The following is a 55,767-nucleotide window of genomic DNA, read 5'->3' as shown; positions in this document are numbered from 1 at the left end:
TTGACTTGCGGGCCTTCCAGACCCAGCGAGAAGGCGATGCGGCGACCGTGATACGGCATGTAACCGGTGGCCGGATCGACCGAGAAGGACAGGATTTTCTCGGGCGTTGCGGCGGCCACCTCTTCGATGTCCATGCCGCCCTCGGTCGAACAGACGAAAGAAATGCGGCTGGTTTGACGATCTACCAGCAGGGCCAGGTACAGTTCGCGCTCGATGCCCGAGCCTGCTTCGATATAGATGCGGTTGACCTGCTTGCCTGCCGGACCGGTCTGATGCGTGACCAGAGTACGGCCCAGCATCTTTTTGGCTTCTTCGGCGGCTTCTTCAACCGATTTGGTCAGACGAACACCGCCTTTTTCACCGGCGTCGGCCTCTTTGAACGAACCCTTGCCGCGACCACCTGCGTGGATCTGTGCTTTGACAACCCAAAGCGGGCCGTCCAGCTCACCTGCTGCGGTTTTGGCTTCTTCGGCGCGCAACACGGCGCGACCATCGGACACCGGTGCGCCATAGCTGCGAAGGAGGGCTTTGGCCTGATATTCGTGAATGTTCATCGAAACTGTCCCGTCTGACTGCGTTTAATCGTTATAGGGGTGTCTAGCGGGCAAGTTTAAAGGGTTTTTTGATGCTCGATGGGTTTTTAGCGAAGATTTTCAACATTTGTGATCACGGGATTTTAGGGTGTGATCACAAAATTTCTGATGTGGCAAAACGATTCGAAAAAACTGCGCAGCGTCAGAAAATCACATTCGAAAAAAGGGATTTGCGGCGTTTGCGCCAACATTTGCGACCGGGACATGCGCGGACCAAAAGAAAACCGGCCCTGAAACGGGCCGGTCTGTTATTCGAAGTTCAGGGTTGTTTTATGCCAGCGAGCTGTCGATGCCCTTGCACGCGTCGATCAAACCCTTCACGGCGTTCACCGAGTTGTCGAACCCTGCCTGCTCGTCTTCGTTCAGCTTGATGTCAACGATACGCTCGACGCCGCCAGCGCCGATGACGGTCGGAACACCGACATAGAGCCCGTCTACACCCAGTTCGCCGTTGCAGTATGCCGCGCAGGGCAGAACGCGTTTCTGGTCTTTCAGATAGGCTTCGGCCATTTCGATCGCCGATGTTGCAGGCGCGTAATAGGCCGAACCGGTTTTCAGCAGGCCAACGATTTCGGCGCCGCCGTCACGGGTGCGCTGCACGATGGCGTCCAGTTTCTCTTGCGTGGTCCAGCCCATCTCGACCAGATCAGGCAGCGGAATACCGGCAACGGTCGAGTAACGGACCGACGGCACCATGGTGTCGCCGTGGCCGCCCAGAACGAAGGCGGTGACGTCGCGCATCGAGACGTTGAACTCTTCCGACAGGAAGTGTGCAAAGCGCGCCGAGTCAAGCACCCCTGCCATGCCGCAGACCTTGTTGTGCGGCAGGCCCGAGAATTCGCGCAAGGCCCAGACCATCGCGTCCAGCGGGTTGGTGATGCAGATCACGAACGCATCGGGTGCGTGGGCTGCGATGCCTTCACCGACCGACTTCATGACTTTCAGGTTGATGCCCAGCAGATCATCGCGGCTCATGCCCGGTTTGCGGGCCACGCCTGCGGTCACGATGCAAACATCCGCGCCAGCGATATCGGCATAGTCGCTGGTGCCTTTCATCGAGGCGTCGAACCCTTCCGAAGGGCCGGATTCAGCGATGTCGAGCGCCTTGCCCTGAGGCAGCCCGTCTGCGATGTCAAACAGGACAACGTCACCCAGTTCTTTGACAGCTGCGAGATGTGCGAGCGTGCCACCGATGTTCCCCGCGCCGATCAGCGCAATCTTGGGTCTGGCCATTTGGAATTTCTCCATATCCGGTCGGTATTGAAATCGCGGTCGTGCTAGTCGTTAAAACGTCAATAGGCAAGAGTTCTGCGACGTGGCATACAACCGCATACTGTTTGCAGGCCCTGCTTTGATTGCGCTAAACGGCCTTTGAGACAAGCCAAAACCGGGACTGTCACATGTTCGAATTGAACTTGATGTTTTTTGCCGTGGCGATCCCTGCCGTGATCTTTGCCGGTATTTCAAAGGGCGGTTTCGGTTCCGGCGTGGCCTTTGCCTCGTCGTCGATTCTGGCCTTGATCCTGACGCCCGGGCAGGCTTTGGCCCTGATGCTGCCGATCTTGATGGTGATCGACGTGGCCACTTTGGGTCCCTATTGGAGGCGGTGGAGCTGGCCGGATTCCCGTCTGCTGATCCTTGGCGCCGTGCCCGGTGTGGCGATGGGTGCGTGGCTTTATCGTGCAACAGATGATGATCTGTTGCGTCTGCTGATTGGTGGCATCTCGGTCGGGTTCGTAATCTGGCACATCGCGCAGTCGAAAGGGTGGGTGCGCGGGTTTGCCAGGCGACTGCCGCCGTCTTCCGGTTTGTTTGCCGGGCTGGTCGCGGGTTTCACAAGTTTCGTCAGCCATGCCGGTGGCCCCCCGGCAGCGGTCTATCTATTGTCGCAACGCCTGACGAAAACGGAATTTCAAGCCAGTACGGTACTGGTTTTCTGGGTGATCAATATCGCGAAATTCATACCTTATGCGTATCTGGGTATGTTCACATGGCAGACGTTATGGGCGGATTTGCTGCTGACACCCTTTGCGATCCTGGGGGCATGGCTGGGCGTCCGGGCACATTTCATGTTGTCCGAACGCCTGTTCTTCGGGCTTGCCTATGTGCTGCTGACGCTCACCGGCAGCAAGCTGATCTGGGACGCGCTTACTTGATCAGGCATTGGGTGGCAGCGCCTCGGCCACCTCTTCAAAAGCCTGACCCGAAGCCACAAGGCAGGTGATCCCGTTGGGCAACGTCACCGTGATCGTCCAGCTGCCGGTTTCGTCCGAGGCAAAAAGCTCCATGACGGCGCCTTTCCGGGCCAGTCCCAACCCCCTGCGCGTTTCACCATAGGCCTCGTGCAACCGTTCCAGTACAGCTTCTCTGGGCGCACAGTTTTGACCCTGAGCATGCACATGTTGCGCGGCCAGGACCATGATCCCAAGCCCCATCGTCATCTTGAACACCGTCTTTCGCATCCCGTACCCCTTTTTGATTCCAACTGCCGATCAGGGTGGGTGGCAAGGGACGAAATCCGGTTAAGGGAACGCACGTTGCGTCGGGTTTGCTGCGGTGCGGCGATTTTGTGCTTGAACTTTCCTGCAAAAAATGTCCCATTCCGCGCAACTTTATTTCAATGGGAGTGGTCCATGGATCCTCGTCTGCGCCCCTATCGTTCGGTTCTCTACATTCCTGGCTCGAGGGACCGGGCCCTGGACAAGGCCCGTTCTTTGCCTGTGGATGCGATCATCTTCGATCTGGAAGATGCAGTTGCAGCGGACGAAAAAGAAAACGCTCGCGAAACGCTGAAAGGGGCCTTGGCCGCTGGGGGCTATGGTGCGCGGGTCAAGATCGTCCGGATCAATGGGCTGGACACCGAATGGGGGCGTGCCGATGCCGAGGCGGTGCGCGACATGGATGCCGATATTGTCCTGTTGCCCAAGGTGAATTCGGCGGCTGACGTGGATGCTCTGGCGGCGATCACCGGAGAATTGCCGATCTGGGCCATGATGGAAACGCCGCGCGGAATGCTGAACGCTGCCGAGATCGGCGCGCATCCGCTGATGGCCGGGTTCGTGATGGGCACAAACGATCTGGCCAAAGAGCTTCAAACCCGCTTTCGTCCCGATCGCCTGCCGATGATGACTTCGCTGGGTCTGTGCCTTTTGGCCGCCAAGGCCGAAGGGCTGATCATCATCGATGGCGTGTACAACGCATTCAAGGATGCCGAGGGTCTGGCAGCCGAGTGTGCGCAGGGCCGCGACATGGGCTTTGATGGCAAAACTCTGATCCATCCGGCCCAGGTCGATGTGGCCAACACGGCCTTCGCACCATCGGATGACGAGATCGATCTGGCCCGCCGCCAAATTTCGGCATTCGAAGAGACCGAAGCGCAAGGGCAGGGTGTTGCCGTCGTGGATGGCAAGATCGTTGAAAACCTGCACGTTGCAACGGCCCGTGAAATTCTGGCAAAAGCAGAGGCGATTTCAGCTTTGCAAGCGGGGTAAGCCAGCATGGGCTTTGTTCTTCTGATCTTGGGCGTGGCGCTGTGGTGGGCCGCGCATCTGTTCAAACGCGTGGCGCCTGAACGCCGCGCCGCGATGGGCGACGGGGGCAAGGGGGCAGTTGCCCTGGCGCTGGTCGCGTCGATCCTGTTGATGGTGTTCGGCTATCGCATGACCGACTTCATCTATGTCTGGGCGCCGCCGACCTTTCTGATTCACGTCAATAATCTGTTGGTTCTGATCGCGATCTTCATGATGAGCCCCGCGGGCACCAAAGGCCGGGTGCTGAACAAGCTTCGCCATCCGATGCTGGGTGGATTCAAGCTGTGGGCCTTTGCGCATTTGCTGGTGAACGGAGATCTGGCCTCGATCATCCTGTTCGGCGGTCTTCTGGCATGGGCCGTGGTCGAAGTTGTTGTGATCAACAAGGCCGAACCCGACTGGACGCCCGGTGAACCGGGAACCTATGGCAAGGATGCGATGTTCTTTGTGGCGTCGATCGTGCTGCTGGGGATTATCGGATATATCCACGGTCTGGTCGGTCCGTCTCCGTTTGGCTCATGAGGACCTGATCCCATGGCGAAACTCTATCGTTTGTTGACCGAAGAAGACACGTCAGCCTTCTGCCACAAGGTGTCAGATGCGCTGGCAAAGGGATGGGAGCTGTACGGCGACCCGTCCTATGCCTTCGACTCAGCCAACAATGTAATGCGGTGTGCGCAGGCTGTGACCAAAGAGGTCGAAGCCGACTATTCCCCCGACATGAAACTGGGACAGCAGTAATGGTAAAAACAAATCCGGGCCGATTTTTCGAGGATTATTCCGTAGGGCAGGTGTTGCAACACGCCGTGCCGCGCACAGTGACCGAGGGCGAACGCGGTTTGTATCACGCGCTTTATCCCGCGCGTCACGCGCTGTATTCCTCGGACGAATTTGCCCGGGATTGCGGTTTGCCGGAAAGTCCGCTTGATGATCTGGCGGCGTTTCATCTGGTGTTCGGCAAAACGGTTCCGGATGTCTCGTTGAACGCGGTTGCCAATCTTGGCTATGGCGAAGGCCGTTGGCTGAAACCCGTCTACGCCGGTGATACCCTGCGATCTGTATCCGAGGTTATTGGCGTCAAACAGAATTCCAACGGGAAAACAGGTGTCGTCTGGGTCCGCACCCGTGGATTGAACCAATTGGGCGAAGTCGTCATCGAATATGTCCGTTGGGTGATGGTGCGCAAGGCAGACGTGAATGCGCCAGCGCCCGAAACGGTTGTTCCAGAATTGAAGAAGGCCTTGACGCCCCAGGATCTGATCGTGCCCGAAGGTCTGGATTTCTCGAATTACGATTTCGCTTTGGCCGGTGAAGCGCATCGTTGGGGCGATTATGAAATCGGAGAGAAAATCGACCACGTGGACGGCGTCACCGTGGAAGAGGCCGAACACATGCTGGCCACGCGATTGTGGCAGAACACCGCCAAGGTGCATTTCGACCTGACGTTCCGCCCGGAAGGCAGGTTGATCTATGGCGGGCACGTGATCTCGATGGCGCGGACATTGTCGTTCAATGGGCTTGCGAACGCGCAGATGATTGTCGGCCTGAATGGCGGCGCGCATGCCAACCCGTGTTTCGCGGGCGACACGATCAAGGCCTGGTCCGAAGTTCTGGATAAGGCAGAAACCGGTGTTCCCGGCGTGGGTGCGATCCGCCTGCGTCTGGTGGCGACAAAGGGTGGTGATCCGTTCGAGTTGAAGAATGACGAGGGCCGGTATTTGCCGGATGTGCTTCTGGACCTCGACTATTGGGCGCTCATGCCGCAATAGGCCTGCTGACGGTAATGTGAGCCATTCGCGTGCAAGCCGTGCTAGGCTTGCACCATGCATATTCTGCGCGCGATATTGACCAGCGTTTGTCTGGCGCCGGCGGCTCGGGCCTGCGATCTGGCGCTGGCCCTGGCGGTTGATGTGTCCGGCTCGGTCGACGCCAGCGAGTTTCGTATCCAGATGGACGGGCTGGCCGCTGGTCTGCGCGACCCGATCGTGTCCGAGGCATTGGTTCGTGGTCAGGCGCAGTTGATGTTGGTGCAATGGACCGGGTCATCGCGCCAGCAGATCACGATCCCCTGGACCCGTGTCGACAGTTTCGCGGCGCTGGATCGTTTTGCAGATCAGGTTGCCGCAGATCCACGCATCTGGCGGAACTTCTCGACCGCGATTGGCGAGGCGCTGCACACGACGCTGGACGCATTTGAGCCCGTTTCCGACTGCAAACGGCGACTGATCGATCTGTCGGGGGACGGCGTTTCCAATGAAGGCGTCGAACCGACGCAAGTTCACGCGGCTTTGCGCAACCGCGGCATCGTCGTCAATGCGTTGGCCATCGAAGAAAGTGAACCGGACCTGACGGCCTATTTCTTCGAGAATGTCATCGTGGGCGAAGGCGCTTTTGTCGTTTCGGCCTCGGGTTTCGCGGACTACCCCGAACGAATTCGCAAGAAACTGCTGCGCGAAGTGACGCAGCAAACGGCGGGCCTGAAATGACAGTCAGGAGATTCGTGATCACATGCCTTTGGTCTTGAAATCGCTAACATTGATGAAGAGGAATGTTAAATGTGATCACGACAATATTTTGTGTGATCACATACCGGAATAATCCGTCAAATTGCGCTGAATTTAGTGGTTTTTGCACCCGCAGCACGTGACAGTGTCGCAAAAAACAGTAAAACGTTCGGTAGCCAACCGAAAAGGAGCCGCCATGGCCGATGTAAATCGGGGCAACCGCCCACTTTCGCCGCACCTGTCGATCTATCGTCCACAGCTGACGTCGGTCACATCCATCCTGACACGCATCACCGGAAACGCGCTACTGCTGGCGGCGCTGCTGATCGTCTGGTGGTTTCTGGCCGCAGCAACGTCGCCCGAGGCCTTCGCCGTTGCGAACGGAGCGATTACTTCGGTACTTGGCGATCTGGTGATGGCTCTGTCCGTTTGGGGTCTTTGGTATCACACGCTGGCCGGTGTACGGCACCTGATCTGGGACAATGCGATTGGGCTGGACCTTCCCACAGCGACAAAGCTGGGTTGGGCCGTTGTCATCGGATCGGTCGTGCTGACCCTTCTGACCCTTGTCATCGTCGCGTGATTGGAGGCCTGACATGCGTTATCTGACCGACCGCAAACGCGCCGCTGGCCTTGGCTCGGCGAAATCCGGCACAGCCCATTTCTGGGCGATGAAAGTCAGCTCGGTGGCTCTGCTGATCCTTGTGCCTTTGTTTGTTTTCACCTTCGGCCCGGTTCTGGGTCAGCCGTTTGACGTGGTACTTGAATACTACTCGCGGCCCTTCCCGGCCATCGTGGCAGCACTGACGCTGGCGGTTGGCTTCAAACACTTCGCAGACGGTGCGCAGGTGATGCTTGAGGACTATGTTCACGGCACGCTTGAGAAGGTCCTGATCATTCTGGTGACCTGCCTGTCCTACGGTGCGGCCGCGGCCGGCATCTTCGCCATCGCGCGCATTGCCCTTTAATTCCCGGAGCTGAAAGAAATGGCTGCATACGAATACGAAACGCATGAATATGACGTGGTCGTTGTCGGCGCCGGTGGGGCCGGTCTGCGGGCGACATTGGGTATGGCGGAACAAGGCCTGCGCACGGCCTGTGTGACCAAGGTTTTCCCAACCCGTTCTCATACCGTGGCCGCGCAGGGTGGCATTGCCGCGTCGCTGTCGAATATGGGCCCCGACCATTGGCAATGGCACATGTACGACACCGTCAAGGGCTCGGACTGGTTGGGCGATACCGACGCGATGGAGTACCTTGCCCGCGAGGCGCCAAAGGCAGTCTACGAGCTGGAGCACTATGGCGTTCCGTTCAGCCGGACGGAAGAGGGCAAGATCTATCAGCGCCCCTTCGGTGGACACACCACTGAATTCGGAGAAGGTCCTGCGGTACAGCGCACCTGTGCAGCCGCCGACCGGACCGGCCACGCGATCCTGCATACTCTGTACGGGCAGTCGCTGAAGAACAACGCCGAGTTCTATGTCGAATATTTCGCCATCGATCTGATCATGTCCGAAGACGGCCAGTGTCAGGGTGTCGTCTGCTGGAAGCTGGACGATGGCACCATGCATGTCTTCAACGCCAAGATGGTGGTGCTGGCTACGGGTGGCTACGGCCGTGCCTATTTCAGCGCCACCTCGGCCCATACCTGCACCGGTGATGGCGGCGGCATGGTGGCCCGTGCTGGGCTGGCTTTGCAGGATATGGAATTCGTTCAGTTCCACCCCACGGGCATCTACGGTTCGGGCTGCCTGATCACCGAAGGCGCGCGTGGCGAGGGCGGGTACCTGACAAACTCGGAAGGTGAACGGTTCATGGAGCGCTATGCGCCCCAGTACAAGGACCTCGCACCACGCGATTACGTTTCGCGCTCGATGACCATGGAAATCCGCGAGGGACGTGGCGTTGGGGCCGAAGGGGATCACATTCACCTGAACCTCAGCCACTTGCCTGCCGAGGCTCTGGCGGAGCGCCTGCCCGGTATCTCGGAAAGCGCCAAGATTTTTGCGGGTGTGGATGTCACCAAGGAACCGATCCCGGTTCTGCCCACCGTGCATTACAACATGGGCGGTATCCCCACGAACTATTGGGGTGAGGTTCTGAACCCGACTGCCGAGGATCCGACGGCTGTCGTTCCCGGTTTGATGGCCGTTGGCGAAGCCGGTTGTGCCTCGGTCCACGGTGCGAACCGACTGGGGTCGAACTCGCTGATTGACCTTGTGGTCTTTGGCCGGGCGGCAGCGATCCGGGCTGGCAAGGTTGTCGACGCCGAATCCCCCAACCCGGTTCTGAACCAGGCGTCGGTCGACAAGGCGTTTGACCGTTTTGATGCGGTGCGCAACGCCAGCGGTTCAATCCCAACCGCCGATCTTCGGCTTGAGATGCAAAAGACCATGCAGGCGGATGCGGCCGTGTTCCGGACCGCCAAGACCATGGCCGAAGGCGTCGAGAAGATGACGGCGATTGCCGCAAAGATGGACGACCTGAAGGTCACGGACCGTTCGTTGGTCTGGAACAGCGATCTGATGGAAACCCTCGAACTGACCAACCTGATGCCAAACGCGCTTGCCACCATCGTCGGCGCCGAGGCCCGCAAGGAATCCCGAGGGGCCCACGCGCATGAGGACTTCAGCGAGCGAGATGACGAAAACTGGCGTGTTCACACGGTCGGCCGGGTCGAGGGCAACAAGGTTGAGCTCAGCTATCGTCCGGTCATCGTTGATCCGCTGACGACCGAGGACCAAGGCGGTATCAGCTTGCAGAAAATCGCGCCCAAAGCGCGGACGTTCTAAGGGCTGGTCAGGAACAGGGGCGAGATGGCAGAGTTTTCTTCGACCGATTATTGGCAACGCCGATATGAGCGCGGCAAGACCTCGGGAGCGGGGTCTTACGGGCGTCTTGCTGTCTACAAAGCGAATTTCATCAACACGATGGTCGAGATGGAAGGCGTGGACTCGGTTGTGGAATTGGGCTCGGGCGACGGAAATCAGGCGCAATTGTTTGATATCCCGAAATATACCGGTCTGGATGTCTCGGACCTCTGCGTTCGGCGCTGCAACGAAGTTTTTCGATCCCGCCCCAATTGGGTGTTCAAAAACGCCGATTCCGAGGTTGAGCCGCATGACGTTTCTCTTTCGCTGGATGTCATTTATCATCTGACCGAAGACAGCGTTTTCGAGAACTACATGCGGCGGTTGTTCGGGCTGGCAAAGCGTTTTGTCGTTATCTATTCGTCTGATTTTGACCAGAACCCTTCCAACCAGCATGTGCGCCATCGCCCGTATTCCCTGTGGGTTGAAGAATTCATGCCCGGCTGGCAGCTCTATTGTGAAGAAGAGAACCCGTTTGCCGTCAAAGGGCATGCGCATGCCTCAAAGAACAGCTTTGCCGCGTTCAAAGTGTTCGAGCGGAGTTGAACGTGTGACTGGCGCAAGCACCATATCGACCCGGAAAGCCAAACAAGCCGCTTTTGATCCAGTCACATTCCGGAAGGGCGTTCAAAAAAGCGCAAGTCATGGTGAAATCCCAGGCGCATCGCGGCATATGCCTTGCTGGTGCTTGCAATGACGGTCGAGAAACTCCAATCCGGGCAAAGCGATCCCAAGATCATCCTGATCGGCTTGAACCGCTGCGCGACGACCTCGTTTCACAAGCTGTTTCAGAACAACGGGATTCCTTCGGTGCATTGGGAAGATGAACAGGGTCTAAACCTTGCACACCGCATGGTAACCAATATTGCCATGGGGCGCAGACCACTGGATGGGTTCGGTGCCGTCCGGGCCTTCACCGATATCGCCTTTGTCAATTCGCGCTTCATGCTGGACGGCGCGCGGTTCTTTCGAGAGCTGCACGCGGCTTACCCCGACGCCTATTTCTTGCTGAACACGCGCAATCGCGATGACTGGATCGCATCACGTGCCAACCATTCCGGCGGTAGGTACCTAGAGCGATGCTGCAAGGCCAATGGACAGACGGCCGACGAGGTAAAACGGGGCTGGGCGCATATGTATGACGTGCACCATTCCGAGGTCGAAGCTTTCTTTGAAGACAACCCGCGCTTTCTGCGCTTTGATATCGACCGGGACGATCCGCAAAGCCTTGCGGATTGGCTTTCGCCGGATTTCGACGTGAACATCGCCCATTGGGGGCGTTATAACCGAGGGGCGTCTGAATGCGCCCGGACAGGCTGAAAGGCGGCCTTGTGCTGAATGGAGAATTGACATGGTTCAACTGACCCTGCCCAAGAATTCCCGGATTACCACCGGCAAGACCTGGCCAAAGCCGGACGGCGCCACGAACGTGCGCAAGTTCCAGATCTATCGTTGGAACCCCGATGACGGGCAGAACCCGCGTGTCGACACCTATTTCGTTGATATGGATACGTGCGGTCCGATGGTGCTGGACGCGCTGATCAAGATCAAAAACGAGATCGATCCGACGTTGACATTCCGACGGTCCTGTCGCGAAGGCATCTGCGGATCTTGCGCGATGAACATCGACGGGATCAACACGTTGGCCTGTATCTATGGCATGGATGAGATCAAGGGCGATGTGAAAATCTATCCGCTGCCGCATATGCCGGTGGTCAAGGACCTGATCCCTGATCTGACTCATTTCTATGCCCAGCATGCGTCCATCATGCCGTGGCTGGAAACCAAGACCAATCGCCCTGCGAAAGAATGGAAACAGTCCATCGAAGATCGCAAGAAGCTGGACGGTCTCTATGAATGCGTAATGTGCGCCAGCTGCTCGACCTCATGCCCCAGCTACTGGTGGAATGGCGACCGCTATCTTGGCCCCGCGGCTTTGCTGCATGCCTATCGCTGGATCATCGACAGCCGGGATGAAGCCACCGGTGAACGTCTGGATGAGCTGGAAGATCCGTTCAAGCTCTACCGCTGTCACACCATCATGAACTGTGCCAAGACCTGCCCGAAAGGTCTGAACCCGGCCAAGGCGATTGCCGAGATCAAGAAGATGATGGTCGAGCGCGCGGTCTAAACACAGGCCCGATTTGCGATTTTCGCATGTCCATCTTGCAAAAATAGGCGATGCAGCCCCGGCTGCATTGCCTTATTTTTTAGGCAGGGAGGAGTGATGAGCTTTAGTCAGGATCACTCCAATGAGCAAAGACACATCCGAACGGAAAACCGACGCCCAAGACGCGCTGGAACTGCTTGAACAGGCATGGGCCTATTACACGCCCGAACCTGCGAAGGCTGACAAGGAACCAGAGCTTTTCGAATACGCAAACGCAGCCTGATACAGGCGGCAAGGCTTGCAAACTGACGGTTTATCGGCAAAGCAGAGGGATGCCTGTTCTTCTGCTTCTTCTGGCGGCCGGCGTGTTTGCCTATTTCCTCTGGCGCTCGCGCCATTCCGGGCTGACACGTGATTGCAGGTGGCGGCGGGACAAGAGCCACGGCATCTGGCGGTGCAGCTTCTGCGGTGCCGAAATAACTGCACTGGACCAACCATTGCAGTGTATGAAGGCGCGTGACCCCTGAAAGATAGGGCTTTCCGAGGGCTGAATAATACGCCACTCTGCCCGGCATGACCGTTTCAGAAAACACTCTACAACCGCCCGAAGATGCCGAGGCCCGTCGCGCGATTGCCCCTGTCATCTGTTACCCGAACGAGGCATTGCCGCGACCGGATGTACCTTGGATGAGGTCCCTTCGCGCACGCGCAAGCAAAACGGGCGAAGTGCTGGTGCCGCCACGCGATGCGCGTTGTTTTGAAGTGCCTGCCGGCCATTTCTTTCGCATCACCTCCGTCGAGGGGCCGCAGGTTGGCGATCTGAACCTCTGGAACCGAAACGACCTGTCAGAACGCTTCTATTCCGGAAAAACACGGGCGCTGCATGGCACGCATCTAACCACCGGAGAGCGGATGTGGTCCAGTTTCCCGCATCTGCGCCCGATGGCCACGATTATTGCGGATACGCTGGAGTGGTACGGGATCGATCCCTATGGGGGGTCGGTTCATGACGTCATCGGCACGCGATGCGATCCGTATACGGGCAACCTTTTGTCCGGCACGCAATACCATCATTGTTGCCATTCCAACCTGACCCGCGCGCTTGCGGATCACCTCAATATTCCGCTGGCCGAAGCCGAACCAGCGGTACACGACGTGCTGAACGTTTTCATGTGTACCGGTTTCACCCGCGACACGGGTCAATACTTCATGAAAGCCTCACCCGTACGTCCCGGAGATTTTCTGGAGTTCTTTGCCGAGATTGATCTGCTGGGCAATCTCAGCGCCTGCCCGGGCGGGGATTGTTCGTCCGAGCATTCCTCGGACACAGCTGCGTGTTACCCCTTGCTGGTCGAGGTGTTCGCGCCTGCCAGTGGTGATTTGGAGGGGTGGGACAGCCACGCGAGCAATGGTTATGATCGCTCGCACGGGCGTTAGGATCGGCAGGCACCAATATTCGGTACCTGCGCTTTGTCAGCTGTTCGGGAATGCGGCCTGAAGCGCGATCTCGACCATATCGCCAAAGCTGCTTTCACGTTCTGAGGATGGCAGAGCCTCTCCGGTCAACAGGTGATCGGAAACAGTCAGAACGGCCAAGGCGCGGCATTTGTGGCGCGCCGCCAAAATATAGAGTTCGGCCGCTTCCATTTCGACGCCCAGAATGCCGTGACGCACCATCTGTTCGTTGAGATCAGGGCGCTCGTCATAAAAGACATCTGACGAGTAAATTCCACCAACATGGGTCGGCGTTCCCTTGGCGGCAGCCGCGGTGGCGGCAGCTTGCAGCAGCCCCCAATCGGCGCAGGGCGCAAAGTTGAGCTCTTTCATGATGCCGCGCGACGGCGTGCTCAGCGTGGTTGATGTCATGGCCAGAATGACGTCACGAATTTTGACGCTGTCCTGCATCCCCCCGCAGGATCCGATGCGGATCAGGGTTTTCGCATCGTAATCGCGGATCAACTCGTTTACATAAATGGAAAGAGACGGCATTCCCATGCCGCTTCCCTGAATTGTTACGGGATTTCCCTTCCAGTTTCCGGTAAATCCAAGCATTCCCCGAACGTTATTGACCTGTTTGACATCGTCCAAAAACGTCTCGGCCGCCCATTTCGCCCGGTAGGGATCACCGGGCAAAAGAACGGTTTCAGCTATTTCGCCTTTTTCGGCGCCAATATGAATTGTCATTTTCAAAAACGCTCAGATTAGATTTCCAGATCAGAAATATCCGCGCCTGCGGTCAGCGCATCATGCACCCATTGAGGCTTGCGGCCGCGACCAGTCCAAGTTTGATCTGGATTTTCCGGGTTGCGGTATTTAGCCTTTGTTTTTGTTGGCTTAACGCTGCGCGACGTTTCTCCGGACAGTTCAGACAAAGAGAAGCCGAATTCTGCCGCAGCCTTTTCTGCGGCTTTCAAAGCTTCCTGACGTTCGCGTTTTTCTGCCCTGATCAAAGCTTTTTCTATGTCATTGCGCAAAGCCAAAAGGTCTTTGCGTGACATATTCTCAAGATTGATCCCCATCATTCTTCTCCATCAGATAATAATTACGGTGCACATGAGCGCGCACCGTAATTCCAAATATCAGCTTATTCCATCCCGAATTTTTCAGAGACGGAAACAGGAGAAAAAGTGCCTTACAGCTAATTTACTCTGCGGCGAGGTTCCGCGGATCCGCCAGAGTAACAATATCGCCCATTATCGAATTGAGTTCGAAGTTTTTCGGGGTGTAGACCTTGGCCACACCCATGGATTTCAGTTTTTCGGCATCTTCGTCCGGAATAATGCCACCCACCACGACTGGGATATGAGACAACCCCGCCTGCCGCAGACGTTCCATGACGTCTTTGACCAGTGGCAGGTGGCTGCCGGACAGGATCGACAATCCAATGACATGCGCATCATCTTCGCGGGCGGCCGCAACGATTTCTTCGGGTGTCAGGCGAATACCCTCATAGCTGATGTCCATACCGCAATCGCGGGCACGGAAGGCGATCTGTTCGGCACCGTTGGAATGGCCGTCCAGCCCGGGTTTGCCTACAAGGAACTTCAGACGCCGGCCCAGCTTGTCGCTGACGGCATCAACAGCGGCACGCAGGTCGTCCAGCCCTTCGGTCTTGTTCGAAACAGACCCAGATACACCGGTTGGGCCGCGATAGGTTCCATAGACTTTGCGCATTTCTTCGGCCCATTCGCCCGTCGTCGCGCCGGCCTTTGCGGCGGCAATGGACGGTTCCATGATGTTTGCCCCGGTCTGTGCCGCTTCGCGCAGCGCGGCCAGGGCCGCTGCTACGGCCGCTTCGTCCCGTTCTGCGCGCCACGAATTCAGGCGGTCGATCTGTTCTTGTTCCACGGCAGGATCAACAACCATGATGCCACCGTCTTCGGTTTGCAGGGGTGATGCCTCGCCTTCGATCCATTTGTTCACACCGACGACAACGGTTTCGTTGCGCTCGATCCGGTTCAGGCGTTCTGCGTTGGAATCTACAAGTCGGGACTTCATGTATTCGATCGAAGCGACCGCGCCGCCCATCGAATCCAGGTTGGCCAGTTCGGCCCGCGCGCCTTCTTTCAACTCTTTCACCTTGGCATCGACAGCGGGGTTGCCATCGAAGAGGTCGTCGTATTCCAGCAGATCGGTTTCGTAGGCCAGAATCTGCTGCATCCGCATCGACCACTGCTGGTCCCATGGGCGCGGCAGACCCAGCGCCTCGTTCCAGGCGGGCAACTGCACCGCTCGGGCACGGGCATTCTTTGACAGGGTTACGGCCAGCATCTCGATCAGGATGCGATAGACGTTGTTTTCGGGCTGCTGCTCGGTCAGGCCCAGAGAGTTCACCTGCACGCCATAGCGGAATCGACGGAATTTCGGATTTTCAACGCCATAGCGTTGTTGCAGGATCTCATCCCAAAGATCCACGAAGGCACGCATTTTGCACATTTCAGTGACAAAGCGGATGCCAGCATTCACAAAAAAGGAAATCCGGCCACAGAGCGCCGGAAAATCCTCGGCAGGTACACGTGGGCGCAATTCGTCCAGCACGGCGATGGCAGTGGCCAGGGCATAGGCCAGTTCCTGCTCTGGCGTCGCACCCGCCTCTTGCAGGTGATACGAGCACACGTTCATCGGGTTCCATTTCGGAACATTGGTATAGCAATACTCGGCCACGTCCGCGATCATCTTGAGCGACGGTTTGGGCGGGCAAACATAAGTGCCGCGGCTCAGGTATTCCTTGATCAGGTCGTTTTGAACCGTGCCCTGTAGTTTGGATGCATCCGCGCCTTGCTCTTCCGCGACGGCGATGTAAAGCGCCAAAAGCCATGGCGCAGTGGCGTTGATCGTCATCGAGGTGTTCATCTGCTCCAGCGGGATCTGGTCGAACAGAACCCGCATGTCGCCCAGATGACAGACCGGCACACCGACCTTGCCGACTTCACCGCGGGCCAAGGTGTGGTCGCTGTCATAGCCTGTTTGCGTGGGCAGATCGAAGGCCACGGACAGACCGGTTTGGCCTTTCGCAAGATTCCCCCGATAAAGCGCGTTCGAGGCTTTGGCCGTGGAATGACCGGCATAGGTTCGGATGAGCCAGGGGCGATCTTTCTGCGTCTGCGTCATAGCGGGGCCTCGCGTTTCAGTGGGCAATAAAATTTCGTCTTGAGGTTCTAAAGCGCAATTTTCGGGACATGTCAATTCGCTGCGTTGCGGCATGCCGCAATTGTTCAGATTGTGGGCGGCTGTGATTGGTGGCAATCTGCCGCCATGACGCAAACCGTGGAACTTCCGCTTTGGCTTTTCGTGCTGATCGTGGTCTTTGCCATGGTCACTTTCGCATCGCATTTCCTGTTTCCGTCCGTTCGCTGGTTTTTCCGTCGCAGGTTGGAACGCGCGGTGGCGCGCCTGAACCAGCGCCTTCAACGCCCGATCCAGCCTTTCAAGCTGGCGCGTCGACACGACATGATCCAGCGCTTGATCTATGATCCGCAGGTCGGCCAGGCGGTTCAGCAACATGCGCGTGAAACCGGCATGCCCGAGGCCGTCGCCTCGGAGCAGGCACGTCGTTATGCCCGAGAGATCGTTCCGTCCTTTTCGGCCTTCGCCTATTTCAGCTTTGCGATCCGGCTGGCCCGCTTGCTGAGCAACACATTCTACGAGGTACGGCTTAGTTATCAGGACGAAGACTCCGTCAGGAACATTGATCCCGAAGCTACGGTTGTCTTTGTCATGAACCACCGGAGCAACATGGATTACGTTTTGGTCACGTATCTTGCAGCCCGGCATTCTGCGCTGTCTTATGCTGTCGGAGAGTGGGCCCGGGTCTGGCCGCTCAGCCGATTGATCCGGGCGATGGGGGCGTATTTTATCCGGCGCAAGTCCGGCAGCGAACTCTATCGTCAGGTTCTGTCCACCTATGTGCGCCACGCAACCGAAGCCGGCGTAACTCAAGCCATGTTTCCAGAAGGCGGGCTGAGCCTGACCGGCGCCATTGCGCGCCCCAAGCTTGGACTGCTCAAATACATTATGGATGGAACGTCGCCACAGGGGCGCGATGTGGTGTTTGTCCCGGTTGCCCTGAATTACGACCGTGTGTTGGAAGACACCATCCTGACCCGCGCGGCACTTGGAACAGAGCGGCGGTTTCGCGCGCGGATCGGCGTCATCGCACGCTGGATAGTGAAACAGATCTGGCGTCGTTTGATCGGCCGATACAAGCGGTTCGGTCTGGCGTCCGTCCGGTACGGCAGGCCGATCTCTCTCAAGGAATTCCGGGCTGAGGGCAGTGACGACATGATGACGGATTTGGCCCGGGCGCTGATGCAACGTATCCAGCATGCTATTCCGCTTGTGCCGGCACCAGCGGCCTGTTTGCTGGTGCGCGACAACGGCCCGATGTCCGAAGAAGACGTGCTGTCACAAATCCGACAGATGATGGAGCGCGATGATCCGCAGACCAAGGACAATTCGCAGGCCATATCAAATGCTTTGGATCAACTGGTTGAACGCCGGATTCTGAACCGACAGGGGAACATGCTGTCTGTATCAGGTCAGCGCGGCGATCTTCTGGACTATTACGCCGCATCCGTCCCGGCGGATTCAGGTAACCAGGTTTCTGCATCCGCAAAATAATTTTCTGCAACCGCTGGGTCATAAAATTACAATATGACGCCGAAAACGGTTGCAATATTACTCAGCGCCCAATATTCCAGTCTGTGAAGCGCGCGATTCTGCGTCGCGGCAAAGACACTGAACAGAGGAGGCCGGCATGGCTTTGGACACCGAAAGTGGTATCGCGTCGTACGAGGCACCTGAAAAAGATCTGTATGAAATGGGTGAAATCCCACCCATGGGATATGTCCCAAAGCAAATGTACGCTTGGGCCATTCGCAAAGAACGTCATGGTGAGCCGAACACCGCCATGCAGCAGGAAGTTGTGGATGTTCCGACCCTGGACAGCAACGAAGTGCTGGTTCTGGTTATGGCCGCAGGGGTCAACTACAACGGCGTCTGGGCCGCTCTGGGGCAGCCGATCAGCCCGTTTGATGGGCACAAAGCACCCTACCACATCGCGGGTTCGGATGCGTCGGGCATCGTTTGGGCCGTTGGCGATAAGGTGAAGCGCTGGAAAGTTGGCGATGAAGTTGTGATCCACTGCAACCAGGACGACGGCGATGACGAGGAATGCAACGGCGGTGATCCGATGTATTCGCCCAGCCAGCGGATCTGGGGCTATGAAACACCGGATGGCTCGTTCAGCCAGTTCACCCGCGTGCAGGCACAGCAGCTTATGCCGCGCCCCAAGCATCTGACATGGGAAGAAGCGGCGTGCTACACCCTGACGCTGGCAACCGCGTACCGGATGCTGTTTGGCCACGAGCCACACGATCTGAAACCGGGTCAGAACGTCCTAGTCTGGGGTGCATCCGGGGGTCTGGGGTCCTACGCGATCCAATTGATCAACACCGCAGGCGCAAATGCGATCGGTGTGATTTCAGACGAAAGCAAGCGTGATTTCGTTATGGGTCTGGGCGCCAAAGGTGTTCTGAACCGTCGTGATTTCAACTGCTGGGGACAATTGCCCACGGTCAACACACCGGAATATGCCGAATGGTTCAAAGAGGCCCGCAAATTCGGCAAGGCGATCTGGGACATAACCGGCAAAGGTAACAATGTTGACATGGTGTTCGAACACCCGGGTGAAAGCACTTTCCCGGTGTCGACCTTCGTTGTGAAAAAAGGCGGTATGGTCGTGATTTGCGCCGGAACATCGGGTTTCAACTGCACATTCGATGTGCGCTACATGTGGATGCACCAGAAGCGTTTGCAGGGCTCGCACTTTGCTCATCTGAAGCAGGCGGCAGCCGCGAACAAGTTGATGGTCGAGCGCCGCCTGGACCCCTGCATGTCCGAGGTTTTCACGTGGAATGACCTGCCCGAGGCCCATATGAAAATGCTGCGGAACGAGCACAAGCCGGGCAATATGTCCGTTCTTGTTCAGGCGCCACGTACTGGTCTGCGTACCCTCGAGGAAGTCCTGGACGCAGGCTAACAACCCGCCAGAGTTGTAGACAAAAAACGCCCGCGAACCACCTTGCTGGTTCGCGGGTGTTTTACGTTTTTCAGGCCTCTGACGATCTTTCAAATGCTTGCATTTTTACCCATCGCTATTTTGGGGGAGTAGAAACCGGCGAATAGGCCAAAAAAGATCATACATGTTATGGTTGTGTTAACCCTTCGTTAACTGTTTCAGAGAGACCCTGATGGCGCAAAATGAGTGGATATTGGACGTATTGTCGGACCTCAATGCTTTCGCCGTTGCGAATGGTTTGAGCGCGCTTGCAGAGCAGCTTGATGACACAAGACTGATCGCGGCTGCCGAGATTGCGTCCTTGAAGAACGAGGCACGGGCGCCCGCGGATGGCAACGAAGGTCGATTTGGGTCAAATCCTTCAGGATTTGGAAAACACCAAAACGCTTGAAGAACTCAGCGCCGTAGCTGAGCGTTTGCGGGACGCGTTGAACGTCGAGCACCTGACGTATCACTGGGTTGACGGTGCCGGAGATCAATACGGCTACACCACCTATTCAGACGCTTGGGATGAGCGCTACAGGGAAAAAAACTATCACCGTATCGACCCTGTGATCTTGGGGTGTTTCCAGCGGTTTCATCCGGTTGACTGGAAGTCGCTGGATTGGTCCGGCAAGGTGGCAAAGGCCTTCCTTCTGGATGCGCAAAACCATGGCGTTGGCAATCAAGGGTATTCCATACCAATTCGGGGTCCAAATGGTCAGTTCGCTTTGTTCACGGTCAACCACAGTTGTGATGATCAAACCTGGAAGAACTTTATCTCGACTTACGGGCGTGATTTGATTCTTGTTGCGCATTACATAAACCGCAAGGCGCTGGAGTTTGAAAAAGACAGGCAGCCGGACTGCCCGCGCAGCTTGTCGCCAAGGGAAATCGACGCGATCACACTTTTGGCGTTGGGATACAGCCGCGCCCAAGTGGCCCATTCCCTGACGATTTCCGAGCATACGTTGCGCGTTTACATTGAAAGCGCGCGCTCAAAGCTGGGCGCACATAACACAACCCACGCAATCGCCACGGCACTCAGCCGGGGATTAATAGTGGTTTAAGAGGCGAACGGCCTCCACACGCAAAATTAACCACGACTCTGTACTCCCTTCGTTCCTGCACAGGACGACAAGGGGAACAAGTCATGTTGCGTTATCTATATGCCGATGAGTTACACAGATTTCCGACTCTGGCAGAGGGGATGTTCAAAGATCGTGCGGATCAGTTCAAGACCAGGTTGGGGTGGGATGTCCACGTCAACGAGAAGGGCGAAGAACGGGACGAATACGATGATCTCAATCCGCTTTATGTCATCTGGGAAGAGCCGGATGGCAGCCACGGAGGGTCGATGCGTGTATTGCCTACGACCGGTCGGGTGATGATCAATGAGGTTTTTGGTCATCTGAATGGCGGCAAGCCGATTTGTAGCCCCCTGATCTGGGAGGTCACCCGGTTCTGCCTGTCCCGAACAGCCAGCCCGCATACTGCCGGCGCCATCATGTTGAGCGGCGGTGAAATGATGGAAGGTTTCGGCCTGACGCATATCGCCGGCGTATTTGATGCAAGGATGATCAGAATCTATCGCCTGATCGGGTCCTCGCCCGAGGTTCTGGGAACCCAGGGCAGCGGACGCGATCAGATTTCCGTCGGATTGTGGCCCTATTCCGCGGACGACTGCAACCGGGTGGCCGAGCGTGCGGGCATCCCGCGTGATCTGTCTCGGATGTGGTTCCAGGCCGCATTCGGACCGAAGAAACAGCACCGGTTCGCCCTGTCCGCTTAAGTGTCGGAAAACGCCAATCCACATCTGGTGATGGTCGGCGCGGCCCTGTAGGGTCGCGCCATGTCCTTGCCGAATGTAACGTTCTCAGATGATCAGGCCGCCGCGTATGACAGCATCGCCGAGATGCTGCGGGCAGCAGGTGTTGATCTCGAAGATGATGCCCTTCTGAAACTGCCAGGCGCAGGAAAATCCGGCGTGATGGCCGTAATCGGCAAGGCCGGTTCGGGCAAAACGCTGCTGTTGGCCGAGCTGTACAAGGCACTGGCAGAAACGGGTGTTCAGATCGTGTCCGGCGATTATGAAAGCCGCAAATCGAAAGACAAGCGCAGCCTTGCCATCCTGGCCCCGACGAACAAGGCTGCCAGCGTTCTGCGATTGCGTGGCGTGCCTGCGACCACGATTCACCGCATATTGTACACGCCGGTCTATGATCCGGAATACGAGCGTATTGCGGAATGGCTGGCCGGCAATGACGAACGCCCCGATATCGAAGGTTTGACGGATGAAGCCTTGGATCGTGCGGCTGCTTTTTACCAAAACAACAAATCTATCCCCGGGGCGCTGGCCGCCGCCGGTTTGCGAGGGTCGGATTTCATCACCGGGTGGAAGCGCCGTGACGAACCGCTGGATATCGGGTTCGTCGATGAGGCGTCGATGCTGGATGACCGCCAGTTCGATGATCTCAAAGAGATTTTCCCGACCCTTCTGTTGTTCGGCGATCCGGCTCAGCTGGCACCGGTAAATCAGTCTGGCAGCATGGTGTTCGAGGCATTGCCCGAGCCCAGGAAGCTGACACTTCAGCGCGTGCACCGCCAGGATGCAGACAACCCAATTCTGGATCTTGCGCATGCGCTGGCTGATCCGGCAATGGGCTTCGAGGATTTCGAGCGACTGATCGAAGACACAGCCCGTCGGGATGACCGGGTTGTCTGGGGCCAGCGGGTTGAGGTCGATCTGATGGCCCGAAGCCCGGTTCTCGTCTGGCGCAACACCACGCGCATTCGTTTGATACAGGCCTTCAGGCAAGTTCACGGCGCACCGGATACGGAATTGCTGGAAGGGGAACCGCTTATATGTGATGGGATCGAATTGCCCCTGAAACATCGCAAAAAACGGCTGGACCTTGAGGCGCGTGGGCTGATCAAAGGAGCTCAGGTGGTTTATCTGGGGCCGGGACGAAAGCCGGGGTTCTCGCGTCTTCACGTGATGGGGGCCGAAGACCCGCAGGTCAGCGCCGCGTCCATTGTTCAGATCGAAAAACCGGACGAGGAAGAGCCGTTTATTCCCTATGCCGCCCGCATGGGGGCGACCTTTTTGCACGGGGCGGCCGTGACGATCCACAAGGCGCAGGGGTCACAATGGGATACGGTTCAGGTGTTCGCTCCGGATCTCTATGCCGCCGCTCGCATGGGCCGGACCGAGGCCGGACAGCCATTGTGGAAGCGTTTGGCATATGTCGCGATCACGCGCGCGCAAGAGCGGCTGATCTGGGTGGTGCGCAATCGCCTGTCGAAACCCACGCACCCCCTGCGAGTGGATGACTTGAGGGCGATTCCGGCGGCTTCGCTGACATTGGAGGCGGAAGAGACATGAAATCCATCATCGTAACGGGTGCCAGTTCAGGTATCGGCCGGGCTACGGCCCTGCTGTTTCTGTCCCAAGGGTGGACGGTCGGGCTGTTGGCGCGCAGCAAGGACAAACTGGAAGCTCTGGCAAAAGAGCATCAGGCAGCCGTTGTCCTGCCTGCGGATGTGACCGACCCGAATGCGGTTGAACGGGCTTTCCGGTCTTTTACAGACCGCACCGGGCGGCTGGATGTTCTGTTCAACAACGCCGGGATCTTTGCGCCGGGCGGCACGATCGATGAGATCGCTCTGGACGATTGGTATCAAAGCGTCAACGTGAACCTGAACGGCATGTTCCTCTGCGCGCGCGAAGCCTTCAGGATCATGCGTCACCAAGACCCGCAGGGCGGCCGGATCATAAACAACGGCTCGATTGCCGCACATGTTCCGCGACCGAATTCGGTACACTATTCGGCCACAAAGCACGCCACTACAGGGCTGACGCGCAGTCTTTCGCTGGATGGGCGTCGCTTTGGAATCGCCTGCGGGCAGATCGATATCGGAAACGCGCGCACGCAGATGGTTCAGGGCCTTGTGGACGCGGCACAAGCCGCGGGCGAGACACCGGACCCGACGATGGCCGTGGAAGACGCCGCGCGTTCGGTCCTGCATATGGCAAGCCTGCCGCCCGAGGCCAATGTGCAGTTCATGACCGTCATGGCCACGACCATGCCCTATATCGGCCGAGGGTGACGGTTACTTTTCCCGCAACAGCCGGAAGGCTGTCGAGGCGCCCCAGCCTGCCGCAATCGCTATGACCAGCGACATCAGGCCGTACCAGACGGGCTGCTGGCGGGACATATTGTACAAAAAACGCTCCAGACCGACTTTCCGGACATCAATGATCGCTTCATATTGCGAGACGACCTCTCCGCCTCGGGTGAGGAAAATCCGGGCGGAATAATCGCCTTCGGTCAGGTCGGCGGGCATATCGATTGAAGTACGGAACAGGGTCTGTTCATCCACTGCTACGGTGTTTTCGCGGATCGAATACAGTTCTTCGTGTTCTCGAATTCTTATTACGGCGTCTGCAAAATCCTGTGCGCCCCGGATATGCATCGCGGCACCGACCGAGCGGATCGCGCGTTCGATCGAAATCCGGTAACGCAGGTCTTCGGTGTCGGACAGGATGTCGTCAAAGGGTCCGCTGGTTGCGACGGCGTAAAAGCTGGGTGCAAGGTCGACAAGAACACTGTCGGTGTTCACCCAGATCCCAAGCTTGCGTTCCTTGCGTCGCACGGTGACAGGCTCGGACGGACCCGCAACCGCGACGATGACTTCGACCGGAGGGCCGGAAGGGATTGGGGTTTCCCGCTTGATGGCTCCAAAAATCAGCAGCTCCGATCCGTCGAATGTCGCGGTGATGGCAACCCGGTCCTGGCTGAGACCAAGGACAACCTGTTCTTCCGCTGCCAAAGCGGGCGTGCAGAACAAGCACAGGGCGGCGATAAGCGAACGCAGCATCCTCAGTGCCCTCCGCCGCTGCCAAGCGAGTAGAGCTCGGCGGGTTCGATAAGCAGATCAAGTGCAAGCTTGCCACATACGGCCAGCACCAGAGCGGCAAGCAGCACGCGCAATTGTTCCGCCGGCATCCGGGCTCCGATCACGGTTCCGATCTGGGCGCCAATGACGCCGCCCACCAGCAGCAAGACCGCCAGAACAACATCAACCGTATAGTTGGTGGTGGCGTGCAGCATCGTGGTGAAGGCTGTCACAAAGATGATCTGAAACAGCGACGTGCCGACAACGACCTTGGTCGGCATACCCAGCAAATAGATCATGGCAGGGACCATGATAAAGCCGCCGCCAACGCCCATGATCGCCGACAAAACCCCAACGCACAGACCGACCAAGGCCGGCGGGATGACCGAGATATACAGGCCCGAGGTGCGGAAACGCATTTTGAAGGGCATGGCATGGACCCAGCCCCGCTGCCGGCGCTTGGCAGGGGCCGCGCCGCCCTTCTTGGCTTTACGCAGGGCCCTCAGGCTTTCGACAAACATCAGGCTGCCAATGACGCCAAGAAAAACAACGTAACAGAGTGTCACCAGCAGATCGACCTGACCCAGGCTTTTGAGATAGTTGAAAACAACCACGCCCAAAGCGGCCCCAACAAGCCCGCCAACCAGCAATACCGTTCCCATTTTTAGGTCCACGGTCTTTCGTCGGAAATGTGCCAGAACTCCGGAAAAAGATGATGCGACGATCTGATTGGCTTCGGTAGCAACAGCCACCGCCGGTGGAATACCGATGAAGAACAGCAGCGGGGTCATCAAAAAGCCGCCACCGACACCGAACATTCCGGACAGTATGCCAACCATGCCGCCCAACCCCAACAAGAGAAAGGCGTTTACTGAGACTTCGGCGATGGGAAGGTATATCTGCATGGGCTCTTCTAGTCGCACTGAGTTGAGAGGCGCAACGCCATAGCGTCGCATTCGCCTAAATATTTAAAAAATTGAATGTGACTAATCGGCACATACGACCAGACCTGCCTGTTTGCGCTGATCGGGTCTGCGGACAACTGCCAGTTTGCAGGAAGGTACACACTCATACCCTCTTAGAACGGTTGCGGCATGCAAAATCAACTCTGCATGCCGCTCCGCAGCGAACAGGACTGAAACTCAGTTCAGAACTGGCCTTATCAGCGCTCTTTGACGTAGGGTTCTCCGCCTGCCCGAGGTGGAATGGCTTTGCCGACGAAGCCGGCAAGGATCACCACCGTCAGAATATAGGGCAGGGCGTCCATCACCTGCACGGGAATCACGACGCCACCCAGATCGATATTTTGGAACCGCAGCGCGATCGCTTGCAGCAGACCAAACAGCAAGCAGGCCCACATGGCATGCCACGGGCGCCACTTGGCAAAGATCAGGGCGGCCAAGGCGATAAATCCACGACCGGCGGTCATTTCCTTGACAAACCCTGCCTGCAAGGCCGTAGCCAGATAGGCGCCTGCGATGCCGCACAGCACACCACAGATGGCGACGGCGGCGAACCGCAGGCCAACCACCGAGACACCGGCGGTGTCCACTGCGGCCGGGTTCTCACCCACCGCCCGCAGGCGCAGACCGAACCGGGTGCGATACAGAATCCACCAAGTGGTCGGAACCATCAGGAACGCGACATAAACCAGGATCGAATGGCCCGAGAGCAATTCGGAATAGATGGGACCAACAATTGGCACACCGCCGAGGGACTCGGCGAATGGGAAGTTGATCGGTTCGAACCGGCCCCCGCCAAACAGGGACGGTGTACGACCACCTTGCTGAAACCAGCTTTGCGCGACCAGGACGGTCAGGCCCGAGGCCAGAAAGTTGATCGCCACGCCCGATATCAACTGGTTGCCCCGGAAGGTGATCGACGCCAGCCCGTGCAGGCCCGACAGCAACAAAGAGGATGCGATACCAGCCAGCAGGCCCAGCCAAACCGACCCTGTGACAGCTGCGATTGCAGCTGAAAAGAACGCTGACATCAACATTTTGCCTTCGAGGCCGATGTCGAAGATCCCGGCCCGTTCCGAAAACAGACCGGCCAGACAGGCAAGCAGCAGTGGGGTGGACAGGCGAATGGTCGAATCCAGAACCTGAATGAGGGTTACAAAAAATTCCATCACTCAGCCCTCTTCCGCATACCCAGGAAAAGTTTTTCAAGCGGCATTCGCACCATGTTGTCCAATGCGCCGGTGAACAGGATGACCAGGGCCTGAATGACCACGATCAGTTCCCGCGGAATCGAAGCCCACAGCGCCAGCTCGGCGCCGCCCTGATACAGAAATCCGAACAAGAGCGCAGCCAGAAACACACCGAACGGATGTGAACGCCCCATCAGAGCCACGGCGATGCCTATGAAACCCGCTCCCTCGGTCGAGTTCATAACTAGTCGCTCGGCTTCGCCCATGACATTGTTGATGGCCATCAACCCTGCCAGCCCGCCGGAAATCAGCATCGCGACAATCGTGATGCGCACAGGTGAAATACCGGCATAGACAGCGCCGGTCTCGGAATGGCCGTAAGCCCGGATTTCATAACCCAGACGCGTGCGCCAGATCAGCGCCCAGACAACGACGCAGGCAAGCAACGCGATGAAGAAGGTGATGTTCGCAGGGGCGCCGCGGAAAACAACGTTCTCTGCGGTCGAGAACATCTCCTGGAAAGAGGGCAGATGCACGCTTTCAGAGAACCGCGCGGTGGCCGGATCCTGCGACCCTTGGGGGCGCATGACATTGACCAGCATGTAATTCAGGAAAGCAGCGGCGATGAAGTTGAACATGATCGTGGTGATCACGATATGGCTGCCACGCTTTGCCTGAAGATAGGCCGGAATGGCTGCCCAGAGCGCGCCGAACAGCATCGATGCCGCACAGGCGGCAAGCAAGGCAATGCTCCAATGCGGCCAGTCGACATAAAGACAGACCATGGCCACGCCTAGCCCGCCCAGCATCGCCTGACCTTCGCCCCCGATGTTGAACATACGGGCATGGAAGGCGACGGCCACCGCAAGACCGGTAAACATGAAGTTGGTCGCGTAATAGAGCGTATAGCCCCAGCCATAGGTCGATCCCAGCGCACCAGTGACCATCAATTTGACGGCTTCGACAGGGTTTTCGCCGATGGCGAGGATGACCAGCGCCGAAAGGATTGCGGCCAGTATCAGACTGATCAGGGGGATCAGAATGACATCGGCCCATTTAGGCATTTTTTCCATGTTACGCGGCCTCTCCCGCAACACCGGCCATCAGAAGGCCCAGTTCTTTTTCATCTGTCTCATGGGGCAGGCGTTCTCCCATGATATGTCCGTCAAACATCACCGCGATCCGGTCCGAGAGCGAGAAGATTTCTTCCAGTTCGACCGATACCAGCAGGATTGCCTTGCCCTGATCACGCAGCGCGACAATCTGTTTGTGAATGAACTCGATGGCGCCGATGTCCACGCCCCGCGTGGGTTGCCCGACCAGCAGCAGGTCAGGGTTGCGTTCAATCTCGCGGGCGACAACGATTTTCTGCTGATTGCCGCCCGAGAAACTTTTGGCTGCCAGCCAGGGATTGGGCGGGCGGACGTCGAATTTTTCGATCTTGGCTTCGGTATCGGCGCGCAACGCCGCGTTGTCCATGAAGATACCGCGTTTATAGGCCGGGTCGCGGTGATATCCGAAGGCCACGTTTTCCCAGGCGTGGAAGTCCATGATCAGGCCTTCGCGCTGCCGGTCTTCGGGCACGTGGGCGATGTGATGCGCGCGGCGGGCCTGACCATCTGATCCGGCCCCACTCAGTGCCAGCGGTTCGCCGTTCAGCTTGATCGTGCCCTGTCCGGGGCGCATTCCACCAAGAACTTCCAGCAGTTCGGATTGACCATTGCCGGCCACGCCGGCGATGCCGACGATCTCACCTGCGCGTACGGTCAGGTCGATATTTTTGACCCGTTCAACGCCTGCCGAATCAAAAACGCTGAGATTTTCGATCTCGAGAATGGGTTCGCCGGGCGTCGCGGGCACTTTGTCGACTTGCAGCAGAACCTTGCGGCCGACCATCAGCTCGGCCAGCTCCTCGGGGCTGGTCTCGGATGTTTTGACCGTGGCCGTCATTTGCCCGCGCCGCATAACCGATACCGTGTCGGTGTTTTCCATGATCTCGCGCAGTTTGTGGGTGATCACGATGACCGTTTTGCCCTCGGACCGCAGCCGGTCGAGGATGCGGAACAGCTGATCGGCTTCGGCTGGGGTCAACACGCCGGTCGGTTCGTCCAGAATCAGAATTTCGGCCTTGCGGTACAGCGCCTTCAGGATCTCGACCCGCTGCTGCATCCCCACGCCGATCTCGTCGATGCGCTTGTCGGGATCGACGAACAGTTCGTATTCTTCCTCGAGCTCTTTCAGCTCTTTGCGGGCTTTTGCCAGTGATGGCGCCAGCAGCCCGCCATCCTCGGCGCCCAGTACGATGTTTTCCAGAACTGTGAAATTTTCCACCAGCTTGAAATGCTGGAACACCATCCCGATGCCCGAGGCGATGGCCGCCTGGCTGTCCGGGATGTCGGTCTTGGTCCCATTGATCCAGATCTCACCTTTGTCGGCTTTGTAAAAGCCGAAAAGAATGCTCATCAACGTGGATTTGCCTGCGCCGTTTTCACCGATGATCCCATGGATCGTACCGGGTGCAACGCTGATCGAGATGTCTTTGTTGGCCTGAACTGGCCCAAAGGCTTTTGATATCCCTTTGAGCTCAATGGCTGGGACGGTCATGTCTTGCCCTCAACTGCCGAGAAACCCATCCGGCTGTCCGCCCGGATGGCGAAGTGGGTGGCGAGGCGGAAGGCACTCTCCCGCCCCGCGCGTTATCAGAACTGCAGCGCCGGGCAGCTGTCGTTCTCGTAATAGCTTACAACTTCGATGTCGCCGTTGATGATCGCCTTGCGAGCTTCGTCGACGGCGTCGCTCATGCGAACCGAAACAAGCTCTTTGTTGTTTTCATCCATTGCAACGCCGACCCCATCTTCGGCCAGACCCATGATGAAAACGCCGGTTTCAACGTTTTCGCCTGCTTTCATCGCTTCATAAACAGCGACGTCCACACGCTTCAGCATCGAAGTCAGCACTTTGCCTGGGTGCAGGTGATTCTGGTTGCTGTCCACACCAATCGACAGGATGCCTTCGTCAGCCGCAGTTTGCAGAACGCCAACGCCGGTTCCGCCGGCCGCAGCGTAAATCACATCAGCGCCCTGGCTGATCTGCGCTTTTGTAAGCTCCGAACCCTTTACCGGATCGTTCCAGGCAGCAGGTGTTGTTCCTGTCATGTTGGCAACAACATTGATGTCTGGGTTCACGGCCTTCGCACCCTGGGCATAGCCGCATCCGAAATGGCGAATCAACGGGATGTCCATACCTCCGATGAAACCAACGGTGCCGGATTTCGACGCCATAGCGGCCATCATGCCGACCAGGTAGGACCCTTCGTGCTCGGCAAAGCCAATCTGGCGGATGTTTGGAGCGTCCAGCCAAGTCACGTCAACAGCGACGAATTTGGTGTCGGGGTAATCACTTGCAACAGCCGCCAGGGCGTCAGCGATTCCGAACCCCATGGTGATGATCGGATTTGCACCGGATTCCGCAAAACGGCGCAGGGCCTGTTCGCGCTGCGGTTCTGCCTGAATTTCGATTTCCAGATACTTGCCGCCGGTTTCATTTGCCCAGCGCTGCGCGCCGTTATAGGCGGCCTCGTTGAAGGACTTGTCGAACTTGCCGCCCAGGTCAAAGATCACCGCCGGTTCGGCCAGAACCGCTCCGGCTGACATTGCGACGGCAGCGGCAGCACCCATCAAGGATTTCATCAGGGTCATTTCAGTCTCCCAATTTTATTTTGTTGGCACAGGGTCAGATTAGCCCCGTTCACCCACTTTTAGCGAGCATAACTGTTGTGATGGCGGGTATTAAGGGGGTTTGCAACCACCATGGTCAACTGAATTCTGACCAAATGGTCTAAAAAACGGGCGATTGCCGTAGGGGCAGGCGGCATTCCATTACAAGTGCATCAGTTTTTTGGCCCGTTTCGCGCGCATAATACGCCTTGCGCAGCCCGCACTGCCGATATCCGCATCGATTGTACAGGGAAATGGCCGCAATGTTGTCGGCCGCGACATCCAGAAAGGCACGCGTTGCCAGCAAATCGATCGCCTGATCATGCCATTCCTGCATGAGTCGAAGTGCCAGGCCCTGCCTTTGAAACGAAGGGTGGGTCGCAATTGTCAGCAACTCGGCTTCGCCCGCAATTACCTGAAACAGTGCAAAGCACCGGGAATCTCCGACGGCATGAGTAAAGCGGTTTTCAAGAAGGGCGGCGAATTCATCTTCTGTCCAGCCGCGCGAGTGCGAAAACGCTGCGGCATGGGTCGATGCCATCTCGTGCGGTGTCATTCGTTCAGCAGGACAGGGGGGGTATCACGGGACGGAGCCGCGTCGGCGGGCCTGACGTACAAAGGTGCCGGCGGCAAACTGGTACGATCCCAGCGCCGTGCGGCCACAAGGGCGATGGATTGTGCCAGCAAGGCAGGGTCAGAGCAGGAGAACAACGGCCCGCCAAGTTCCGCTTCGGCCCGAGGCAAGAGACACGGATCGGCACCGGGCATTTTCACATAAACTTGGTCGCGTGGGGCAGGGATCGCCGGTATCTGCCCGTCTTCCGCCAGCTCACGCAGGGCATCGAAGCCGGAAACTCCGACCGCAGGGATTTCAAGCCCAAGTGCAAGACCCCGCGCGGCCGAGACCGAAATACGGATGCCGGTGAAGTTGCCGGGCCCAATCCCAACGCCGAGCGCGTCCAAACCGGCCCAATCACACCCGGTTTCCGCCAGAACGTCTTCCAACAGCGGAATCAATCGTTCGGCCTGACCGCGTGGCATCGCTTCGGCACGAGACGTCACGATTTCGCCGTCGCGCAACAAAGCGGCCGCGCAATGCGCGGCCGATGTGTCAAACGCCAGAATCGTCGGGTTAGACGGCAACAGGGCGAACCTCGGTCACTTCTGGAATGTAATGGCGCAGAAGGTTTTCGATACCCATCTTCAGGGTCAATGTCGAAGACGGGCAACCCGCGCAGGCCCCCTGCATGTGCAGATAGACCACGCCGCGATCAAATCCGTGGAACGTGATATCACCCCCATCCTGAGCCACGGCAGGACGCACACGGCTGTCCAGCAAGTCCTTGATCTGGTTGACGATATCAGCGTCTTCACCAGAGTGCTCGGCATGGCCCGAGGCTCCGGCGGAATCTGCGCCCATAACAGGTTGGCCGGATTGATAATGCTCCATCACCGCGCCAAGAATGGCCGGTTTGATGTGGTCCCACTGAACGTCGTCCGATTTGGTAACGGTGACAAAATCGTTGCCAAAAAACACGCCAGTCACACCGTTGACCGCAAAAATGCGTTTGGCCAGAGGCGATTTTTCGCCCGCTTCCGCAGTTGGGAAATCCGCTGTTCCAGCTTCCAGCACCGTTTGGCCGGGCAGGAATTTCAACGTGGCCGGATTGGGGGTGGATTCGGTCTGGATGAACATGAGGGCGCTCCGTCTGATGTGCTTCTGATATGCGCGCAGGCGCACGGGAAGTCAAGATTTGGAACGATTCTAAATTGTGGAAGAGTATTCTAATGCGTCATCCAGACGGTCATCGCCCCAGAACAACTCTTCCCCGGCCAGAAAACTTGGTGCACCAAACAGGCCAAGCGCCTTGGCGCGGGCAGATTGTTCGAACAGGGCCTGTTTTATTTCCGGGTCCCCTGCGCGGTTCATCAGGCTGCTGCGCAGCCCTGCCTCTTCGAGGCAGGAGGCCAGTACGCTGTCCTCTGAGATATTCTGCCCGGCGCCGAATTCGGCGCTGAAGACGGCCCGAACAAACGCAGCCCGTTCCCGATGATCCTCGATGGCCAGAACCAGACGTGCTGCCCTGAGCGAATTCTGCGGAAATGGATCAGGCTTTGCAAAAGGAAGCCCGCGCGCCTTGCACAGACGTTCCATATCGCGCCACATGTACCGCCCTTTGGCCGGATACAGGTTGAAAGGTGAGGTGCGCCATCCTTGTTCCGCGAAAATCGGACCCAACAGGAACGGGTGCCATTCAATGGCAACGCCTTTGTTTTGCGCGGCCGCTTCGATCCGCATCGCGCTGAGGTAGGAATAGGTCGAGGCGAATTCGAACCAAAACTGTATCGTCTTCGCCATCGCCGCGCCTCAGGTTATTTCTTCCAGCTTCTCTTTGCTCAGATTGCCCGGAACGATCGTGATCGGAATCGGCAGGCTCCCCGAATTCTTCGTCAGTTGAGTCACCAAGGGACCAGGACCTTTTTTGTCGGTCCCCGCCCCAAGTACAAGAACACCAATCTCGGGATCGGACTGAACATGTTCAATGATCTGTGCCACGGGATCACCTTCGCGAATGGCCAGTTCAGGTTCCACGTTCTGCTTGTCCCGCATCCATTTGGCAAACACTTCGAAATGCGCGTGGATACGTTCGCGGGCTTCTTCACGCATGGTTTCGGCCACACCGATCCAGTGATTGAACTCGTCGGGCGGGATGACAGACAGGACCGTCACACCACCTCCGGTATGGGCAGCCCGCATCGCGGCAAACCGCATCGCGTTCAGGCATTCGCGGCTGTCATCCAGAACGACTAGGAACTTACGCATGGGTATCCTCTTTAGGTTTCCGGGATCATGCCCGACCGATCGCACGCTGGCAACTCGGGCAAGCCTGAGGCTTTGCGCTAGCGTTCGCTTGCAGCCCAATCCCAATAAAGCGCGCGGGCACGGCGAGCAACAGGACCCACCTGAAAATGCGTATCCTCCAGCGCAGTTACCGGTGTGACCTTGCTCATGTTGCCGGACATGAAGACCTCGTCGGCCTCGTGGAAATCCTCGAAGCTCAGAACCGTTTCGTGGACCTTTACTCCATCTGCGCGCAGGTTTTTGATATGCCGTGCTCGGGTAATGCCGGCCAGGAAGGTTCCATTCGGGATCGGTGTAAAGACTTCGCCATCCTTCACCATGAAGATGTTGGCCGTCGCCGTTTCCGCCACATGCCCCATCGCATCGGCCACCAAAGCGTTGGAAAAGCCTTTCGAGCGCGCCTCTTGCAGCATGCGGGCGTTGTTGGGGTAAAGGCACCCCGCCTTGGCGTTTACGACCGCGCTTTCCAGAACCGGGCGGCGGAAGCGCGTGGTCGACAGAGTGGCCGACGCGGTTTCCGGGGCCATCGGGATTTCTTCCAGGCAGATGGCAAAACCGGTGCTGTTTTCCTGCGGGACTATTGCCGTGCTGTCACCGTCGATCCCCCAGTACATCGGACGAATGTAAACGGCTGTGTCCGGGCTGTAGGCCTGCAACCCTTCGCGTATCAACTCGACCATCTGTTCGGTCGTCATGGTCGGCGTCAGCATCAAGGCTTCGGCTGACCGGTTCACCCGTGCGCAATGGGCCTCCAGATCCGGGGCCACGCCGTCAAAATATCGCGCGCCGTCAAAGACCGAAGATCCCAGCCAGGCGCCATGATCCGCCGCACGCATGATGGGTGCGTCCCCCTCATGCCATTGGCCTTGAAAATAGGTCCGGATGTTCGTGCCGGTTGCCATGACGCCCTCCTTTGATTCAGGCAAACCCTAGGAGGGCGTCAGGCGAAGGTCCAGTGCAATCAGCGTGATGCGGCGCCGACCATGCCAACGATTTCGTAGGTCTTTTGCAGGATCGGAGCAGCGATTTCACGTGCGCGCTCGGCGCCGCGGGCGAGAATCCGGTCAATCTCGGCCTGATCCCCCATCAGGCGTGACATTTCGGTCGAGATCGGAGCCAGTTTCGCCACTGCCAGATCGGCCAGCATCGGTTTGAACTCACCGAACTGCTTGCCGCCTACTTCGGACAGAACCTGTTCGATGGTTTGATCGTTCAGGGCCGCGTAGATATTGACCAGGTTACGCGCCTCGGGGCGGTCCTCGAGCCCTTCGGCCTCTGACGGCAGAGCATCAGGGTCGGTCTTGGCTTTGCGGATTTTCTTGGCAATCGCTTCGGCGTCATCCGTCAGGTTGATCCGGCTCATGTCAGAAGGATCGGATTTCGACATCTTCTTTGATCCGTCCCTCAGGCTCATGACCCGTGTGGCCGCACCTTCGATCACCGGCTCGGTGACGGGAAAGAAATCGACGCCGAAATCGTTGTTGAACTTGATGGCGATGTCGCGAGTCAGCTCAAGATGCTGTTTCTGGTCTTCCCCGACCGGTACGTGGGTCGCGTGGTAGATGAGGATGTCCGCAGCCATCAGTGATGGGTAGGCAAACAGGCCCAACGAGGCATTCTGCTGGTTTTTGCCCGCCTTGTCTTTCCACTGGGTCATCCGCTGCATCCAGCCCATGCGGGCGACGCAGTTGAAGATCCAGCCAAGCTGCGCATGTTCCGGCACCTGGCTTTGGTTGAACAGGATCGATTGTTCCGGATCGATACCAGCTGCAATGAAGCCCGCGCACAGTTCACGCGTATTGTGGGTCAGTGCCGCGGGGTCCTGCCAAGTGGTGATCGCATGCAGGTCTACCATGCAGTAGATGGTTTGAAACTCTGCACCCTGCATATCCACAAAGCGCTTCATCGCGCCCAGATAGTTGCCCAGGGTCAGCCCGCCAGAAGGCTGGATGCCGGAAAACACGCGCGGCGTGAACTGGGTCTCGGTCATCAAAGGGAACTCCTGTCTGGAAAAATCAGCCCCCGTCGCTTACCCATGAGGCAAAGGGACGTCAACAGCCGCGAAAGGCCAGCCCGATGAGCAGTGAGCATTACACACCCGCCGTAAACCCGTTGCCGCCTGTTGTGGTGGCGCTGGTTCTGTTCATCATCGGCATCGAACTGGCCTTCACGCTGGGATCGCGCGGTCTGGTCGGAGGGCCGGCGGCAGTGGGCTGGCGTTTGGACGCGATACAGCACTATGCCTTCTCGGCGGATATTTTCGATTGGATGGTGCTGAACGGGCGTTGGCCGTTCGAACATCTGGTCCGGTTCGTGACCTATCCCTTTGTATCCGCCAACTTTACGCAGGCGATTTTTGTCTGTGTCTTCGTTCTGGCGATGGGAAAAATGGTTGGTGAGGTCTTCGGTGGTGTCCCCATGCTGCTGATCTTCGTCGTCTCGGGGATTGGCGGCGCGTTGAGTTATGCCGTTTTGTTGGACCCGCGCTATCCCCTGATCGGAGGGTTTCCACCTGTTTATGGCCTGATCGGAGCATTCACGTGGTTGTTGTGGCGCAAACTGTCGCTTGTGGGGGCAAATCAGGCAAGGGCGTTCCAACTGATCGCCGTTCTGATGGGCATTCAGTTCCTATTTGGTCTGATCTTCGGCGGAAACGCGGAATGGGTCGCCGATCTGGGCGGGTTTGCCACCGGCTTTGGCATGTCCTTTCTGGTGGCGCCGGGGGCCTGGGCCCGGATCGTCGGGCGCATCCGCCGCGATTGATCAGGCCCGGCGCAAGGCGCGTTTGAACTCTGACAATCTGAACGCTCCCAGGACATGACCAAGACAAAAATACGAGACGGCGGCGACCACGATCAGGACCAAAAGCGCAAGATAGCGCCAGCCGGGAATGTCCAGCGTCCAACCTAAGAAGTGGATCAACGCAAACAAAACCGCGCCCATACCGACCGAGGCCAGAACGATCCGGCCTGCACGTGCCCTGAAACGATCATCGAAACGCGCTTCTTCGCCCATGCGACGTGCCCCGATCGCCAGAAGAACAACCATGGCCCAGCCGGCAGTTGACGCGGCAATCGCAGGGGCGATCCAACCCACCAGCGGGAAAAGGCCAAACGCCAAGGCTGCGTTCACGACCATTGCGACCACCGCATAGCGAAACGGGGAACGCGTATCCTCGCGCGCAAAGAAAAGGGGTTGCAGCAGTTTTTGCAGCATGAATGCAGGCAGACCGATGCCATAGATCGCGACCGCCAGCGCTGTCGCAGCGGTATCCTCGGGGCTGAACTGTCCCCGTTCGAACAGCACCGAAACCAGCGGGTTCGGGATGATCAGGAACGCCACGGTCGAGGGCAGCGTCAACAGCAGCATGAATTCCCCGGCGCGGGAAAACGCGTTGCGGGCCCCTTCCTTGTCGTCGGCGCGCAGGCGGCGGGACAGGTCGGGCAGCAGGACAATGCCAATGGCGATTCCGACGACGCCCAAAGGCAGTTGGTACAGGCGATCCGCGGCGAACAGCCAACTCACGGCCTTTTCGGTCTTTGACGCCACCAGCTGTCCGACCACCAGATTGACCTGCGTAACCCCCATGGCCAAGGCGGCGGGAACCGCGATGCGGACCATCCGGCGCATCTCGGGCGTCAGGTGGGGCAGGCCGGGGCGGATACGGATACCTGCACGTTCGGTCGCCACCCAGACCAGCACCAGTTGTGCGACGCCGGCGACCGGAATGACCGAGATCAGCCATCGTATCACCTCACCGCCAGAGATGGCCCCGGCGATCAGCGCGGTGCAGGCAAAGATGTTCAGCAAAACAGGTGCCGCTGCGGCCGCTGCGAACCTGCCGGTGGCGTTCAATACCCCCGAAAACAACGCCGCCAAGGACATGAAAAGGATATACGGGAACACGACATAGCCATAGTCCACGGCCAGCTCGAAACGTTCATCCCCATGGAACCCTTCGGCCGTCAGCCACACCAGACCCGGCATGAAAACCATGGCCAGCCCGACCAGCGCCAGAACGGCCACGGCCAACAGGTTGAACGCATCTTGCGCGAACCCTTGGGGGTTCTCGTCCGCCTCCAGCCGTTTCGAGAACATGGGCACAAAAGCAGCGTTAAACGCACCTTCGGCGAAAAAGCGGCGGAACATGTTCGGCAGGCGAAAGGCCGCGACGAAAGCATCCATCACCGGCCCGGGGCCGATGAAGGCGGTCAGCAGAATTTCCCGCAGAAACCCCAGTATTCGACTGGCCAGCGTCCAGAAGCCGACCGTGAACAGGCCTGAAAACAAACGGATCTGCTTCATGAGGCCGCACGCTCAGCACCTTCGGTGATCGCCTTGCGCAGCTTGGCCTCAAGCCCACGTTGCTTGCTTTCCGAATGGTATTTCAAGCCGAACATATCTTTGACGTAAAACGTATCGACCACCTGTTCGCCATAGGTCGCGATCACGGCATTGGCGATGTAGACATTCGCTGCGGCGAGGGTCCGGGTCAGGTCAAACAACAGCCCCGGACGGTCGCGGGTGTCCACTTCGATGATCGTGTATATTTCAGAACCGTCATTGTCGAAGGTGATATGCGTTGGAACGTTGAAGGCACGCTCGCGTTTCTTGATCTTGTCGCGTGATTTCAACGCCTCCTTCGCAACCACTTCGCCGCGCAATGTCTTGTGGATCATCTGCGTAAGACGTGGCAGGCGCGAGGCTTCAAACGGGTGCCCTTCGGCGTCCTGAATCCAGAATGCATCGGTGACGTAGCCGTCTTTGGTCGTATAGCTGCGCGCATCAACGACATTGGCGCCGACCAGGGCCAGCGCGCCGGCAATGCGGGCAAAGATACCGGGGTGGTCGCCCATCGCAAAACAGGCTCGGGTTGCGTCGCGATCCTCGTCCGGTTGCAGGCGGATCTCCATCGCGCCGGGGTCGCCGCTTTGTTCCAGCGCACGCAGCATGTTCGCAAACTCGACATGTGTGGCCAGATTGAGACCCTGCCAATATGGGTCATAGTGGCGCCCCGTCTCGGATTTGAGGTCGGCCTTGGACCAGGCTGCCAGTTCGGTGCGCAGGGCTTTCTTTGCCTCGGCGCCGCGATTGGCGCGGTTGAGGTCCTCCATCCCGGTTTCCAGCGCGCGCTTGGTTTCGGCGTGAAGGGCACGCAAAAGCGTGGCTTTCCAGTTGTTCCATGTGTTCGGCCCCACGCCGCGAATGTCGCAGACGGTCAGAACGGTCAACAGGTCCAGCCGTTTGACGGTTTGAACTGCCTTGGCGAAATCACGCACTGTGCGGGGGTCTGAAATGTCACGTTTCTGTGCCATATCGGACATGAGCAGGTGATAACGCACCAGCCATTCGACCGTTTCCGAATCTGCTTTGTTCAGGCCCAGTCGTGGTGCCACCTTGCGCGCGATCTGTGCTCCAAGAATCGAGTGATCTTCGGGTCGTCCCTTTGCGATATCATGCAGCAACAGGGCGACATACAGCACCTTGCGATTGACCCCACCTTTCAGAATCGAAGAGGCAAGAGGCAGCGATTCGATCAGCTCTCCGCGTTCGATCTGGGCCAGGTTCACGATGCACTGGATGGTATGCTCGTCCACCGTATAGCTGTGGTACATGTTAAACTGCATCATTGCCACGATGGGCTCGAACTCGGGCAGGAAGGCGGACAGTACACCCAGTTCGTTCATCCGCCGCAAGGCTCGCTCTGGGTTGCCGTGTTTCAGCATCAGGTCCAGAAAGATGCGCCGCGCTTCTTTGTCATTTCGCATTTCGTCGTCGATCAGATGCAGATTTGCCGCCACCAGACGCATGGCATCCGGATGGATCAGCATTCCCGTTCGCAAGCCTTCTTCGAACAGGCGCAGAAGGTTTACCTTGTCGGACAGAAATTTGTCAGGGTCCGCTATGTCCAGACGACCGTGAACAACCCGGTATCCCGCTTTGACCCGCCGGCGTCTGCGGAAAATACGCTCCAGCAAAGGTGCGCCTTTCACGTGCAGCGCCTCAAGCTTCGTCAGAAAAATCCGCGTCAACTCGCCCACACGCGTGGCTTCGCGGAAATAGCGTTGCATGAACACCTCGACCGCCCGGCGACCGGCGTGATCCTCATAGCCCATGCGCGCGGCAACCTCGACCTGCATGTCAAAGGTCAGTTGCTCGGTGGCGCGACCCGTCACCAGATGCAAATGCGAACGAACGGCCCAAAGAAATTCTTCGGCCTGAACGAAGGTCTTGAACTCTTCCGGGGTGAAAAGGCCCAAAGGCACCAGCTCGGCCACGTCCTGAACGCCATAGATATACTTTGCGATCCAGTAGAGGGATTGGAGGTCGCGCAACCCCCCTTTGCCCTCTTTCACGTTGGGTTCGACCTTGTAGCGCTCACCCTGTTTCAGGTGCCGCTCATCTCGTTCGTTCAGTTTGGCTTCGATGAATTCCCGCTCGGTTCCTTTGAACAGCTCGGTTTTCAGGCGTCGCTCAAGCTCGTCGGCCAGTGCCTTGTCGCCCGCCAAATAGCGTTGTTCAAGCATTGCCGTGCGGATCGTGAAATCCTCGGTGCCCAGCCGAAGGCAGTCTTTGATCGTGCGCGAGGAATGCCCGACCTTAAGCCTGAGATCCCAAAGGATATAAAGCATCGATTCGATGACGCTCTCGGCCCAGGCGGTGATTTTGTAGGGGGTCAGAAACAGCAGATCGACATCAGAAGACGGTGCCATTTCACCGCGCCCGTACCCGCCAACGGCCAGTACGGCGATCTTTTCACCTTGTGTTGGCGTCGCAAGCGGATGCAAACGCGTGCTGGAGACCAGCATCGCGGTTCCGACCAGCTGGTCCGTCAGGTAGGTATAGGAGCGGGTCAGCGCGCGCGCGTCGAACGGACGCTCGCTGAAGGCATCGGCAATGGCTTTACGGCCCGCTTTCTGAGCGTCACGCAGGATGCGCACTGTTTCAGAACGCATTTTGCTGTTGTCAGAGCTGGTCTCGAACACCTCAGCCAGCGCATCATTGACGCTGACGCTGTCAAAGATGTTTTCGGCAGGGCAAATTAGCGCGCCATCCGGCGCCATGGTCTCGCCCGATCGCTCAGAAACCGGCACCAGAGAAGCTTTGCGGGGCAGGGTCAATCACAACCACCTGTTTATTCTGAATCGTCGCTACGGCAAGGCCGCGTTCATTGGTGCCGTTCGGGCGGAGGCGGAAGATACCGCCAACACCTTGGAAACCGGCATTTTGGGTCAGGGCAGCACCGGTCAGAGCATTGGATTTGCCCTGGCTGACCAAAGCACCAATCGCCGCTATTCCGTCATAGGCCAGACCGCTGATCGGATGAGGCGCTTCTCCATATGTCGCGTTATAGCGTTGACGATAGGCTTGGGCCTTTGACGGGTCGGGCAGGGCGAACCATCCCCCTTGCACGCCCGGCAGCTCCAGCGTTTGCGGGGGGATATCCCAACGGGTTAGACCGATGAATTGTGTCGTCGCCGGAGAAACGCCGGCCTCAGGCAGCAATTGCGAGAAAAGTGGCAAGGCACCCGCTGTCGTTGCCGTCATGAAAATCGAGTCCGCCCCTGTCGAATCGACGGTGGCCTTGATGGTGGGAACCGAGTTGATGACACCCTGTTGCGACCGGTCGTATCCGACCGTTCCCGCATTGTTGACCCGGCTGTTTGCCAGAGCATTGGCGATGGCAGCTTGCCCCACTTGCCCCGCGGCATCATTGCTGTGCACGATAACCGTGTTCGTTTTGCCTTGCCTGCCCGCATAATTCACCAGCCGGTTGGCGGTGTTTTCAAAGGTCGGTCCAAGTACAAATACATTGCCACCCGCAATGCTGGTGTTGTTCGAGAACGAAAGAACATTCACGTTATTGTTCAGTACGGCCAGTCCGGCAGCGTTTGCCGCCTGGGCGTAAACAGGGCCGACAATGATCTTGGCGCCTTCGGCAACGGCCTGCTGGGCCACCGCTGTCGCCGTGGTCGGGTTTCCTGCTGTATCGTAAACACGCAGGTCGATTTTGACGTTAGGCAGATCGGACATTGCCATACGGGCCGCATTCTCAAGGCTCTGCGCCAGCGCGGCGTCGCCCGAGCGGGGAACCAGCAAAGCAACCGGAACAGGATTCGACGTGTCAATCGAAGGGCCACCCCCAACGCCGCCCGGCTCACAAGCGGCCAGAAATGCTGCGGTCGTCAGGGCAATGGCGGCTTTCGCCAGCTTGCTTACGGGCTTGCAAACGGTAAACATCTAAATGAAAACTCCCTGATCCGGCGGCTGTGAATGCTTCTGTTCTGTTGAGCCGCGATAATAAACGTCACGCTGTGAGGGTCCAGCTTTGAATTTCCAAAAGATCAGATTGGCTGCGGGCCTGTATTTTGTTGCCACTCCGATCGGAACCGCGCGCGACATTACGCTCAGGGCGCTGGATGTTCTGGCCTCGGCCGATGTGATAGCGGCGGAGGACACCCGGAGCCTGCGGCGGTTGATGGAAATCCATGGCATCCCCCTGGAGGGTCGGCATATCCAAGCCTACCATGATCACAGCGGCGCCGGGGCGCGTGGCAGGCTTATGGATGCCTTGGCACAGGGGCAATCGGTCGCCTATGCATCCGAGGCGGGTATGCCGCTGATCGCTGATCCGGGATATGATCTGGGCAAGCAGGCGGCCGAAGCCGGGCATATGGTGACCTGTGCGCCCGGGGCATCCGCTGCCATAACAGCGCTGACCCTGGCGGGCCTGCCAACGGATTCATTCTTTTTCGCAGGTTTCTTGCCCAATGCATCGGGCGCACGCCGGACCCGGATTGAGGCTTTGAAAAACATACCAGGCACCTTGGTGTTCTATGAATCCCCAAAACGCGTCTCGGCCAGCCTTGCAGATCTTGCGGAATGCCTGGGGGCAGACCGTCAGGCGGCCTTGTGCCGTGAACTGACGAAAAAGTTCGAAGAAATCCGTCGTGGAAGCCTGGCGGATCTGGCGGCGGAAATTCAGGAAAAACCGGTCAAGGGTGAGATCGTTCTGCTGGTGGACCGTAGCCATTCGCAAAGTGTTAACGAATCCGACGTAGAAGAGGCTTTGAAGCGAGCTTTGGAAACTCATTCGGTCAGGGACGCAGCGGATCTTGTGTCAGAAATGTATGATCTGCCGCGCCGTCCAATTTACCAGAAAGCTCTGAAACTGGGAAAGGGATGACATGGGGCGGCGTGCAATTCAGGGCTCGGTTTCCTATCAGGCGGGACAGTCAGCCGAGCTTCGGGTAGCCATGGACTACGAGCGCCGGGGGTTTGCAATTGCGCATCATCGGTGGCGGGGTGCCGGTGGTGAAATCGATCTGATTGTGCGGGACGGCGATGGGCTGGTGTTCATCGAGGTCAAGAAAAGCTCCAGTTTCGAAAAAGCTGCAGCCCGGATCAGCCAAAGACAAATCGACCGAATCTGTGCTTCAGCCGCGCAATACCTGGAAAACGAACCAGGTGGGCAATTGACCAATGTCCGCTTTGACGCGGCACTGGTAGATGGCACTGGCGCGGTTCAAATCATCGAAAACGCCTTCGGTCACGCCTAAGCCCCATTGAACCCTCAGGCCTGCTGGGCCATGTATCTTGCGTGAAACTGAGGGACACGCCATGAAAATCGCCTTTCAAATGGACCCGATCGGGGCCGTGGACATCAACGCCGACAGCTCATTCCGTCTGGCGGAAGAGGCGCAGGCGCGCGGTCATTCGTTGTTTTTCTATGGGCCGGATCAGCTGGCCTATCAGGAAGGTCGTATCACGGCGCGCGGCCATGACATGACTGTGCAGCGGGTCGCTGGCGATCCAGCGGTTCTGAGCCCCGAACGTGAAGTTGACCTGGCCGATTTCGACGTGGTCTGGCTGCGTCAGGATCCACCCTTTGACATGCATTACATCACGTCCACCCATCTGCTGGACCGCCTGAAAGGGCAAACGCTTGTGGTCAACGACCCGTTCTGGGTTCGGAACTATCCTGAAAAACTGCTGGTTTTGGATTTCCCTGACCTGACGCCGCCGACAACGATTGCCCGTGACATAAAAACGATCAAGGCGTTCAAGGAAAAGCACGGCGATATCATCCTCAAGCCGCTTTATGGCAATGGCGGTGCGGGCGTGTTCCGACTGGATGCCAATGACCGCAATCTGACCTCTCTGCACGAGCTGTTCACGGGGTTCTCGCGCGAGCCTCTGATCGTGCAAAAGTTCCTGCCGGATGTCAGCAATGGCGACAAGCGGGTGATCCTCGTGGACGGTGAACCGGTTGGCGCAATCAACCGGGTGCCGGCCGCGGGCGAAACGCGGTCAAACATGCATGTGGGCGGGCGCCCGGAAAAGATCGGGTTGTCAGAGCGTGATCTGGAGATCTGCGCCGCCATCGGGCCGCTGCTGAAGGAAAAAGGTCAGATTTTTGTCGGGATCGACATCATTGGCGACTATCTCACCGAGATCAACGTGACCTCGCCCACCGGTATTCAAGAGCTGGAACGGTTCGACGGCGTGAACATTGCCGAAAAGATCTGGCAGGCGATTGAAGCCAAGGTTTAAGCCATGACGCGGGCGCTGATGCGAAAGCTCAGCGCCTCTGCGACATGTGGCCTGCGGATGTCGGTTGAACCGTCCAGATCGGCGATCGTTCGCGACACTCTCAGGATCCGATGAAAGGCACGGGCCGATAGGCCGAACCGATCTGCGGCCTTCAGCAAAACCGCTTTTCCTTCTGCATCGGGTGTTGCGATCTGTTCCAGAACCTTGCCTTCGGCGTCGGAATTCTGGCGCATCTCTGGCATTCCCCGAAACCGCTCTGCCTGTATGGCGCGGGCGGTTTCAACCCGCCCGGCAACCGTCGCCGAGCTGTCGCCGGATGGGGGCAGATCAAGATCGGTGAAGCCCACAGGCGGAACTTCGATCCGCAGGTCGAACCTGTCCATGAGGGGTCCCGAGATACGGTTCAGATAATCCTCGCCGCAGCCGGGTGCGCGAGAGCAGGCGCGCGATGGATCCGTCATGTAGCCGCATTTGCACGGGTTCGCGGCGGCCACCAGCATGAAACGACAGGGGTATTTCACATGGGCATTGGCCCGCGCCACCATGACTTCTCCGGACTCAATTGGCTGGCGCAGGGTCTCCAGAACCGTACGGGGAAATTCGGGGAACTCATCCATGAACAGCACGCCGTTATGCGCCAATGAGATCTCACCGGGCTTGGCACCTTTGCCACCACCAACAATGGCTGCCATCGAGGCCGTATGATGCGGTTCCCGAAAAGGACGTGTGCGGTTGATGCCGCCTTCGTCCAGCAACCCGCACAGGGACTGGATCATCGAAGTTTCCAACGCTTCGACTGCGGTCAGCGGAGGCAAGATGCCCGGAAGCCGTGCAGCCAGCATGGATTTGCCCGACCCCGGCGTGCCGATCATGATCAGATGGTGACGCCCGGCTGCCGCGATTTCCAAGGCGCGCTTGGCGCGTTCCTGCCCCTTTACATCGCGCAGATCCCGCACGCTGGGCGTCAGATTCACCTCGCCGGGTTGTGCCGCCGGCAAAGGGGACTGTCCCGAGAAATGGCGGACAACATCGCCCAGGGAGCCCGCGCCGATAACCTGAGTGGCGTCGACCCATGCAGCCTCGGCGCTGGAAGCTTTGGGACACAGCAACATGCGATCTTCGGACGCGGCCGTCATGGCCGCGGGCAGGGCGCCGACGACAGGTACCAGAGATCCATCAAGCGACAACTCTCCCAGTGCGACCGTTCCTTCGGCGGCATCGGCTGGGATGACCTCGAGTGCCGACAACAGCGCGACTGCGATGGGCAGGTCGAAATGGCTGCCTTCCTTGGGCAGATCCGCAGGAGACAGGTTGATCGTAATTCGTTTCGAGGGCAGAGCGATGGCCATCGCGCTCAGCGCGCTGCGGACACGGTCGCGGGCTTCGGACACGGCTTTGTCGGGAAGGCCAACGATGGAAAAGGCCGGCAAGCCGGGCGATACGGCACATTGCACCTCGACCGGGCGGGCTTCGACGCCGTGAAAGGCAACAGTGTGGGCGCGGGCGACCATGGCAGTCCTGTTCTTGGTTAACAGGGTGTTGCTGCCATGATTGTGGTTTAAGAGTCGTTAACAGTTGCGCGCAATGCAGCGAATTTTGGCCACGCGTCGGGATCGGCAACGGTTTTGTCGCGGCAGAATGGATTGCAGAAGCCCCAGCATTTGCCATCCAACTCAAGAAATTCCGCAACGGGTTTGCCGGAATACGGGCAAACTTGGTTGATTGACGGGCCGGAGACCGGCTTGGCGGTTGAAACCCCTCCGATCGGCCAGGGCTTGGACGGCAAATCCAGACGATAGGGAAAAGGGTCGTATCTGATGGTCAGGCCCATTGCGCGCCATTGTCTGACGGCGGGGTCTGACAACAGGTCCAGGCAATAGGTCCGGTTCGCCTTGGATACTGGCAGCCCGTATCCGATGATCCGCGCTGCGACAGGTGTGTAAAACACGTCCGCCAGAGAATACGTGCCAAACAACGGGCCTTGTTCCGCACCTGACACTTTGCGCGCATGGCCCCAGAGTGTTTCGATGCGTGCCAGATCTGCCAGTGTTTCATCTGATGGGGCGAAACCCTGCCAGACGTGGCGCAATTGCATCGCGCATTCACCTCGCAAGGCAACAAACCCTGCCACCATCTCGGCGCACAGCCAGCGGGCGGTTGCCCGGGCGGCGGGATCTGATGGCCACAACCCGGCATCAGGGTGGCGCTCGGCCAGGGTTTCAGCCATGGCCAGGCTTTCGCCCACCACAGTTCCTTCCGGCAGGCGCAGGGCAGGCACAAGTCGCGCTGGGGCCAAGGGCTCCATATCCTGTGCCATTGTGCCCGAATACAGGCCAATCATGTGGCTTCTGTAGGGCAGGTTGAATTTCTCAAGCATCAACCAGCCACGCATTGACCAGCTGGAGAAGAGGCGGTCGCCGATATACAAATCATATGTCATACGCAGACGATGCCGCAGGTTCGCAGTTCGGTAAAACATTGATTTGTGCGGGGTCTGTTCACGGAAGGTGATTGATTGTACCGACGGACCACCTGTCTGCGTCGATCAGGATATCCGTCACCGACAAGTTGTCGATTCGGTGTGAAAAAGTCTGTTGTCCGTCCAGATCAAGTGCGCGCTGCACCTGAGTTAGGATAACGCCGAAATGCGCAACGATGACCAGATCGCCGCCTGAATGTGCTGAAACAAGCGTGTCGATCGCCGCGTCGACCCGATTGCGGACGTCGTTCCAGCTTTCACCCTGCGGCGGGCGGACATCGCCGGGGTTGTCCCAATACGCAAAGGCCAGTTCCTGGTCTTCGGCTTCGATTTCGGCAAATCCGCGCAACTCCCAGTGACCAAAATGAATTTCCCGCAAGCCCGGATCATGAGGAAGGCGTTGACGTTGACCTTGTATGGCCGTGGCGGTTTCAACTGCCCGTGACAGATCGGACGAGATCACAAGCGCCTCGGGCGGCAAATGGTCGTTCAGACGTTTCAGTGCGGCTGTATCACTCAGGTCGGCGGGCAGGTCGGACCAGCCGACCATGGTTTTCGCGTGCGTCGGCCCGTGTCGAACAAGGTGAAGGCGCGTCACGGCAATTGCCCTTTCAGAACCAAGGGCAATCCGGCGGTGATCTGCACCACCAGATCGGCCTGCGCTGCAAGTGCGATATTCAGCCGCCCCTGGGCTTCGCGAAACCGGCGGGCCAGGGCGTTGTCCGGGACAATACCGTGGCCAACTTCGTTCGAGACGATCACGATTTGCGCGGCGCATGCACGAAGGGCGTCAAGCAGGGCGGTTTGTGCCGCTTCCAGATCGGTATCAGTCAACAGGTGGTTGCTCAGCCACATGGTGGCGCAGTCAATCAGGCAAATCTGATCGGGCGACAACGTGGCCAGAACCGGCCCCGGATCGAAGGGTTCTTCAACCGTGGTCCACCCGTCGCCGCGTTGTTCAAGATGGCGCTCAATCTTCTGGCGCATCTCGTCATCAAACACTTGTGATGTCGCAAGGTAAACTCGGCTTTTCCCCTGAGAAACAACCAGTTCTTCGGCGAAAACCGACTTCCCTGACGCGGCCCCACCCAGAACCAAGGTTAAATCCGGCGACACAGTACTTACCTATAGTTGATCCGTTTGGTGCTGTTTTGCGTAATGGTCATAGGTCGGCAAAGCAAGTCTGACCAGTACCTGCAAACAGGGGAGAGGTTTATGGCACTGGATAATGCGACGGACTTTTCGATGTCCCGGCAAGCAATGAAGGCCGAGCTGCTGGATGCGGAAACCGAACTGAAACTGGCTTATGCTTGGCGTGATGAGCGTGATGAACAGGCGTTGCACCGTCTGATCACCGCCTATATGCGTCTGGCGATTTCGATGGCGGCCAAGTTCAAGCGCTATGGCGCGCCGATGAATGATCTCATTCAGGAAGCAGGCCTTGGCCTGATGAAGGCCGCAGACAAGTTCGATCCAGATCGCGGCGTGCGGTTTTCGACCTATGCCGTATGGTGGATCAAGGCAAGCATTCAGGACTATGTGATGCGTAACTGGTCCATGGTTCGGACCGGGTCTACCTCATCCCAGAAATCGCTGTTCTTCAACATGCGTCGAGTTCAGGCCAGGCTGGAACGTGAAGCCGCCACCGAAGGGCAGGAACTGGACCGTCATCAGTTGCATCAGATGATCGCCACGGAAATCGGTGTGCCGCTGCGCGACGTCGAGATGATGGAAGGTCGTCTGTCCGGCTCTGATTTTTCGCTTAATGCGGTGCAATCCGCTGATGAGGATGGGCGCGAGTGGATCGATGCCCTGGAAGATGACCGCGAGCAGGCAGCCGAAGCAGTTGAACACAGCCATGATACTGAACAACTGCGCAAGTGGCTGTTGACGGCGATGAATGCCTTGAATGATCGCGAGCGGTTCATTGTGCGCGAGCGCAAGCTGCGAGACCCCGCGCGAACCCTGGAAAGCTTGGGAACCGAGCTGGGCCTGTCCAAGGAACGTGTACGACAGCTTGAGGCCGCAGCCTTCGCGAAAATGCGCAAGAACCTTGAAGCCCAGTCGCGCGAGGTGCAACACTTCATCGCATGAAACAGTTTGCGATTCTTGTGTGCGTTCTGGGTCTTACGGTTGCGGCAGCGCGACCGGGGCTGGCAGATAGACTTGTTCCCGCTGATGCCATGTCCGCGATGGTGGAGGCCGATGTCGTGATATTGGGGGAAGTTCACGACAACCCGACGCATCATCTGGTGCAGGCCGAGGCGCTTGAAGCTGTTTCACCCTCGGCCGTCGTCTGGGAAATGGTCACGGAAGAGGGCGCGCAGAGGCTCGCTCAGAAAGCTGTGTCCAACCCAGAAGAACTGAGCCGTATTCTGGAATGGGCTGAAAGTGGCTGGCCTCCGCTCAGCATGTATTATCCGGTGTTCGAGGCTTCAGGCGCGCCGGTTTACGGGGCCATGGTTCCGCGTGCTGCCGCGCGTGCCGCGATGGAACGCGGTGCCGCCACGGCGTTGGGTGCAGATGCGGCGCGTTATGGCCTGACGGTGCCTCTATCGCCCGAAGAACAGGCCGCGCGCGAGGCCGACCAGTTGGCGGCGCATTGTGATGCGCTTCCGGCTGAAATGTTGCCCCAGATGGTTGCGATCCAAAGATTGCGCGATGCTGTGCTGGCCCGTGCCGTGGTCCGTGCGATGGACGAAACCGGGGGTCCGGTTGCCGTGATCACCGGAAACGGTCATGCGCGAAAGGATCGGGGCATACCGACTTATCTTGCGCGCCTCAGGCCAGGTTGGAAAGTCGTGGCCGTCGGACAATCCGAAGATGGAGTGATCGACGGAGAATTCGATATCGTGATTGATAGCCCTACGGCCGAGCGCGAAGACCCCTGTGCGGCATTTCAGGTTCAGAATTAATCGCTGGAACTACCTGCGGGCCTTGCCTAATGTCGGGGCCGACCGGGACGGGAAGGGCTGAACATGCTGTCATCCAAACGCATTCTGCTGATTATCGGTGGCGGAATCGCGGCCTACAAATCGCTGGACCTGATCCGCAGGTTGCGCGAGCGTGGCGCGGACGTAACCCCTGTATTGACGCGCGCTGCGGAAGAGTTTGTGACGCCGCTGTCGGTATCGGCTCTGGCAGGTGAAAAAGGCTATCGCGATCTGTTTGACCTCACTGATGAGGCCGAGATGGGGCATATTCAATTGTCCCGCTCTGCGGATCTGATCGTCGTGGCACCCGCAACGGCGGATCTGATGGGCAAGATGGCCGCAGGGCTGGCCAACGATCTGGCCTCGACGCTTCTGATGGCCACGGACACACCCATTCTGTGTGCGCCCGCGATGAATGTGCGCATGTGGACCCACCCGGCAACACAGCGAAACCTGAAGCAACTGCAAGCGGATGGCGTGCGCTTTGTGGGCCCGAACGAAGGCGACATGGCCTGTGGCGAATACGGTCCGGGGCGCATGTCAGAGCCGCTGGAAATTGTCACGGCGGTTGAGGCTCGGTTGTCTGCGGGGCCCTTGGCGGGCAGGCGGGTGCTGGTGACGTCCGGCCCGACGCATGAGCCGATAGATCCGGTCCGGTATATAGCCAACCGTTCGTCCGGGGCCCAAGGTGCCGCCGTGGCCCGGGCGCTGGCGGAATTGGGGGCCGAGGTGACCTTTGTGACCGGCCCGGCAGACGTGCCGCCCCCGGTGGGTGTGCGGGTCGTACCTGTCGAAACCGCGCAACAGATGTCTGATGCAGTTGATGCAGCTCTGCCCGTCGATGCCGGAATATTCGCGGCTGCGGTCGCGGACTGGCGGGTCGCCAGCGCATCGGACAAGAAGCTGAAGAAAAGCCGCGATGGCCTGCCGGTACTGGAATTCGCCGAAAACCCGGACATTCTGAAACGTGTTTCCGGGATGGGCGTGAACCGCCCGCCGTTGGTTGTAGGCTTTGCGGCCGAGACCGACAATGTGATCGAACACGCCACGGCCAAGCGTCTGCGCAAAGGCTGCGACTGGATCGTCGCAAACGATGTCAGCCCTGCAACAGGCATTATGGGCGGGTCAGAGAATGCGGTCATCCTGATTTCGGACAACGGGGCCGAGGAATGGCCCCGTATGGGCAAAGGCGAAGTTGCCCGGCGTCTGGCGGCGAAAATCGCGGACGCATTGGCAGGCTGAAGGAAAGGCAAGGGCATGGTTGCAATCCGGGTGATCCGCGAAGACGGGGCAGACCCCGCCGTGGCGCTTCCCTCTTACGAAACCTCGGGGGCGGCTGGCGCGGACGTGCGTGCCAATCTGCCCGGCGGCGCGCCGATTACGCTGGACCCCGGTCAGCGGGCGCTGGTGCCGACCGGCCTGCGCATTGAAATCCCACAAGGGTATGAGGTGCAGGTTCGGCCCCGCTCGGGCCTTGCGTTGAAGCATGGGATTACACTGCCCAACACGCCGGGCACTATCGACAGCGACTATCGTGGGCCTTTGGGCGTGATCGTGATGAATGCGGGACAGGAACGGTTCGAGATCGCCCACGGGGATCGTATCGCGCAGCTTGTGGTCGCGCCGGTAGTGCAGGCAACGTTTGAACTGGCTCAGGCTCTGGGCGAAACCGATCGCGGGGCTGGCGGTTTCGGCTCGACCGGGCGCGGCTGATGCTGTTGGTTTTCATCCTGGCTGCTGGGCTTTGGGGTGTCGGTTATATCGCCGGCACGTCGAAAAAAGCGCGGGTGGTTTCCGTGAGTGTGTTGCTGGCCGGCGTCATACTGTCCCATCTGATCTTGCCGGATGGGCACCCTCTTCGCGAAGCAACGGGTGGGTCTGCGGCGCTTTGGCTGATCCTCGTGGGTTTTGCGGCGCTGGCTTTGCTGTATGGCAGAATACTCAAAGCCTTGCGCAACCGCGCAGTTTCAGCTGCTGACCCGGAGCCCGACTTGCCCTCGGACCGATTTACCGAGGCCGAGCTGGACCGCTATGCCCGTCATATCGTTTTGCGCGAACTGGGTGGGCCTGGTCAGAAAAAAATAAAAAAAGCCCGCGTACTGGTAATCGGCGCAGGTGGTCTGGGTGCACCTGCGCTGCAATATCTGGCGGCTGCGGGTGTCGGCACGATCGGGATCATCGACGATGACGTCGTCGAGAATGCCAACCTGCAACGACAGGTCATTCACCGCGACGCGGATATTGGAATGCCCAAGGTCTTTTCGGCACAACAGGCGATGGAGGCGCAAAACCCGAACGTCGTTGTTCTGCCCTATCACCGCCGCTTAAGCAAGGAAATCGCCACCGACCTGTTTGCAGACTTCGATCTGATTCTTGACGGAACCGACAATTTTGAGACCCGGTATCTGGCAAACCGAACCGCTGTCGCGCTGGGCAAACCGCTGATTTCGGGGGCTTTGTCGCAGTGGGAAGGTCAGCTGAGTGTGTTTGACCCGGCCAATGGCAGCCCCTGCTATCAGTGCATCTTCCCAGAGGCCCCGGCCCCCGGTCTGGCCCCGTCCTGTTCCGAGGCCGGGGTGATCGGTCCGCTGCCGGGCGTCGTCGGATCGATGATGGCGGTCGAGGCGATCAAGGTGATAACGGGCGCCGGCATGGCGCTGCGCGGCGAGATGCTGATCTATGACGCGCTGTATGGCGAAAGCCGCAAGATTGCTCTGACCCGCCGGGACGATTGCCCCATTTGTGGCATGAGAAACGATTAACCTTTCTTCACATGGGTTGGGTGTTCTGGAACACCCGGCCATGGCGACATAGCTATGGGATCAAAGGAGATCCGCATGACCAACCCGATCCTGTCCAACTGGACCACACCATTTGAAATCGCCCCTTTTTCCGATATCTCGGATGATGATTTCCCGCCCGCGCTGGAGCAGGCGATGAAAGAGCATAACGCCGAGATTGACACGATAGCGGCAAATCCGGATACCCCCACATTCGCCAACACGATCGAGGCGCTCGAGGCTGCGGGCGGGCAACTGGACAAGGTTCTGTCGGTCTTCTTCACGATTGCGGGCGCGGACAGCAACCCCAAGCGGGAAGAACTGCAACGCGCGTTTTCCCCCAAGCTTTCGGCGCATTTTTCGGGCATTTCTTCCAACAAGTTGCTGTTCAAGCGTGTGGCCGACCTATGGGCACGGCGCGATGATCTTGACCTGACCGAAGAACAGGCGCGTGTGCTGATGCTGACCCACCGGGGCTTTGTGCGTGCCGGCGCGGCATTGGAAGGGGACGAAGACGCCCGTATGCAAGAGATCAAGTCGCGCCTCGCGTCGCTGGGCACGTCGTTTACCCAGAACCTGCTGGCGGATGAGCGGGACTGGTACATGGATCTGACCGAAGAGGATCTTAACGGCCTGCCGGATTTCGTCGTGGATGCGGCGCGTGCCGCGGGGCAGGAGAAGAAAGCCAAGGGGCCGGTGGTCACCTTGTCACGGTCGCTGATCGTGCCGTTTCTGCAATTCTCGCCCCGCCGGGACCTGCGTGAAAAAGCCTATCGCGCCTGGGCCGCGCGCGGTGCCAATGGGGGCGAGACCGACAACCGAGACATCGCGGCCGAAATCCTGGCCTTGCGCGAAGAGCGTGCCAAGCTTCTGGGCTATGACACCTTCGCCGACTACAAGCTGGAAACCGAGATGGCGCGCACGCCGGATCGGGTGCGCGAACTGTTGATGCAGGTCTGGGAACCGGCCAAGTCCCGCGCCGACGCCGACGCGGATGTTCTGACGCAGATGATGCAGGAAGACGGCATCAACGGCCCGCTGGAAGCTTGGGATTGGCGGTACTATGCTGAAAAGCGGCGCAAGGCGGAACATGATCTGGATGAGGCCGCGTTGAAACCCTATCTGCAACTGGATCGTATGATCGAGGCTTCGTTTGCCTGCGCCAACCGGCTTTTCGGGCTGGAATTCAAACCGTTGGACGTACCCCTCTATCACCCGGATTGCCGGGCTTGGGACGTTACCCGCGACGGGCAGCATGTTGCCGTATTTATCGGAGACTACTTTGCACGAGGGTCCAAGCGGTCAGGTGCCTGGTGCAGCGCGATGAGGGCGCAGGCCAAATTCCCAAAGAAGCAGACACCGGTTGTCATCAATGTCTGCAACTTTGCCAAGGGGGATCCCGCCCTGCTGTCCTATGATGACGCGCGGACTCTGTTTCATGAATTCGGCCATGCCCTGCACCAGATGCTGTCCAACGTGACATATGAAAGCATCTCGGGCACGTCTGTGGCGCGCGATTTCGTAGAATTGCCCAGCCAGCTTTACGAACACTGGCTGGAAGTGCCCGAGGTTCTTGCCGAGTTTGCGACCCATGCGGAAACGGGCGAGCCGATGCCGCAGGAAATGCTGCAAAAGGTGCTGAAAGCGGCCAATTTCGATCAGGGATTCCAGACGGTGGAATATGTCGCCTCGGCCCTTGTTGATCTGGCCTTCCACGATGGCGAGGCGCCGACAGATCCGATGGCGAAACAGTCAGAAGTTTTGGCCGGGTTGGGGATGCCGAAGGCCATTGGAATGCGCCACGCTACTCCGCATTTCGCGCATGTCTTTGCAGGCGATGGCTACAGCTCGGGGTACTACAGCTATATGTGGTCCGAAGTGATGGATGCCGACGCCTTTGCCGCCTTTGAAGAGGCGGGAGGTGCCTTTGACCCCGAACGCGCCAAAGCGTTGGAGGACAACATCCTGTCCGCTGGCGGTTCGCGCGAGGCAGAAGACCTGTATCTGGCGTTCCGGGGAAGATTGCCGGGGGTTGACGCCCTGTTGAAAGGCCGCGGTCTGATCGCGGCCTGAAATCAGTAGCCCAAAGCGCGATTCACCAGGTGCACGAAGGGCTCTCCGGCTTCGCCGCGCCGGATGTTTTCGCAAATGACCTGCGCGGCTGTGGCCGGGCGGGTCTCGGACGCGATATGAGGGGTCACCGTCACGTTCGGATGTGCCCAATACGGATGATCGGGGGGCAGGGGCTCGACCCGGAACACATCCAGCGTCGCGTGACCGACCTGACCCGCGTTCAAGGCATCCAGCAGCGCATCGTCATCGATCAGAGGTCCGCGACCCGGGTTGATGATCCGCGCGCCCTTGGGCAGCAGGGCCAGCGTTTCAGCATTCAACGCGTTTTCGGTGGCAGCGGTGTCAGGCAGCAGCAGAACCAGTATCTCGGCCTGGGAAAGCGCGTCACGTAGACCGTCAGGACCATGCAGGCAATTTACGCCGGGGATGTCCTTGGCGGTGCGGCTCCAGCCTGTGACCGTGAAATTCAGCGAGGCCAGGGCGCGGGCCGCGGCTTCTCCCAACGCGCCGAGGCCCAGAATGCACACTTTGCGCTCTTGCGCCAAAGGTGGGGCATCCGGGGCCCAGACGCCATCCTGGATGGTGATTTGGCGATCCATTCCCAGATGATAGCGCAGCACATGGCCCACCACCCATTCGGTCATACCCTGCGTCAGCCCGTGATCCACCATTCGCGCCAAGGGGACGGTCAGCGTGTCATTGTCCGCGATCTTTTCAACCCCGGCCCAGAGGCTCAGAACCGCCTTCAGGCGTGTAAAGTGCGAAAAATCTAGTAACCCGCCATTCGGAGCGTAGACAACGTAATCGACCTGATCCGGGTCAAATTCCGTACCGAGCCGCGCCTCAACGCCAGCTTCCGCAAGGTATCGAGTGAGCAGCGGTTCATACACGGGCCACAGGGCAGGGCGCGCGGAAAACAGAACGTTTACGGGCATCGGGGGCCTTTCAGATCAGCGGGGACGATGGATATGAGCGCTTTGGACGATGCCGAACGCGGCCATCAGCACCAGCATGGCCGATCCGCCATAGCTGACCATTGGCAGAGGGACGCCCACAACCGGTGCCATGCCCATAACCATCGACATGTTGACGGCAAAGAACAAGAAGAAGTTCAGCGCGATGCCCAGAGTAACCAGTGACGAGAACCGATCCTTGGTGGCCAATGCGGTCGCCATGCAGAACACAAGGATCAGGGCGTAGAGAATCAAAAGCGTGATGCCACCGACGAACCCGAACTCCTCTGCGAGGGTGGTGAAGATGAAATCGGTGTGTTTCTCGGGCAGGAAGTTCAGCCGGGATTGCGTACCCTGCATGAAACCCCGCCCGTTCCAGCCCCCGGAACCAAGGGCGATCTTGGATTGCGTGATGTGATATCCGGCACCCAAAGGATCGGTAGAGGGGTCAAGAAACGTGTCGATCCGGCGGAACTGATAATCCTTGAGCAACTGCCAGTCGGTCCCGCGACTGTTGAACACGGCGGCGATCAGGCCCACGACGGCGGCAATGACGGCTGCAAAGTAAGCCCAGTGGACACCCGCAAGAAACATCAGCCCGCCACCGGCAGCCAACAGCAGGATCGACGTGCCGAGATCCGGCTGCTTCAGAACCAGCAGCGTGGGCAGGACAATCAGAGCCACGGGAATAACGACCCAAAGAGGGCGCGACGTCTTGTGCGATGGCAGCCAGTCGTAGTACGCCGCCAGAACCATGACCAGGGCCACCTTCATGACTTCTGAGGGTTGCAGGCGCATGAATCCAAGGTCGATCCAACGCTGCGCGCCCATGCCGATGGTGCCGAACAATTCCACGAATACCAGCAACGCAACCGACCCGAGATAGGCCAGCACGGACATGTTGCGCCAGAACCAGATCGGAACCGAAGCAATGATGAACATCGCGATCAGGCCAAGCCCGAACCGCTCCATCTGCGGTTCTGCCCAGGGTGTCCACGACCCGCCTGCAACCGAATACAGCATCAGGAACCCTGCGCTGGCCGTGCTGATCAACAACAGGGTCAGCGGCCAGTTCATGTACAGGAATTTCCGAAACCCCGACGGCGTGGATTTCACGGCATATTCAAGATAGCTCATGCGCGGTCCTTTCCATCGGGACGCGCTTTGGGGCGACGGTCGCCCTCGAGCCGTTTTTGCTGT

Annotated in this window: 60 protein-coding genes (2 of these 60 only partly in view); 31 read left to right on the top strand and 29 right to left on the bottom strand. The window is 58.5% G+C overall.

Features of this window, described 5'->3' with window-relative positions; all coding sequences use genetic code 11:
- On the bottom strand, positions 1-554 hold the 5' end (the start) of the coding sequence (gene sucC / locus GOW60_RS14230) for an ADP-forming succinate--CoA ligase subunit beta (RefSeq protein WP_152456830.1). 640 nt of this gene lie to the left of the window's left edge; 554 of the gene's 1,194 nt are visible here — the first part of the coding sequence; the start codon lies at positions 552-554; the stop codon falls past the left edge of the window.
- 309 nt (positions 555-863) lie between these two features.
- Positions 864-1,826 carry a malate dehydrogenase gene (gene mdh, locus GOW60_RS14225; RefSeq protein ID WP_117870353.1) on the bottom strand — a complete coding sequence of 321 codons (963 nt, stop codon included), beginning with the start codon at positions 1,824-1,826 and terminating at the stop codon, positions 864-866.
- Positions 1,827-1,993: 167 nt separating this feature from the next.
- On the opposite strand from mdh, the gene GOW60_RS14220 reads away from it, so the two are divergent.
- On the top strand, positions 1,994-2,749 hold the full coding sequence (locus GOW60_RS14220; protein WP_171229784.1) for a sulfite exporter TauE/SafE family protein: 756 nt from the start codon (positions 1,994-1,996) through the stop codon (positions 2,747-2,749).
- On the opposite strand, the gene GOW60_RS14215 is transcribed toward GOW60_RS14220, so the two are convergent.
- On the bottom strand, positions 2,750-3,055 hold the full coding sequence (locus GOW60_RS14215; RefSeq protein WP_171229783.1) for a hypothetical protein: 306 nt from the start codon (positions 3,053-3,055) through the stop codon (positions 2,750-2,752).
- Positions 3,056-3,226: 171 nt separating this feature from the next.
- On the opposite strand from GOW60_RS14215, the gene GOW60_RS14210 reads away from it, so the two are divergent.
- From GOW60_RS14210 to GOW60_RS14145, 14 genes are all read left to right on the top strand, one after another.
- Positions 3,227-4,084, top strand: a complete 858-nt coding sequence (locus GOW60_RS14210; protein WP_171229782.1) for a CoA ester lyase — start codon at positions 3,227-3,229, stop codon at positions 4,082-4,084.
- 6 nt (positions 4,085-4,090) lie between these two features.
- The gene (locus GOW60_RS14205; RefSeq protein WP_171229781.1) at positions 4,091-4,645 is read left to right on the top strand and encodes an NnrU family protein; all 555 of its coding nucleotides are present in this window, start codon (positions 4,091-4,093) and stop codon (positions 4,643-4,645) included.
- Positions 4,646-4,657: 12 nt separating this feature from the next.
- Positions 4,658-4,864, top strand: a complete 207-nt coding sequence (locus tag GOW60_RS14200) for a DUF1737 domain-containing protein (RefSeq protein ID WP_152456835.1) — start codon at positions 4,658-4,660, stop codon at positions 4,862-4,864.
- Entirely contained in the window at positions 4,864-5,892 is a 1,029-nt protein-coding gene (locus tag GOW60_RS14195) for a MaoC family dehydratase (protein ID WP_171229780.1), read from the top strand. Before GOW60_RS14200 ends, GOW60_RS14195 begins: the two co-directional genes overlap by 1 nt.
- 54 nt (positions 5,893-5,946) lie before the next feature.
- Positions 5,947-6,609 carry a DUF1194 domain-containing protein gene (locus GOW60_RS14190; RefSeq protein WP_171229779.1) on the top strand — a complete coding sequence of 221 codons (663 nt, stop codon included), beginning with the start codon at positions 5,947-5,949 and terminating at the stop codon, positions 6,607-6,609.
- A gap of 214 nt (positions 6,610-6,823) precedes the next feature.
- On the top strand, positions 6,824-7,210 hold the full coding sequence (sdhC, locus tag GOW60_RS14185) for a succinate dehydrogenase, cytochrome b556 subunit (RefSeq protein WP_171229778.1): 387 nt from the start codon (positions 6,824-6,826) through the stop codon (positions 7,208-7,210).
- 13 nt (positions 7,211-7,223) lie between these two features.
- Positions 7,224-7,595, top strand: a complete 372-nt coding sequence (sdhD, locus tag GOW60_RS14180) for a succinate dehydrogenase, hydrophobic membrane anchor protein (protein ID WP_117870336.1) — start codon at positions 7,224-7,226, stop codon at positions 7,593-7,595.
- 18 nt (positions 7,596-7,613) lie between these two features.
- Complete coding sequence (gene sdhA / locus GOW60_RS14175; RefSeq protein ID WP_171229777.1) at positions 7,614-9,419, top strand: succinate dehydrogenase flavoprotein subunit; 1,806 nt, start codon at positions 7,614-7,616, stop codon at positions 9,417-9,419.
- A gap of 24 nt (positions 9,420-9,443) precedes the next feature.
- Positions 9,444-10,043, top strand: a complete 600-nt coding sequence (locus tag GOW60_RS14170) for a class I SAM-dependent methyltransferase (protein ID WP_171119694.1) — start codon at positions 9,444-9,446, stop codon at positions 10,041-10,043.
- 147 nt (positions 10,044-10,190) lie between these two features.
- Entirely contained in the window at positions 10,191-10,817 is a 627-nt protein-coding gene (locus GOW60_RS14165; protein ID WP_171229776.1) for a sulfotransferase, read from the top strand.
- A gap of 31 nt (positions 10,818-10,848) precedes the next feature.
- Entirely contained in the window at positions 10,849-11,628 is a 780-nt protein-coding gene (locus GOW60_RS14160; RefSeq protein WP_152456842.1) for a succinate dehydrogenase iron-sulfur subunit, read from the top strand.
- 121 nt (positions 11,629-11,749) lie between these two features.
- Positions 11,750-11,890, top strand: a complete 141-nt coding sequence (locus GOW60_RS14155; RefSeq protein ID WP_171229775.1) for a hypothetical protein — start codon at positions 11,750-11,752, stop codon at positions 11,888-11,890.
- 49 nt (positions 11,891-11,939) lie between these two features.
- On the top strand, positions 11,940-12,134 hold the full coding sequence (locus GOW60_RS14150) for a hypothetical protein (protein ID WP_171229774.1): 195 nt from the start codon (positions 11,940-11,942) through the stop codon (positions 12,132-12,134).
- A gap of 46 nt (positions 12,135-12,180) precedes the next feature.
- Positions 12,181-13,044, top strand: coding sequence for a DUF1989 domain-containing protein (locus GOW60_RS14145; RefSeq protein ID WP_171229773.1), 864 nt, complete (start codon positions 12,181-12,183; stop codon positions 13,042-13,044).
- A 36-nt stretch (positions 13,045-13,080) separates the two neighbouring features.
- Here the strand turns inward: GOW60_RS14145 and deoD are convergent, their stop codons facing one another.
- The 3 genes from deoD to GOW60_RS14130 all read right to left on the bottom strand — a co-directional run bounded on the left by deoD (position 13,081) and on the right by GOW60_RS14130 (position 16,218).
- Complete coding sequence (gene deoD / locus GOW60_RS14140) at positions 13,081-13,791, bottom strand: purine-nucleoside phosphorylase (protein ID WP_171229772.1); 711 nt, start codon at positions 13,789-13,791, stop codon at positions 13,081-13,083.
- 17 nt (positions 13,792-13,808) lie between these two features.
- Positions 13,809-14,126 carry an H-NS family nucleoid-associated regulatory protein gene (locus GOW60_RS14135; protein WP_171171140.1) on the bottom strand — a complete coding sequence of 106 codons (318 nt, stop codon included), beginning with the start codon at positions 14,124-14,126 and terminating at the stop codon, positions 13,809-13,811.
- A 124-nt stretch (positions 14,127-14,250) separates the two neighbouring features.
- Complete coding sequence (locus tag GOW60_RS14130; protein ID WP_171229771.1) at positions 14,251-16,218, bottom strand: protein meaA; 1,968 nt, start codon at positions 16,216-16,218, stop codon at positions 14,251-14,253.
- A 144-nt stretch (positions 16,219-16,362) separates the two neighbouring features.
- On the opposite strand from GOW60_RS14130, the gene GOW60_RS14125 reads away from it, so the two are divergent.
- The 6 genes from GOW60_RS14125 to GOW60_RS14100 all read left to right on the top strand — a co-directional run bounded on the left by GOW60_RS14125 (position 16,363) and on the right by GOW60_RS14100 (position 23,275).
- A complete protein-coding gene (locus tag GOW60_RS14125; protein WP_171229770.1) occupies positions 16,363-17,727 on the top strand; it encodes a 1-acyl-sn-glycerol-3-phosphate acyltransferase in 1,365 nt (454 codons plus the stop codon).
- A gap of 136 nt (positions 17,728-17,863) precedes the next feature.
- Positions 17,864-19,147 carry a crotonyl-CoA carboxylase/reductase gene (ccrA, locus tag GOW60_RS14120; protein WP_170346380.1) on the top strand — a complete coding sequence of 428 codons (1,284 nt, stop codon included), beginning with the start codon at positions 17,864-17,866 and terminating at the stop codon, positions 19,145-19,147.
- Between the two features lie 368 nt (positions 19,148-19,515).
- Complete coding sequence (locus GOW60_RS14115) at positions 19,516-20,235, top strand: LuxR family transcriptional regulator (RefSeq protein WP_171229769.1); 720 nt, start codon at positions 19,516-19,518, stop codon at positions 20,233-20,235.
- 83 nt (positions 20,236-20,318) lie between these two features.
- Entirely contained in the window at positions 20,319-20,957 is a 639-nt protein-coding gene (locus GOW60_RS14110) for an acyl-homoserine-lactone synthase (protein WP_171229768.1), read from the top strand.
- A gap of 60 nt (positions 20,958-21,017) precedes the next feature.
- Positions 21,018-22,550: an ATP-dependent RecD-like DNA helicase gene (locus GOW60_RS14105; RefSeq protein WP_171229767.1), complete on the top strand. Its 1,533-nt coding sequence runs from the start codon at positions 21,018-21,020 to the stop codon at positions 22,548-22,550.
- Positions 22,547-23,275 carry an SDR family oxidoreductase gene (locus tag GOW60_RS14100; RefSeq protein ID WP_171229766.1) on the top strand — a complete coding sequence of 243 codons (729 nt, stop codon included), beginning with the start codon at positions 22,547-22,549 and terminating at the stop codon, positions 23,273-23,275. The genes GOW60_RS14105 and GOW60_RS14100 overlap by 4 nt, the downstream gene beginning before the upstream one ends.
- Before the next feature lie 3 nt (positions 23,276-23,278).
- Here the strand turns inward: GOW60_RS14100 and GOW60_RS14095 are convergent, their stop codons facing one another.
- The 13 genes from GOW60_RS14095 to trpS form a co-directional block, all read right to left on the bottom strand.
- On the bottom strand, positions 23,279-24,046 hold the full coding sequence (locus tag GOW60_RS14095; protein WP_171229765.1) for a TIGR02186 family protein: 768 nt from the start codon (positions 24,044-24,046) through the stop codon (positions 23,279-23,281).
- 2 nt (positions 24,047-24,048) lie between these two features.
- Positions 24,049-24,969, bottom strand: a complete 921-nt coding sequence (locus GOW60_RS14090) for a sulfite exporter TauE/SafE family protein (RefSeq protein WP_152456856.1) — start codon at positions 24,967-24,969, stop codon at positions 24,049-24,051.
- Between the two features lie 257 nt (positions 24,970-25,226).
- Positions 25,227-26,195 (bottom strand): ABC transporter permease, encoded by a 969-nt coding sequence (locus GOW60_RS14085; RefSeq protein WP_152456857.1) that lies wholly within the window; start codon positions 26,193-26,195, stop codon positions 25,227-25,229.
- Positions 26,195-27,289, bottom strand: a complete 1,095-nt coding sequence (locus GOW60_RS14080) for an ABC transporter permease (RefSeq protein ID WP_152456858.1) — start codon at positions 27,287-27,289, stop codon at positions 26,195-26,197. Before GOW60_RS14080 ends, GOW60_RS14085 begins: the two co-directional genes overlap by 1 nt.
- A 1-nt stretch (position 27,290) precedes the next feature.
- On the bottom strand, positions 27,291-28,820 hold the full coding sequence (locus GOW60_RS14075) for an ABC transporter ATP-binding protein (protein WP_152456859.1): 1,530 nt from the start codon (positions 28,818-28,820) through the stop codon (positions 27,291-27,293).
- A gap of 95 nt (positions 28,821-28,915) precedes the next feature.
- Positions 28,916-29,914, bottom strand: a complete 999-nt coding sequence (locus GOW60_RS14070; protein WP_171229764.1) for a BMP family protein — start codon at positions 29,912-29,914, stop codon at positions 28,916-28,918.
- A 139-nt stretch (positions 29,915-30,053) separates the two neighbouring features.
- Entirely contained in the window at positions 30,054-30,488 is a 435-nt protein-coding gene (locus GOW60_RS14065; RefSeq protein WP_171229763.1) for an N-acetyltransferase, read from the bottom strand.
- Positions 30,485-31,075, bottom strand: coding sequence for a tRNA (adenosine(37)-N6)-threonylcarbamoyltransferase complex dimerization subunit type 1 TsaB (gene tsaB / locus GOW60_RS14060; protein ID WP_171229762.1), 591 nt, complete (start codon positions 31,073-31,075; stop codon positions 30,485-30,487). Before tsaB ends, GOW60_RS14065 begins: the two co-directional genes overlap by 4 nt.
- Entirely contained in the window at positions 31,065-31,628 is a 564-nt protein-coding gene (locus tag GOW60_RS14055) for a NifU family protein (RefSeq protein ID WP_152456863.1), read from the bottom strand. Before GOW60_RS14055 ends, tsaB begins: the two co-directional genes overlap by 11 nt.
- A 69-nt stretch (positions 31,629-31,697) precedes the next feature.
- Complete coding sequence (locus GOW60_RS14050) at positions 31,698-32,291, bottom strand: 2-hydroxychromene-2-carboxylate isomerase (protein ID WP_171229761.1); 594 nt, start codon at positions 32,289-32,291, stop codon at positions 31,698-31,700.
- A 9-nt stretch (positions 32,292-32,300) separates the two neighbouring features.
- Entirely contained in the window at positions 32,301-32,756 is a 456-nt protein-coding gene (locus GOW60_RS14045; RefSeq protein ID WP_152456865.1) for a universal stress protein, read from the bottom strand.
- Between the two features lie 77 nt (positions 32,757-32,833).
- Positions 32,834-33,697: a branched-chain amino acid aminotransferase gene (locus GOW60_RS14040; protein ID WP_171229760.1), complete on the bottom strand. Its 864-nt coding sequence runs from the start codon at positions 33,695-33,697 to the stop codon at positions 32,834-32,836.
- Between the two features lie 59 nt (positions 33,698-33,756).
- A complete protein-coding gene (gene trpS, locus GOW60_RS14035) occupies positions 33,757-34,785 on the bottom strand; it encodes a tryptophan--tRNA ligase (protein ID WP_171229759.1) in 1,029 nt (342 codons plus the stop codon).
- A gap of 86 nt (positions 34,786-34,871) precedes the next feature.
- Between trpS and GOW60_RS14030 the strand changes: the two genes are divergently transcribed.
- Positions 34,872-35,558, top strand: a complete 687-nt coding sequence (locus GOW60_RS14030; protein ID WP_171229758.1) for a rhomboid family intramembrane serine protease — start codon at positions 34,872-34,874, stop codon at positions 35,556-35,558.
- On the opposite strand, the gene murJ is transcribed toward GOW60_RS14030, so the two are convergent.
- Genes murJ through GOW60_RS14015 form a run of 3 tightly spaced genes read right to left on the bottom strand, consistent with a single transcriptional unit; the run spans position 35,559 to position 41,036 of the window.
- The gene (murJ, locus tag GOW60_RS14025; RefSeq protein ID WP_171229757.1) at positions 35,559-37,100 is read right to left on the bottom strand and encodes a murein biosynthesis integral membrane protein MurJ; all 1,542 of its coding nucleotides are present in this window, start codon (positions 37,098-37,100) and stop codon (positions 35,559-35,561) included. It lies immediately after the preceding gene.
- Complete coding sequence (locus tag GOW60_RS14020; protein WP_371813364.1) at positions 37,097-39,916, bottom strand: [protein-PII] uridylyltransferase; 2,820 nt, start codon at positions 39,914-39,916, stop codon at positions 37,097-37,099. The genes murJ and GOW60_RS14020 overlap by 4 nt, the downstream gene beginning before the upstream one ends.
- The gene (locus tag GOW60_RS14015) at positions 39,876-41,036 is read right to left on the bottom strand and encodes a penicillin-binding protein activator (RefSeq protein ID WP_152456871.1); all 1,161 of its coding nucleotides are present in this window, start codon (positions 41,034-41,036) and stop codon (positions 39,876-39,878) included. Before GOW60_RS14015 ends, GOW60_RS14020 begins: the two co-directional genes overlap by 41 nt.
- Positions 41,037-41,124: 88 nt before the next feature.
- Here GOW60_RS14015 and rsmI point away from each other — a divergent pair, with 88 nt between their 5' ends.
- The 3 genes from rsmI to gshB all read left to right on the top strand — a co-directional run bounded on the left by rsmI (position 41,125) and on the right by gshB (position 43,349).
- Positions 41,125-41,982 carry a 16S rRNA (cytidine(1402)-2'-O)-methyltransferase gene (gene rsmI, locus GOW60_RS14010; protein WP_171229756.1) on the top strand — a complete coding sequence of 286 codons (858 nt, stop codon included), beginning with the start codon at positions 41,125-41,127 and terminating at the stop codon, positions 41,980-41,982.
- Between the two features lies 1 nt (position 41,983).
- A complete protein-coding gene (locus GOW60_RS14005) occupies positions 41,984-42,355 on the top strand; it encodes a YraN family protein (protein WP_171229755.1) in 372 nt (123 codons plus the stop codon).
- Between the two features lie 61 nt (positions 42,356-42,416).
- The gene (gene gshB / locus GOW60_RS14000) at positions 42,417-43,349 is read left to right on the top strand and encodes a glutathione synthase (protein ID WP_152456874.1); all 933 of its coding nucleotides are present in this window, start codon (positions 42,417-42,419) and stop codon (positions 43,347-43,349) included.
- Here gshB and GOW60_RS13995 read toward each other — a convergent pair.
- Genes GOW60_RS13995 through cobU form a run of 4 tightly spaced genes read right to left on the bottom strand, consistent with a single transcriptional unit; the run spans position 43,346 to position 46,944 of the window.
- On the bottom strand, positions 43,346-44,860 hold the full coding sequence (locus tag GOW60_RS13995) for a YifB family Mg chelatase-like AAA ATPase (RefSeq protein WP_171229754.1): 1,515 nt from the start codon (positions 44,858-44,860) through the stop codon (positions 43,346-43,348). The genes gshB and GOW60_RS13995 overlap by 4 nt on opposite strands.
- Positions 44,861-44,907: 47 nt before the next feature.
- Positions 44,908-45,789: a glutathione S-transferase gene (locus tag GOW60_RS13990; RefSeq protein ID WP_171229753.1), complete on the bottom strand. Its 882-nt coding sequence runs from the start codon at positions 45,787-45,789 to the stop codon at positions 44,908-44,910.
- A 58-nt stretch (positions 45,790-45,847) separates the two neighbouring features.
- Positions 45,848-46,426: a histidine phosphatase family protein gene (locus GOW60_RS13985; protein ID WP_171229752.1), complete on the bottom strand. Its 579-nt coding sequence runs from the start codon at positions 46,424-46,426 to the stop codon at positions 45,848-45,850.
- A complete protein-coding gene (cobU, locus tag GOW60_RS13980) occupies positions 46,423-46,944 on the bottom strand; it encodes a bifunctional adenosylcobinamide kinase/adenosylcobinamide-phosphate guanylyltransferase (RefSeq protein ID WP_171229751.1) in 522 nt (173 codons plus the stop codon). Before cobU ends, GOW60_RS13985 begins: the two co-directional genes overlap by 4 nt.
- Before the next feature lie 99 nt (positions 46,945-47,043).
- Between cobU and GOW60_RS13975 the strand changes: the two genes are divergently transcribed.
- From GOW60_RS13975 to GOW60_RS13950, 6 genes are all read left to right on the top strand, one after another.
- On the top strand, positions 47,044-47,922 hold the full coding sequence (locus GOW60_RS13975; protein WP_152456879.1) for an RNA polymerase factor sigma-32: 879 nt from the start codon (positions 47,044-47,046) through the stop codon (positions 47,920-47,922).
- Positions 47,919-48,743: a ChaN family lipoprotein gene (locus GOW60_RS13970; RefSeq protein ID WP_171229750.1), complete on the top strand. Its 825-nt coding sequence runs from the start codon at positions 47,919-47,921 to the stop codon at positions 48,741-48,743. The genes GOW60_RS13975 and GOW60_RS13970 overlap by 4 nt, the downstream gene beginning before the upstream one ends.
- Before the next feature lie 63 nt (positions 48,744-48,806).
- Positions 48,807-50,003 carry a bifunctional phosphopantothenoylcysteine decarboxylase/phosphopantothenate--cysteine ligase CoaBC gene (gene coaBC / locus GOW60_RS13965; protein ID WP_171229749.1) on the top strand — a complete coding sequence of 399 codons (1,197 nt, stop codon included), beginning with the start codon at positions 48,807-48,809 and terminating at the stop codon, positions 50,001-50,003.
- 15 nt (positions 50,004-50,018) lie between these two features.
- Positions 50,019-50,474 (top strand): dUTP diphosphatase, encoded by a 456-nt coding sequence (dut, locus tag GOW60_RS13960; RefSeq protein ID WP_171119662.1) that lies wholly within the window; start codon positions 50,019-50,021, stop codon positions 50,472-50,474.
- Positions 50,474-51,523, top strand: coding sequence for a HesA/MoeB/ThiF family protein (locus GOW60_RS13955; protein WP_171229748.1), 1,050 nt, complete (start codon positions 50,474-50,476; stop codon positions 51,521-51,523). The genes dut and GOW60_RS13955 overlap by 1 nt, the downstream gene beginning before the upstream one ends.
- Before the next feature lie 75 nt (positions 51,524-51,598).
- The gene (locus GOW60_RS13950; protein ID WP_171229747.1) at positions 51,599-53,614 is read left to right on the top strand and encodes a M3 family metallopeptidase; all 2,016 of its coding nucleotides are present in this window, start codon (positions 51,599-51,601) and stop codon (positions 53,612-53,614) included.
- 2 nt (positions 53,615-53,616) lie between these two features.
- Here GOW60_RS13950 and GOW60_RS13945 read toward each other — a convergent pair whose 3' ends face one another.
- The 3 genes in view from GOW60_RS13945 to mrdA are tightly spaced (at most 15 nt apart) and all read right to left on the bottom strand, a layout consistent with a single transcriptional unit that may run on beyond the window.
- On the bottom strand, positions 53,617-54,549 hold the full coding sequence (locus tag GOW60_RS13945) for a glyoxylate/hydroxypyruvate reductase A (protein ID WP_171229746.1): 933 nt from the start codon (positions 54,547-54,549) through the stop codon (positions 53,617-53,619).
- A gap of 15 nt (positions 54,550-54,564) precedes the next feature.
- A complete protein-coding gene (gene rodA / locus GOW60_RS13940; RefSeq protein ID WP_171229745.1) occupies positions 54,565-55,704 on the bottom strand; it encodes a rod shape-determining protein RodA in 1,140 nt (379 codons plus the stop codon).
- Positions 55,701-55,767, bottom strand: partial view of a penicillin-binding protein 2 gene (mrdA, locus tag GOW60_RS13935; RefSeq protein ID WP_171229744.1) — the final stretch only. The gene runs 1,883 nt beyond the window's last position; 67 of the gene's 1,950 nt are visible here — the last part of the coding sequence; its start codon lies beyond the right edge, outside the window — the gene reads right to left on this strand; its stop codon occupies positions 55,701-55,703. The genes rodA and mrdA overlap by 4 nt, the downstream gene beginning before the upstream one ends.

The sequence above is a fragment of the Ruegeria sp. HKCCA4008 genome (genome assembly GCF_013033125.1).
Classification (GTDB): domain Bacteria; phylum Pseudomonadota; class Alphaproteobacteria; order Rhodobacterales; family Rhodobacteraceae; genus Ruegeria.
Note: the sequence above shows the minus strand (reverse complement) of the source record. Positions and strands in the feature narration are given on the sequence as shown.

Coding starts and splice junctions, on each gene's coding strand:
- mdh (WP_117870353.1), bottom strand. CDS start 1,826: ATGGCCAGACCCAAGATTGCGCTGATCGGCGCGGGGAACATCGGTGGC.
- GOW60_RS14220 (WP_171229784.1), top strand. CDS start 1,994: ATGTTCGAATTGAACTTGATGTTTTTTGCCGTGGCGATCCCTGCCGTG.
- GOW60_RS14215 (WP_171229783.1), bottom strand. CDS start 3,055: ATGCGAAAGACGGTGTTCAAGATGACGATGGGGCTTGGGATCATGGTC.
- GOW60_RS14210 (WP_171229782.1), top strand. CDS start 3,227: ATGGATCCTCGTCTGCGCCCCTATCGTTCGGTTCTCTACATTCCTGGC.
- GOW60_RS14205 (WP_171229781.1), top strand. CDS start 4,091: ATGGGCTTTGTTCTTCTGATCTTGGGCGTGGCGCTGTGGTGGGCCGCG.
- GOW60_RS14200 (WP_152456835.1), top strand. CDS start 4,658: ATGGCGAAACTCTATCGTTTGTTGACCGAAGAAGACACGTCAGCCTTC.
- GOW60_RS14195 (WP_171229780.1), top strand. CDS start 4,864: ATGGTAAAAACAAATCCGGGCCGATTTTTCGAGGATTATTCCGTAGGG.
- GOW60_RS14190 (WP_171229779.1), top strand. CDS start 5,947: ATGCATATTCTGCGCGCGATATTGACCAGCGTTTGTCTGGCGCCGGCG.
- sdhC (WP_171229778.1), top strand. CDS start 6,824: ATGGCCGATGTAAATCGGGGCAACCGCCCACTTTCGCCGCACCTGTCG.
- sdhD (WP_117870336.1), top strand. CDS start 7,224: ATGCGTTATCTGACCGACCGCAAACGCGCCGCTGGCCTTGGCTCGGCG.
- sdhA (WP_171229777.1), top strand. CDS start 7,614: ATGGCTGCATACGAATACGAAACGCATGAATATGACGTGGTCGTTGTC.
- GOW60_RS14170 (WP_171119694.1), top strand. CDS start 9,444: ATGGCAGAGTTTTCTTCGACCGATTATTGGCAACGCCGATATGAGCGC.
- GOW60_RS14165 (WP_171229776.1), top strand. CDS start 10,191: ATGACGGTCGAGAAACTCCAATCCGGGCAAAGCGATCCCAAGATCATC.
- GOW60_RS14160 (WP_152456842.1), top strand. CDS start 10,849: ATGGTTCAACTGACCCTGCCCAAGAATTCCCGGATTACCACCGGCAAG.
- GOW60_RS14155 (WP_171229775.1), top strand. CDS start 11,750: ATGAGCAAAGACACATCCGAACGGAAAACCGACGCCCAAGACGCGCTG.
- GOW60_RS14150 (WP_171229774.1), top strand. CDS start 11,940: ATGCCTGTTCTTCTGCTTCTTCTGGCGGCCGGCGTGTTTGCCTATTTC.
- GOW60_RS14145 (WP_171229773.1), top strand. CDS start 12,181: ATGACCGTTTCAGAAAACACTCTACAACCGCCCGAAGATGCCGAGGCC.
- deoD (WP_171229772.1), bottom strand. CDS start 13,791: ATGACAATTCATATTGGCGCCGAAAAAGGCGAAATAGCTGAAACCGTT.
- GOW60_RS14135 (WP_171171140.1), bottom strand. CDS start 14,126: ATGGGGATCAATCTTGAGAATATGTCACGCAAAGACCTTTTGGCTTTG.
- GOW60_RS14130 (WP_171229771.1), bottom strand. CDS start 16,218: ATGACGCAGACGCAGAAAGATCGCCCCTGGCTCATCCGAACCTATGCC.
- GOW60_RS14125 (WP_171229770.1), top strand. CDS start 16,363: ATGACGCAAACCGTGGAACTTCCGCTTTGGCTTTTCGTGCTGATCGTG.
- ccrA (WP_170346380.1), top strand. CDS start 17,864: ATGGCTTTGGACACCGAAAGTGGTATCGCGTCGTACGAGGCACCTGAA.
- GOW60_RS14115 (WP_171229769.1), top strand. CDS start 19,516: ATGGCAACGAAGGTCGATTTGGGTCAAATCCTTCAGGATTTGGAAAAC.
- GOW60_RS14110 (WP_171229768.1), top strand. CDS start 20,319: ATGTTGCGTTATCTATATGCCGATGAGTTACACAGATTTCCGACTCTG.
- GOW60_RS14105 (WP_171229767.1), top strand. CDS start 21,018: ATGTCCTTGCCGAATGTAACGTTCTCAGATGATCAGGCCGCCGCGTAT.
- GOW60_RS14100 (WP_171229766.1), top strand. CDS start 22,547: ATGAAATCCATCATCGTAACGGGTGCCAGTTCAGGTATCGGCCGGGCT.
- GOW60_RS14095 (WP_171229765.1), bottom strand. CDS start 24,046: ATGCTGCGTTCGCTTATCGCCGCCCTGTGCTTGTTCTGCACGCCCGCT.
- GOW60_RS14090 (WP_152456856.1), bottom strand. CDS start 24,969: ATGCAGATATACCTTCCCATCGCCGAAGTCTCAGTAAACGCCTTTCTC.
- GOW60_RS14085 (WP_152456857.1), bottom strand. CDS start 26,195: ATGGAATTTTTTGTAACCCTCATTCAGGTTCTGGATTCGACCATTCGC.
- GOW60_RS14080 (WP_152456858.1), bottom strand. CDS start 27,289: ATGGAAAAAATGCCTAAATGGGCCGATGTCATTCTGATCCCCCTGATC.
- GOW60_RS14075 (WP_152456859.1), bottom strand. CDS start 28,820: ATGACCGTCCCAGCCATTGAGCTCAAAGGGATATCAAAAGCCTTTGGG.
- GOW60_RS14070 (WP_171229764.1), bottom strand. CDS start 29,914: ATGACCCTGATGAAATCCTTGATGGGTGCTGCCGCTGCCGTCGCAATG.
- GOW60_RS14065 (WP_171229763.1), bottom strand. CDS start 30,488: ATGACACCGCACGAGATGGCATCGACCCATGCCGCAGCGTTTTCGCAC.
- GOW60_RS14055 (WP_152456863.1), bottom strand. CDS start 31,628: ATGTTCATCCAGACCGAATCCACCCCCAATCCGGCCACGTTGAAATTC.
- GOW60_RS14050 (WP_171229761.1), bottom strand. CDS start 32,291: ATGGCGAAGACGATACAGTTTTGGTTCGAATTCGCCTCGACCTATTCC.
- GOW60_RS14045 (WP_152456865.1), bottom strand. CDS start 32,756: ATGCGTAAGTTCCTAGTCGTTCTGGATGACAGCCGCGAATGCCTGAAC.
- GOW60_RS14040 (WP_171229760.1), bottom strand. CDS start 33,697: ATGGCAACCGGCACGAACATCCGGACCTATTTTCAAGGCCAATGGCAT.
- trpS (WP_171229759.1), bottom strand. CDS start 34,785: ATGACCGAGACCCAGTTCACGCCGCGCGTGTTTTCCGGCATCCAGCCT.
- GOW60_RS14030 (WP_171229758.1), top strand. CDS start 34,872: ATGAGCAGTGAGCATTACACACCCGCCGTAAACCCGTTGCCGCCTGTT.
- murJ (WP_171229757.1), bottom strand. CDS start 37,100: ATGAAGCAGATCCGTTTGTTTTCAGGCCTGTTCACGGTCGGCTTCTGG.
- GOW60_RS14015 (WP_152456871.1), bottom strand. CDS start 41,036: ATGTTTACCGTTTGCAAGCCCGTAAGCAAGCTGGCGAAAGCCGCCATT.
- GOW60_RS14005 (WP_171229755.1), top strand. CDS start 41,984: ATGGGGCGGCGTGCAATTCAGGGCTCGGTTTCCTATCAGGCGGGACAG.
- gshB (WP_152456874.1), top strand. CDS start 42,417: ATGAAAATCGCCTTTCAAATGGACCCGATCGGGGCCGTGGACATCAAC.
- GOW60_RS13995 (WP_171229754.1), bottom strand. CDS start 44,860: ATGGTCGCCCGCGCCCACACTGTTGCCTTTCACGGCGTCGAAGCCCGC.
- GOW60_RS13990 (WP_171229753.1), bottom strand. CDS start 45,789: ATGACATATGATTTGTATATCGGCGACCGCCTCTTCTCCAGCTGGTCA.
- GOW60_RS13975 (WP_152456879.1), top strand. CDS start 47,044: ATGGCACTGGATAATGCGACGGACTTTTCGATGTCCCGGCAAGCAATG.
- GOW60_RS13970 (WP_171229750.1), top strand. CDS start 47,919: ATGAAACAGTTTGCGATTCTTGTGTGCGTTCTGGGTCTTACGGTTGCG.
- coaBC (WP_171229749.1), top strand. CDS start 48,807: ATGCTGTCATCCAAACGCATTCTGCTGATTATCGGTGGCGGAATCGCG.
- dut (WP_171119662.1), top strand. CDS start 50,019: ATGGTTGCAATCCGGGTGATCCGCGAAGACGGGGCAGACCCCGCCGTG.
- GOW60_RS13955 (WP_171229748.1), top strand. CDS start 50,474: ATGCTGTTGGTTTTCATCCTGGCTGCTGGGCTTTGGGGTGTCGGTTAT.
- GOW60_RS13950 (WP_171229747.1), top strand. CDS start 51,599: ATGACCAACCCGATCCTGTCCAACTGGACCACACCATTTGAAATCGCC.
- GOW60_RS13945 (WP_171229746.1), bottom strand. CDS start 54,549: ATGCCCGTAAACGTTCTGTTTTCCGCGCGCCCTGCCCTGTGGCCCGTG.
- rodA (WP_171229745.1), bottom strand. CDS start 55,704: ATGAGCTATCTTGAATATGCCGTGAAATCCACGCCGTCGGGGTTTCGG.